Origin of the sequence: Escherichia sp. E4385, from assembly GCF_963883145.1 — a bacterium.
In the GTDB taxonomy this organism is placed as follows: Bacteria; Pseudomonadota; Gammaproteobacteria; order Enterobacterales; family Enterobacteriaceae; genus Escherichia.
Map to the genome: position 1 here is coordinate 1 of NZ_CAWOOJ010000030.1, position 55319 is coordinate 55319.

Sequence of the window (55319 nt, forward strand, 5' to 3'; positions counted from 1 at the left end):
AGGTGGTTTAGGGATAACAATAAAAAGGGCGGAGATAATCTCCGCCCTTTTCTTATAGCTTCTTGCCGGATGCGGCGTTAACGCCTTCTCCGGCCTACAAAATCATGAAAATTCAATACATTGCATGAGTCTTGTAGGCCTGATAAGCGTAGCGCATCAGGCACGCTCGCATTGTTAACGCCATTAAATATCGATATTCGCCGCTTTCAGGGCGTTCTCTTCGATAAATGCACGACGCGGTTCAACGGCGTCACCCATCAGCGTGGTGAACAGCTGGTCGGCGGCAATCGCATCTTTAACGGTAACGCGCAGCATACGACGGCTTTCCGGGTCCATGGTGGTTTCCCACAGCTGTTCCGGGTTCATCTCGCCAAGACCTTTATAACGCTGGATGGAAAGACCACGACGGGACTCTTTCACCAGCCAGTCCAGCGCCTGCTCGAAGCTGGCTACCGGCTGACGACGCTCGCCACGTTCGATAAACGCATCTTCTTCCAGCAAGCCACGCAGTTTCTCACCCAGCGTGCAGATACGACGATATTCGCCACCGGTGATGAACTCGTGATCCAGCGGGTAGTCAGTATCCACGCCGTGGGTACGCACGCGAACAATCGGCTCGAACAGGTTTTTCTCGGCATTGGTGTGGACATCAAACTTCCACTGGCTGCCGTGCTGCTCTTTGTCGTTCAGTTCGCTGACCAGCGCGTTCACCCAGCGGGTAACGGTCTGCTCATCAGAGAGGTCGGCTTCCGTCAGCGTCGGCTGATAGATAAGCTCTTTCAGCATTGCTTTCGGATAACGACGCTCCATACGCACGATCATTTTCTGCGCCGCATTGTACTCAGACACCAGTTTTTCTAACGCTTCGCCCGCTAAAGCGGGTGCGCTGGCGTTGGTATGTAAGGAAGCACCATCGAGTGCGATGGAGATTTGGTACTGATCCATCGCTTCATCGTCTTTAATGTACTGTTCTTGCTTACCTTTCTTCACTTTGTACAGCGGCGGTTGGGCAATGTAAACGTGACCGCGTTCGATGATTTCCGGCATCTGACGATAGAAGAAGGTCAACAGCAGCGTACGAATGTGCGAACCGTCGACGTCCGCATCGGTCATGATGATGATGCTGTGATAACGCAGTTTGTCCGGGTTGTACTCGTCACGACCAATCCCGCAGCCAAGCGCGGTGATCAGCGTCGCCACTTCCTGGGAAGCCAGCATCTTATCGAAGCGGGCTTTCTCGACGTTGAGGATTTTACCTTTCAACGGCAGAATCGCCTGGTTCTTGCGGTTACGCCCCTGTTTTGCAGAGCCGCCCGCAGAGTCCCCTTCCACAAGGTACAGTTCAGAAAGCGCCGGATCGCGTTCCTGACAGTCCGCCAGTTTGCCCGGCAGGCCAGCTAAATCCAGCGCACCTTTACGACGGGTCATTTCACGAGCGCGACGCGCAGCTTCACGGGCGCGGGCAGCATCGATAATTTTGCCAACCACGATTTTCGCGTCGGTCGGATTTTCCAGCAGGTATTCTGCCAGCAGTTCGTTCATCTGCTGTTCTACCGCCGATTTCACCTCAGAAGAAACCAGTTTGTCTTTGGTCTGAGAGGAGAATTTCGGGTCCGGCACTTTCACGGAGACAACGGCAATCAGGCCTTCACGCGCATCATCGCCAGTGGCGCTGACTTTCGCTTTTTTGCTGTAGCCTTCTTTGTCCATGTAGGCGTTCAGGGTACGGGTCATCGCCGCACGGAAGCCTGCCAAGTGAGTACCGCCGTCACGCTGCGGAATGTTGTTGGTAAAGCAGTAGATGTTTTCCTGGAAGCCATCGTTCCACTGCAGCGCCACTTCAACGCCGATACCGTCTTTTTCGGTGGAGAAGTAGAAGATATTCGGGTGGATCGGCGTTTTGTTCTTGTTCAGATACTCAACGAACGCCTTGATACCGCCTTCATAGTGGAAGTGGTCTTCTTTACCATCACGCTTGTCTTTCAGACGAATGGAGACGCCGGAGTTGAGGAACGACAACTCACGCAGACGTTTCGCCAGAATTTCATATTCGAACTCGGTCACATTGGTGAAGGTTTCGAGGCTGGGCCAGAAACGCACCATCGTGCCGGTTTTATCGGTGTCGCCGGTAACCGCCAGCGGAGCCTGCGGTACACCGTGTTCGTAGATCTGACGGTGAATTTTACCCTCGCGCTGGATAACCAGCTCCAGTTTTTGCGACAGGGCGTTTACTACCGAAACACCAACGCCGTGCAGACCGCCGGACACTTTATAGGAGTTATCGTCAAATTTACCGCCTGCGTGCAGCACGGTCATGATCACTTCCGCCGCCGATACGCCCTCTTCCGGGTGAATACCGGTCGGAATACCGCGCCCGTCGTCCTGTACAGAGACAGAGTTATCGGCGTGAATGGTGACGATAATTTCTTTACAGTGACCCGCGAGCGCTTCGTCGATAGCGTTATCTACCACCTCGAATACCATGTGGTGCAGACCGGTGCCGTCATCCGTGTCGCCGATATACATACCCGGGCGCTTACGCACCGCATCCAGCCCTTTCAGGACTTTGATACTGGAGGAGTCATAAGAATTCGACATCAACGTTTCTCGCTCATTTATACTTGGGTTAATCCGTTATTTTACCCTTTTCCACGGTAAACATCTTCGAATTTTCGTCCGACATGTCTATAACGTGTTCAGCACTGATTGCGCTGACAAAGACCTGTGATTGCGTCGCTTTTAAGCGGCTGGCAAGCAGCCCGCGACGCTCATCATCAAGCTCAGAGGCAAAATCATCTATCAGGTAGAGACACCGCCGCCCGCTTTCACGGGTGAGGAACTCTCCTTGCGCCAGACGTAAGGCGCACATCAACAGCTTAAGCTGCCCACGCGATAAGGTATCTTCCACCGGCGCACCGTCGGCGCGAATGCGTAAGTCCGCTTTGTGCGGGCCGTGCGCGGTGTAGGTTAGCTGGCGATCGCGTTCAAAATTACGTTCCAGCACCTCAGCATATTCTGTCTCTTTCTCCCAGCCGCGCTGGAAAGAGAAAGTCAGAGAAAACTCAGGGAGAAATTGCTTACAGGTATCAGCCATATCGGCCGCGATACCGGCGCTATACTCCGCGCGCCAGGTGCTGATTTGCTCCGCCAGCGGGATCAATTCTTTATCCCACGGGCGTAGCTGTTCGTAACGTGTCACCTGGCGCAGCGCCGCATTACGCTGCTTGAGCAACCGCTTGAGATTGCTCCAGGCGGTGAAAAATCCGGGTTCGTTGTGAAAGCATCCCCAGTCGAGGAATGCTCTTCTGTATTTGGGGCCGCCGTTGAGTAAAGTAAACCCTTCTGGCGTGATCAGTTGCATCGGCATCAGATGCGCCAGCTCCGCGACTTTATGCCCATCAGTACCGTCGATACGGACTTTGCTGTCGCCCTGTTTGTCTTTGGTTAAGCCAATCGCCGTCTCGCGCTCTTCGCCCTGCAAACGCCCGTGGAGCACAAATGCTTCCTGCTCATGGCGAATAACGCGACCAATCTGCAAACTGCGAAACGCCCGACCATGGCCGAGCGTATAGATGGCTTCCAGCACGCTGGTTTTGCCACTGCCGTTGGCACCTACCAGAAAGTTAAAGCCGGGAGATAAAGCGAGATCCGCGGTTTCAATGTTGCGGAAATCGCGGATCAACAAGCGGGTGAGGGACATTACAGTCTCATTGGCATGACAACATAAGCCGCGCTCTGGCTGGCTGCATCTTCAATCTGCACGCTGGAAACCGAATCGGTCAGCATCATGCGGACGTTTTCGCATTTCAGCGCGTTCAGAACATCCAGCACATAGCTGACGTTGAAGCCGATTTCCATCTCCGCACCGCTATAGGTAACGTCGAGGATCTCTTCCGCTTCTTCCTGTTCCGGGTTGTTGGCGGTGATTTTCAGCTGGTTTTCGCTGACATACAGGCGCACACCGCGGAATTTCTCGTTAGAGAGAATTGCCGCGCGAGCAAACGCCTGCTTGAGGAGATCGCAGCCTGCTTCCAGATGCTTGTCCGGATTCTTCGGCAGAACGCGGCGGTAATCCGGGAAGCGACCATCCACCAGTTTAGAGGTGAAGATAAAGTCGCCAACGTGGGCGCGAATGTTGTTGCTGCCAATCTGCACGCGCAGCGGATTGTCGCCGCCGTCGAGCATACGCATCAGTTCAATCACGCCTTTACGCGGCACGATCACCGAATGGCTTGGCAAAGATTGACCAATTGGCATTGAACAGACCGCCAGACGGTGGCCGTCGGTCGCCACGGTGCGCAGTTCTTCACCTTCGGTTTCAAACAGCATACCGTTTAAGTAATAACGAACGTCCTGATGCGCCATAGAAAACTGGGTCGCTTCAATCAGACGCTTCATCGTCGCCTGTGGCAGGGTAAATTCGACTTCGCTCTGCCAGTCATCGAGGTTCGGGAAATCCGCCGCTGGCAGGGTAGACAGCGAAAAACGGCTGCGCCCGGAGCGCACCAGCATCCGCTCACCTTCCAGCTGCACGGCAATTTCCGCGCCTTCAGGCAGACCACGGCAGATATCAAAGAATTTGCGCGCCGGAACGGTCGTCGCCCCTGGTTCGTGCGGCTGAACCAGCGCAACGCGTGCCACCATTTCCATCTCGAGATCAGTACCGGTCAGCGACAACGTACCGTCAGCAACCTGTAACAGCAGATTACCGAGAATCGGTAGCGTAGGACGACCACCTAACGGACCGCTCACCTGTTGTAGCGGTTTTAATAAATGCTCACGTTCTACGGTAAATTTCATAGGTTTACGATGACAATGTTCTGATTAAATTAGAGAAATCTTCTTTGATATCGTGGCTCTCTTCACGCAATTGCTCGATCTTACGGCAGGCATGAAGCACCGTCGTGTGGTCACGACCACCAAACGCATCGCCAATCTCCGGCAGACTGTGGTTAGTCAGCTCTTTCGCCAGCGCCATCGCCATCTGACGTGGACGCGCTACCGAACGGGATCGACGTTTGGAAAGGAGATCCGCGACTTTGATCTTGTAGTACTCTGCCACCGTCTTCTGAATATTGTCGATAGTGACCAGTTTTTCCTGCAAAGCCAGTAAGTCGCGCAGCGCCTCACGTACGAAGTCAATCGTGATCGCCCGTCCGGTAAAGTTGGCGTTAGCAATGACGCGGTTCAGCGCCCCTTCCAGCTCACGTACGTTAGATCGTAGACGCTTGGCAATAAAGAACGCGACTTCGCCCGGCAAACGAATGTCGTTTTCGTCGGCCTTTTTCATCAGGATCGCCACGCGGGTTTCCAGCTCTGGCGGTTCGATCGCCACAGTCAGCCCCCAGCCGAAGCGAGATTTCAAACGATCCTCAACACCGTTGATCTCTTTCGGATAGCGATCCGACGTGAGGATGATCTGCTGATTACCTTCCAGCAGGGCGTTAAAGGTATGGAAAAACTCTTCCTGGGATCGTTCTTTATTGGCGAAAAACTGAATATCGTCGATCAGCAGCGCATCAACGGAACGGTAGTAGCGTTTAAACTCTTCGATCGCATTGTTTTGCAGGGCTTTTACCATGTCCTGAACAAAGCGTTCGGAGTGCATATAAACCACTTTGGCATTCGGCTTGCGCGCCATAATGCCATTACCCACCGCATGAAGCAGGTGGGTTTTACCCAGCCCCGTGCCGCCATAAAGGAACAGCGGGTTATAGGCGCCGCCCGGGTTGTCTGCCACCTGGCGAGCCGCCGCGCGCGCCAGCTGGTTAGATTTACCTTCGACGAAGTTATCAAACGTATGTTTAACGTTGACGTTGGAACGATAGGTCGGTTCTGCCGGAGCCGGAACATTATCCCAGCCTGAGCGCGTAGAAGGCGCAGCACGTTGCGGCTGCACCTGCGCTGCCTGAGCGGGTGCAACTGTATTGCTGGCAGGGACTTTCAGCGTTTGTGTCACGGGCTTTGTGCCCACTTCAAAACGCAGCTGTGGGGCATCCGCTCCGCAGAAACTGGTTAGCAGTCCATTGATATTATTAAGGTACTTGTCCCTTACCCAATCGAGGACAAAACGGTTTGGCGCGTACAAGGCCAGCGTGTTATCGCTCAGTTCCGCCTGCAATGGGCGTATCCACATACTGAATTCTGTGGCTGGTAACTCATCCTGCAATCGGGCAAGACACTGCTGCCAAAGCGAAAGTGACACGGCGGACTCCACTCGAACAAAAGTCGATTATGACTAAGGCTGAAACATTCATGATTGTTGACGCACGTCGAAAAGACCCTGCATGAGGGTGACGCACGAACCGCTGTCTGCGGTTATATGCCCGATCAAGATCCTGCAAAACGATCGGGACCGCGGATCATAGCCTAAACTGCGCAAGAGATCTTCTGTTTCTCACAGATTTTCCCGATTTATCCACAGGGCTTTCCAGAACTCGCTAAGTGTAAACGATCCTGCCGCAAGGCGGGCACGATTTACGCCGCATATTGGAAAATTTAATGACCTTAGACAAAATTAGGCTTAATCGATCTAATAAAGATCCTGGACGATCCTTGCGCTTTACCCGGTAGCCCGTATAATCCTCGCCCCGACGCGCCATGCTGGTTTTCACTGGTGTGAAGCCGTACATTTTCCCAGCGAAAAGGTGCGGAAAAGCGCGGTAAATAAGGAAAGAGAATTGACTCCGGAGTGTACAATTATTACAATCCGGCCTCTTTAATCACCCATGGCTTCGGTGTCCATCGTTTCATTTTTCGGCGGATATCCAATAAAGCCATTGAATTTATTCAAGTTTAGGTAGAAATCGCCATGAAACGCACTTTTCAACCGTCTGTACTGAAGCGCAACCGTTCTCACGGCTTCCGTGCTCGTATGGCTACTAAAAATGGTCGTCAGGTTCTGGCACGTCGTCGTGCTAAAGGCCGCGCTCGTCTGACCGTTTCTAAGTAATATAGCTAACCCCTGCGTGGTTAAGCTCGCATTTCCCAGGGAGTTACGTTTGTTAACTCCCAGTCAATTCACATTCGTCTTCCAGCAGCCACAACGGGCTGGCACGCCGCAAATTACCATTCTCGGCCGCCTGAATTCGCTGGGGCATCCCCGTATCGGTCTTACTGTCGCCAAGAAAAACGTTCGACGCGCGCATGAACGCAATCGGATTAAACGTCTGACGCGTGAAAGCTTCCGTCTGCGCCAACATGAACTCCCGGCTATGGATTTCGTGGTGGTGGCGAAAAAAGGGGTTGCCGACCTCGATAACCGTGCTCTCTCGGAAGCGTTGGAAAAATTATGGCGCCGCCACTGTCGCCTGGCTCGCGGGTCCTGATAGCCCTCATTCGGGTCTATCAACGCCTGATTAGTCCGCTACTCGGGCCGCATTGTCGTTTCACTCCAACCTGTTCAAGCTACGGAATTGAGGCATTGCGCAGGTTTGGAGTGATAAAAGGCAGTTGGTTGACGGTGAAACGCGTATTAAAATGCCACCCTTTACACCCTGGTGGTGACGATCCCGTCCCGCCCGGACCATTTGATACCAGAGAACACTAACGATGGATTCGCAACGCAATCTTTTAGTCATCGCTTTGCTGTTCGTGTCTTTCATGATCTGGCAAGCTTGGGAGCAGGATAAAAACCCGCAACCTCAGGCCCAACAGACCACGCAGACAACGACCACCGCAGCGGGTAGCGCCGCCGACCAGGGCGTACCGGCCAGTGGCCAGGGGAAACTGATTTCTGTTAAGACCGACGTGCTTGATCTGACCATCAACACCCGTGGTGGTGATGTTGAACAGGCTCTGCTCCCGGCTTACCCGAAAGAGCTGAACTCTACCCAGCCGTTCCAGCTGCTGGAAACTTCACCGCAGTTTATTTATCAGGCACAGAGCGGTCTGACCGGTCGTGATGGCCCGGATAACCCGGCTAACGGCCCGCGTCCGCTGTATAACGTTGAAAAAGACGCTTATGTGCTGGCTGAAGGCCAAAACGAACTGCAGGTGCCGATGACGTATACCGACGCGGCAGGCAACACGTTTACCAAAACGTTTGTCCTGAAACGTGGTGATTACGCTGTCAACGTCAACTACAACGTGCAGAACGCTGGCGAAAAACCGCTGGAGATCTCCACCTTTGGTCAGTTGAAGCAATCCATCAATCTGCCACCGCATCTCGACACTGGAAGCAGCAACTTCGCACTGCATACCTTCCGTGGCGCAGCGTACTCCACGCCTGACGAGAAGTACGAGAAATACAAGTTCGATACCATTGCCGATAACGAAAACCTGAACATCTCTTCGAAAGGTGGTTGGGTGGCGATGCTGCAACAGTATTTCGCGACTGCGTGGATCCCGCATAACGACGGCACCAACAACTTCTACACCGCTAATCTGGGTAACGGCATCGCCGCTATCGGCTATAAATCTCAGCCGGTACTGGTTCAGCCTGGTCAGACTGGCGCGATGAACAGCACCCTGTGGGTTGGCCCGGAAATCCAGGACAAAATGGCAGCTGTTGCTCCGCACCTGGATCTGACCGTTGATTACGGTTGGTTGTGGTTCATTTCTCAGCCGCTGTTCAAACTGCTGAAATGGATCCATAGCTTTGTGGGTAACTGGGGCTTCTCCATTATCATCATCACCTTTATCGTTCGTGGCATCATGTACCCGCTGACCAAAGCGCAGTACACCTCCATGGCGAAGATGCGTATGCTGCAGCCGAAGATTCAGGCTATGCGTGAGCGTCTGGGCGATGACAAACAGCGTATCAGCCAGGAAATGATGGCGCTGTACAAAGCTGAGAAGGTTAACCCGCTGGGTGGCTGCTTCCCGCTGATTATCCAGATGCCAATCTTCCTCGCGTTGTACTACATGCTGATGGGTTCCGTTGAACTGCGTCAGGCACCGTTCGCACTGTGGATCCACGACCTGTCTGCACAGGACCCGTACTATATCCTGCCGATCCTGATGGGCGTAACGATGTTCTTCATTCAGAAGATGTCGCCGACCACTGTGACCGACCCGATGCAGCAGAAGATCATGACCTTTATGCCGGTCATCTTCACCGTGTTCTTCCTGTGGTTCCCGTCAGGTCTGGTGCTGTACTATATCGTCAGCAACCTGGTTACCATTATTCAGCAGCAGCTGATTTACCGTGGTCTGGAAAAACGTGGCCTGCATAGCCGCGAGAAGAAAAAATCCTGATTCGGTGAGTTTTCGCTAAAATAAGGGCGGTCAGTTGACCGCCTTTTTTCTTTTCGTAGGGCGGATAAGCACCGCGCATCCGCCACACAAAGCAACAGGAACATCATGAGCGATAATGACACTATCGTAGCCCAGGCCACGCCTCCGGGACGTGGCGGCGTTGGCATCCTGCGCATCTCCGGCCTCAAAGCCCGTGAAGTTGCCGAAACCGTGCTGGGTAAACTGCCTAAGCCGCGCTACGCCGATTATCTTCCGTTTAAAGACGCCGACGGCAGCGTGCTCGATCAGGGGATTGCGCTATGGTTCCCTGGCCCGAACTCGTTCACCGGCGAAGATGTGCTGGAACTGCAGGGTCATGGCGGTCCGGTGATCCTCGACCTGCTGTTAAAACGTATTCTGACCATTCCCGGCCTGCGAATTGCCCGCCCTGGCGAGTTTTCAGAACGCGCGTTTCTTAACGATAAACTTGATTTAGCCCAGGCAGAAGCGATTGCCGATCTGATCGATGCCAGCTCGGAACAGGCAGCCCGTTCGGCACTTAACTCGCTGCAAGGCGCATTCTCCGCACGGGTCAACCATCTGGTGGAAGCCCTCACCCACTTGCGCATTTACGTCGAAGCGGCAATTGATTTCCCCGATGAAGAGATCGATTTCCTCTCCGACGGCAAAATTGAAGCCCAGCTCAATGACGTAATTGCCGATCTTGACGCAGTACGCGCCGAAGCTCGTCAGGGCAGCCTGTTGCGCGAAGGGATGAAAGTGGTGATTGCCGGGCGTCCTAACGCCGGTAAATCGAGCCTGCTGAACGCGCTGGCTGGGCGTGAAGCGGCGATCGTAACCGATATCGCCGGAACCACGCGTGACGTGCTGCGTGAGCATATCCACATTGACGGAATGCCGCTGCATATCATCGACACCGCCGGGTTACGTGAAGCCAGTGACGAAGTGGAACGTATTGGTATCGAGCGTGCGTGGCAGGAAATTGAACAGGCCGACCGCGTGCTGTTTATGGTCGATGGCACCACGACAGATGCCGTTGATCCGGCAGAGATCTGGCCGGAATTTATCGCCCGTCTGCCAGCGAAACTACCGATCACCGTGGTGCGCAATAAAGCCGATATCACCGGCGAAACGCTGGGAATGAGTGAAGTGAACGGTCACGCGTTAATTCGTCTCTCGGCAAGAACTGGTGAAGGTGTGGACGTGCTGCGTAACCATCTCAAACAGAGCATGGGCTTTGACACCAACATGGAAGGCGGCTTCCTGGCGCGCCGTCGTCACCTACAGGCGCTGGAACAGGCGGCGGAGCATTTGCAGCAAGGTAAAGCACAGCTGTTGGGCGCATGGGCTGGCGAATTGCTGGCGGAAGAGCTGCGCCTGGCGCAGCAGAACTTGAGCGAGATTACTGGGGAGTTTACCTCTGACGACCTACTGGGGCGGATTTTCTCCAGCTTCTGTATCGGTAAGTAACCGTACTTACGAAGCCGCATCTGGTAATCAGGATGCGGCTTTGTTTTCCTGTTTGCATACTTTTTATTAATCAATTCATCTTATAAACATTAAAATTTTAATGCAGCGTATTTTTCTGAGAAAAAGCATTTAATAATGCGTCTCGAACGATTGTGATTCGATTCACATTTAATAAACTTAGGAATAGATATAAAAATCTTAATGTAATAGTGTAGCAACATGTCTTTCGAGGATAAGTGCATTATGAATATCTTACATATATGTGTGACCTCAAAGTGGTTCAATATTGACAACAAGATTGTCGATCACCGCCCTTAATTTGCCCTTCTGTAGCTATCACCAGAGTCAAACCAATTAGATTCAATGTGATCTATTAGTTTGCCATGCCTTAATTTTACCTTTTAGACAAGCCATTATTGCTTTATCTATTTGCTCGTCTAAATAAATGTACTCACATACATAATTATGGTGAATTAATGGTTATTGCAGACGCAATATTCACAGGGATCACTGTAATTAAAATAAATGAAGGATTATGCAATGGAAAACTTTAAACATCTCCCTGAACCGTTCCGCATTCGTGTTATTGAGCCAGTAAAACGTACGACTCGCGCTTACCGTGAAGAAGCGATTATTAAATCTGGTATGAACCCGTTCCTGCTGGATAGCGAAGATGTGTTTATCGATTTACTGACCGACAGCGGCACCGGGGCGGTAACCCAAAGTATGCAGGCAGCAATGATGCGCGGCGACGAAGCCTACAGTGGCAGCCGCAGCTACTATGCGTTAGCCGAGTCAGTGAAAAATATCTTTGGTTATCAATACACTATTCCGACTCACCAGGGCCGTGGCGCAGAGCAAATCTATATTCCAGTACTGATTAAAAAACGCGAGCAGGAAAAAGGTCTGGATCGCAGCAAAATGGTGGCGTTCTCTAACTATTTCTTCGATACCACTCAGGGCCATAGCCAGATTAACGGCTGTACCGTGCGTAACGTCTATATCAAAGAAGCCTTCGATACTGGCGTACGTTACGACTTTAAAGGCAACTTTGACCTCGAAGGATTAGAACGCGGTATTGAAGAAGTTGGCCCGAATAACGTGCCGTATATCGTTGCGACCATTACCAGCAACTCCGCAGGCGGCCAGCCAGTTTCACTGGCAAATATGAAAGCGATGTACAGCATTGCGAAGAAATACGATATTCCGGTAGTGATGGACTCCGCGCGCTTTGCTGAAAACGCCTATTTCATCAAACAGCGTGAAGCGGAATATAAAGACTGGACTATCGAGCAGATCACTCGCGAAACCTATAAATATGCCGATATGCTGGCGATGTCCGCCAAGAAAGATGCGATGGTACCGATGGGCGGCCTGCTGTGCGTGAAAGACGACAGCTTCTTCGATGTCTACACCGAATGCAGAACGCTGTGCGTAGTGCAGGAAGGCTTCCCGACTTATGGTGGTCTGGAAGGCGGTGCGATGGAGCGTCTGGCGGTCGGTCTGTATGACGGCATGAACCATGACTGGCTGGCTTATCGTATTGCGCAGGTGCAGTATCTGGTCGATGGTCTGGAAGAGATTGGCGTAATATGCCAGCAGGCGGGCGGTCATGCGGCGTTCGTTGATGCCGGTAAACTGTTGCCACATATCCCGGCAGATCAATTCCCGGCACAGGCACTGGCGTGCGAATTGTATAAAGTCGCCGGTATCCGTGCGGTAGAAATTGGTTCCTTCCTGTTAGGTCGCGATCCGAAAACCGGTAAACAACTGCCTTGCCCGGCAGAACTGCTGCGTTTAACCATTCCACGCGCAACATATACCCAAACACATATGGACTTCATTATTGAAGCCTTCAAACATGTGAAAGAGAACGCGACAAATATTAAAGGATTAACCTTTACCTACGAACCAAAAGTATTGCGTCACTTCACCGCAAAACTGAAAGAAGTTTAATTAACACTACAGAGTGGCTATAAGGATGTTAGCCACTCTATTTCCCCTACACCTCAATAACAAAAATAGCCTTCCTCTAAAGGTGGCATCATGACTGATCAATCAGAAAAAAAGCACTCTGCATTTTGGGGTGTTATGGTTATAGCCGGTACAGTAATTGGCGGTGGGATGTTTGCTTTACCTGTTGACCTTGCCGGTGCCTGGTTTTTTTGGGGCGCTTTTATTCTTATTATCGCCTGGTTTTCAATGTTACATTCAGGCCTATTATTATTAGAAGCGAACTTAAATTATCCCGTCGGCTCCAGTTTTAACACCATCACCAAAGATTTAATTGGCAACACCTGGAACATTATTAGCGGTATTACCGTTGCCTTCGTTCTCTATATTCTCACTTATGCTTATATCTCTGCTAACGGCGCAATCATTAGCGAAACGATATCGATGAATTTGGGCTATCACGCTAATCCACGCATTGTCGGGATCTGTACGGCCATTTTCGTTGCCAGCGTATTGTGGATAAGCTCTTTAGCCGCCAGTCGTATTACCTCGTTGTTCCTCGGGCTGAAGATTATCTCCTTTGTGATCGTGTTTGGTTCTTTCTTCTTCCAGGTCGATTATTCCATTCTGCGCGATTCCACCAGCACGACTGTGGGGACGTCTTACTTCCCGTATATCTTTATGGCTTTGCCGGTGTGTCTGGCGTCATTTGGTTTCCACGGCAATATTCCCAGTCTGATTATTTGCTATGGCAAAAAGAAAGATAAACTAATCAAAAGCGTAGTTTTCGGCTCGCTGCTGGCACTAGTGATTTATCTCTTCTGGCTTTATTGCACGATGGGGAATATCTCGCGAGAAAGTTTTAAAGCGATTATCTCCTCGGGCGGCAACGTTGATTCACTGGTAAAAACGTTCCTCGGCACCAAACAGCATGGCATTATCGAATTTTGCCTGCTGGTGTTCTCCAACTTAGCTGTCGCCAGTTCGTTCTTTGGCGTCACGCTTGGGCTGTTCGATTACCTGGCGGATCTGTTTAAGATTGATAACTCCCACGGCGGACGTTTCAAAACCGTGCTGTTAACCTTCCTGCCACCCGCTTTGTTGTATCTCGTCTTCCCGAATGGCTTTATTTACGGGATTGGCGGTGCAGGACTGTGCGCCACCATCTGGGCGGTCATTATCCCCGCGGTGCTGGCAATCAAAGCTCGCAAGAAGTTTCCCAATCAGATATTCACGGTCTGGGGCGGCAATCTTATTCCGGCGATTGTCATTCTCTTTGGTATCACCGTGATTTTGTGCTGGTTCGGCAACGTCTTTAACGTGTTACCTAAATTTGGCTAAGCCCTTAAAGAAGCCAGCGGTCATTCGCTGGCTTCTTGCCTGAAAGGAAATCTCTTTTGTCCAAATGGCAACTCGCCTGATTCTCCTTCACCACGTATGCTTTGCGTCACCTTCCCGTCAGGACGCTTTATCCCATGTCCCGCTTTTTAATTTGTAGTTTTGCCCTGGTTTTACTCTATCCCGCAGGTATTGATATGTACCTGGTCGGCTTACCGCGCATCGCCGCCGATCTCAATGCCAGCGAAGCGCAGTTGCATATTGCGTTCTCCGTTTACCTTGCGGGGATGGCAGCAGCAATGTTATTTGCCGGTAAAGTGGCCGACCGTTCAGGGAGAAAACCTGTCGCCATCCCCGGCGCGGCGCTATTTATTATCGCCTCTGTGCTCTGTTCACTGGCTGAAACCAGCGCGTTATTTCTTGCAGGACGCTTTCTGCAGGGACTCGGCGCGGGCTGTTGTTACGTGGTGGCATTCGCGATTTTACGCGACACGCTGGACGATCGACGTCGGGCAAAAGTGCTGTCATTACTCAACGGCATTACCTGCATCATTCCGGTGTTAGCGCCAGTGCTTGGCCACCTGATTATGCTTAGGTTCCCGTGGCAGAGCCTGTTCTGGGTAATGGCGCTGATGGGTGTCGCGGTACTCATGTTGTCATTGTTTATTTTAAAAGAAACCCGCCCTGCGGCACCTGCCGCTTCGGGCAAAACACGAGAAAATACCGAGTCGTTGCTTAACCGCTTTTTCCTCAGCCGAGTGCTTATCACCACCCTCAGCGTCTCAGTCATCCTTACCTTCGTGAATACGTCGCCAGTATTGCTGATGGAAATCATGGGCTTTGCGCGCGGAGAATACGCCACCATTATGGCGTTGACCGCTGGCGTCAGCATGACCGTTTCATTTTCTACGCCATTTGCGCTGGGAATTTTTAAGCCACGTACGTTGATGATCACCTCGCAGGTGTTATTTCTGGCGGCGGGAATCATCCTTGCGGTTTCGCCTTCCCATGCAGTTTCGCTGTTTGGCATCACGTTGATTTGCGCTGGTTTTTCGGTGGGATTCGGCGTGGCAATGAGTCAGGCATTAGGGCCGTTTTCATTACGCGCGGGCGTAGCCAGTTCGACATTAGGCATTGCACAGGTTTGCGGTTCATCACTGTGGATTTGGCTAGCGGCGGTAGTCGGCGTAGGCGCATGGAATATGCTGATCGGGATTCTGATTGCCTGTAGCATAGTGAGCCTGTTGCTGATTATGCTCGTCGCACCTGGACGCCCCGTTACCGCTCATGAAGAAATCCATCACCACACTTGATTTGAATTTGCTGCTCTGCCTGCAACTGCTGATGCAGGAGCGCAGCGTGACCAAAGCGGCGAAACGGATGAACGTGACGCCTTCGGCGGTGAGCAAATCTCTGGCAAAGCTTCGGATATGGTTTGATGACCTGCTCTTTGTGAACTCACCGCTGGGCCTGACGCCAACGCCGCTGATGGTCAGCATGGAGCAAAATCTGGCGGAGTGGATGCAAATGAGCAATCTGCTGCTGGATAAACCGCACCACCAAACGCCACGTGGTCTGAAGTTTGAGCTGGCAGCAGAATCGCCGCTGATGATGATTATGTTTAATGCGCTGTCGAAACATATTTACCAGCGTTACCCACAGGCGACGATCAAACTGCGTAACTGGGATTATGACTCGTTGGATGCAATTATTCGTGGAGAAGTGGATATCGGTTTTACCGGACGAGAAAGCCACCCTCGCTCGCGAGAACAGCTTAGTCTTCTGCCGTTGTCTATTGATTATGACGTATTATTTACAGACTTACCGTGCGTCTGGTTGCGCAAAGATCATCCGGCGCTGCGTGAAGAATGGGATCTGGATACTTTTTTACGTTATCCACATATCAGCATTTGCTGGGAACAGAGCGATACCTGGGCGCTGGACAATGTGTTGCAGGAATCAGGACGCGAACGCACGATTGCCATGAGTCTGCCAGAATTCGAGCAGTCACTATTTATGGCGGCGCAGCCCGACAATCTGCTACTGGCGACCGCACCGCGCTACTGTCAGTACTACAACCAACTCCACCAGCTTCCACTGGTTGCACTCCCTCTCCCGTTTGACGAAATCCAGCAAAAAAAGCTGGAAGTGCCGTTTACTCTGCTGTGGCACAAACGGAACAGCCATAACCCGAAGATCGTCTGGTTACGGGAAACCATTAAAAATCTTTACGCCTCGATGGCATAATTAAATCGTATAAAATGCGACCACATTTCGCGATGAAATGTAAAAAACATGTAATAAATTTGTCTGAATCGAACTTTTCGCCGCTTTAGTCTGTCCATAATTTTAGTAAATGATTACTCTGTATTCATAATGGACCATTAAGCATGGAGCGAAAAATGGCGACTCACTTTGCCCGAGGGATTTTAACGGAAGGACACCTGATATCTGTTCGTCTACCCTCCCAGTGTCATCAAGAAGCCCTAAATCTTCCCCCTCATCGTCAAAGTCGTTTCCTGGCGTCCAGAGGTTTACTCGCAGAACTGATGTTCTTGCTGTACGGCATTAGTGAATTGCCGGAAATCGTCACCCAGGCTAAAGGAAAACCGGTTTTCCACGATAAAAATTTACCATCATTTTCAATAGCCTATGCCGGAAACATGGTCGGAGTGGCGTTAACAACTGAAGGTGAATGTGGCCTCGATATGGAACTACAGCGCGCGACTCGCGGGTTTCATAGCCCTCACGCGCCCGATAACCATGCTTTTTCCAGCAATGAATCACTATGGATCAGCAAGCAAAACGATCCTAACGAAGCGCGAGCGCAGCTCATCACGCTGCGCCGAAGCGTGCTAAAACTTACCGGTGATGTTTTGAATGACGACCCGCGAAATCTGCAGTTGATGCCCATTGCGGGACGCCTGAAATGTGCCCATGTAAATCATGTAGAAGCGATATGCGACGCAGAGGAAGTGCTGGTATGGTCCGTGGCGGTCAGCCCAGCGATTGAAAAGCTCAATGTCTGGGAGTTTGATGGCAAGCAAGGCTGGAAAAGCCTGCCGGATATTCACAGCCGCGCCAATAATCCAACCAGCCGGATGATGCGTTTTGCCCAGCTCTCTACCGTGAAGTCATTTTTGCCAAATTGATAGACAACCACAGGAGTCATCATGTCTGAAAAATTGAAGGTGGTTACGTTATTGGGAAGCCTGCGCAAAGGTTCATTTAATGGCATGGTTGCACGTACGCTGCCGAAAATTGCCCCAGCGGGTATGGAAGTTAACGCGTTGCCATCTATTGCTGACATTCCCTTATATGACGCAGACGTACAGCAGGAAGACGGTTTTCCAGCAACGGTTGAAGCTCTGGCGGAACAGATTCGTCAGGCAGATGGTGTGGTGATCGTGACGCCGGAATATAACTACTCGGTGCCGGGTGGACTGAAAAATGCCATCGACTGGCTTTCCCGCCTGCCCGATCAGCCATTGGCCGGTAAACCGGTGTTGATTCAGACCAGCTCAATGGGCGTAATTGGCGGCGCACGCTGTCAGTATCATCTGCGCCAGATTCTGGTCTTCCTGGATGCAATGGTGATGAACAAACCAGAGTTTATGGGCGGTGTGATTCAGAACAAAGTCGATCCGCAGACAGGAGAAGTGATTGATCAGGGAACGCTGGACCACCTGACCGGGCAGTTGACCGCATTTGGCGAGTTTATTCAACGCGTTAAGATCTAAATAAAAAACCCGCCAGCAATCATGCATGGCGGGTTTTTAAGGCGCTATCGATTTTAGTGGGCGTCGATAAAGACAATTTTCAGCACAAACAGCAGCGCCACGATAATCACGCACGGGCTAAGGTCGCGCAGACGGCCTGTACCGATTTTCATCACGCAGTAGGAGATAAAGCCCAGCGCAATACCTTCGGTAATCGAGAAGCTAAACGGCATCATCACGGCAGTAATAAACGCCGGAACGGATTCGGTGAGATCCTGCCATTTCACACGCGCAAGACTTGAGGTCATCAGTACGCCAACGTAAATCAGCGCGCCAGCCGCGGCGTAGCCAGGCACCATCCCCGCCAGCGGCGACAGGAAGATAACCAGCAGGAACAGCAAACCAACAACCACTGCCGTCAGACCAGTACGCCCACCAACGGAAACGCCGGAGGAGGACTCAATATACGCCGTAACAGAAGACGTACCGATAAACGAACCGGTCACGGAAGAGATACTGTCGACATACAGCGCCTGCTTCATGCGCGGGAATTTACCTTTCTCATCCGCCAGACCTGCTTTATCAGTCACGCCAATCAGCGTACCGGAGGAGTCAAACAGGTTAACCAGCATGAAAGAGAAAATCACGCCAGCCAGTCCGAGGTTGAATGAACCAGCTAAATCCACATGCCCCACCACGGTCATCACGCTCGGCGGCGCGGAGACAATGCCGTTGTAGTGCACATCACCCAGCATCCAGCCTAGTAGCGTTGTCACCACGATAGAAACCAGCACCGCTGCGTGAATGTTACGTGAAGCCAGAATGGCGATGATGAAGAAGCCGAGGATACCCAGCAGCACACTGTGAGAAGTCAGATTACCGATACTCACCAGCGTTTCCGGATTAGCGACAATCACACCTGCGTTTTTCAGCCCCATCATGCCAATGAACAGGCCGATACCGCTGGTGATCCCCACACGCAGACTCACCGGAATGTTGGCAATCATCCAGTAGCGAACACGGAAGATTGTCAGTAACAGCAGACCAATTGCGCCCCAGAAGATTGCACCCATCCCGACCTGCCACGGTAAGCCCATCGCCTGCACAACGACAAAGGCGAAGAATGCGTTCAGGCCCATAGCTGGTGCTAGCGCGACTGGCAGGTTAGCAAACAGCCCCATCAGAATACTGCCGAACGCAGCAATCAGACAGGTGGTGACGAAGACGGCGCTGGTGTCCATGCCAGCAACGCCGAGAATTTGCGGGTTAACAAAAACGATGTAAACCATCGTCAGGAAGGTGGTAAAACCGGCGATCACTTCGGTCCGTGCCGTCGTGCCATGTTCGCGCAGTTTAAACACGCGTTCCAGCATCCCCTGGCCAGAAGCCTGGGTTGTGTGTTGTTGACTCATTATCTATTTCCGAACAAGGAGGGAAAATACGTCGCTATCGTATACCAAAATGAGACAATATGGACGGCTGAAGATAACTTTTTTTCATTGTATTTGCTTATACGGCAACGATTGCGTCATGCGAATATGCCTGACGAAAACGTTAAACTAACGATAAAGGAAAGACATGTCCCAGATAGAAGCGGTATTTTTCGACTGCGACGGTACGCTGGTCGACAGTGAGGTTATTTGCTCTCGAGCCTATGTCACGATGTTCAGGGAATTTGGCATTAACGTTGACCTTGAAGAAATTTTTACCCGCTTTAAAGGCGTAAAACTCTACGAAATCATCGACATCATTAGCAAAGAACAGGGCGTAGAAATAGTCCGTGCCGATGCCGAACACGTTTACCGTGCGGAAGTGGCGCGCCTGTTTGATAGCGAGCTTGAGGTGATTGCAGGAGCGAACGAATTGCTGGCTAGTGTGAAAGTGCCGATGTGCGTCGTCTCTAACGGTCCGGTCAGCAAGATGCAGCATTCGCTTGGTAAGCTCAATATGCTGCACTATTTCCCGGAAAAGCTGTTCAGTGGCTATGACATCCAACGCTGGAAGCCCGACCCGGCGTTAATGTTCCATGCGGCAAAAGCGATGAATGTGAACGTTGAAAACTGCATTCTGGTCGATGACTCCAGCGCCGGTGCGCAGTCAGGAATCGATGCCGGTATGGAGGTGTTTTACTTCTGCGCTGACCCGCACAATAAGCCGATCGTTCATCCGAAAGTCACCACCTTTACCGAGTTGGCGCAGTTACCTGCACTCTGGAAGGCACGAGGCTGGGATATTACGGCATAACGCTTCAAACTCCCTTCACTTACTCCACCCGGCAAGGCGCTCAAAGGTAAGCAAAGGGAGTTTGATATGTCAGTTCAACGTCGGGTAATGCATCACGCGTCTACCAGGATTCGGTATTTAATATCCTGAAACAGACTCTTTACGCTAAGCGGGATGCTTTATCTTTAAGCTACTCAAAAGCAGACAGGATGTTTCTATGACTCAAAATATCAGGCCGTTACCCCTATTCAAATATCATCCAAAACCACTGGAAACAGGCGCATTTAAGCAGGATAAAACCGTAGAGTGCGATTGCTGTGAACAACCGACGTCAGTTTATTACTCTGGTCCTTTTTATTGTGTTGATGAAGTTGAATATCTCTGTCCGTGGTGCATTGCGGACGGTTCTGCGGCAGAAAAGTTTGCAGGTAGTTTTCAGGATGATACAAACATTGAAGGCGTTGAATTTGAGTATGATGAAGAGGACGAATTTGCCGGTGTTAAGAACACATATCCTGACGAAATGCTGAAAGAGTTGGTTGAACGCACGCCAGGTTATCATGGATGGCAGCAGGAATTCTGGCTCGCACATTGTGGCGATTTCTGTGCTTTTATCGGCTATGTGGGCTGGAATGAGATAAAAGATCGCCTCGATGAATTTGCCAATCTTGAAGAAGATTGTGAAAATTTCGGTATTAAAAATTCTGATCTAGCTAAATGTTTGCAAAACGGCGGTGATTGTCAGGGTTATCTGTTCCGCTGTCTCCACTGCGGCAAACTGAGACTGTGGGGCGATTTTTCGTAATGCTACTCTGCCCGGTAAGTTTTACCGGGCAGAGAGCCAGGTGCAGCGCACGCTTAGCGTTACGCTTTCGAATCTTTCTCTGCCAGCAATTTATCCAGCTCATCGCCGCCGACGTGACGGAAATCCTGCCCCTTCACGTAGTAGAAGATGTATTCGCAGATATTCTGGCAGCGGTCACCAATACGTTCGATTGAACGTGCGCAAAACAGCGCAGTAAGTACGCTCGGAATGGTGCGCGAATCTTCCATCATGTAAGTCATCAGCTGGCGCACGATACCTTCGTACTCCTGATCGACTTTTTTATCTTCACGATAAATACGCACCGCTTCGTCAATATCCATGCGCGCAAACGCGTCCAGCACGTCATGCAACATCTGGATAGTGTGACGCCCCAGTGATTCCAGGCTTACCAGCAACGGCTGATGCTGCTGGGAGAATTTCTCCAGTGCAGTGCGACAGATTTTATCCGCCACGTCGCCAATACGCTCCAGCTCGGAAATGGTTTTACTGATAACCATCACCAGACGCAGGTCGCTCGCCGTCGGCTGACGTTTGGCAATAATGCGCACGCAGGCTTCATCGATTGCCACTTCCATCATGTTGACGTTTTTATCGCCTTCGATGACCCGCTTCGCCAGATCGCTGTCCTGGTTGTGCATCGCGGTGATTGCATCAGAAAGCTGCTGCTCCACCATGCCGCCCATGGTCATCACCTGCGTGCGGATGCTTTCCAGTTCGGCGTTGAACTGGCCGGAAATATGTTTATTAAGATTGAGACTGTCCATAACGCACTCCTGAATCAACCGTAACGACCGGTGATGTAGTCTTCTGTTTGTTTCTTCGCTGGCTTGGTGAACAGATCGTCCGTGTTGCTGAACTCAATCAATTCGCCCAGATACATAAACGCAGTGTGGTCGGAACAACGCGCAGCCTGCTGCATGTTGTGGGTGACGATCACCACGGTGTAATCCTGCTTCAGTTCGGTGATCAGCTCTTCAATACGCCCGGTAGAGATGGGGTCGAGCGCCGAACACGGTTCGTCGAGCAGCAGCACTTCCGGGCGAATGGCGATACCACGCGCAATACACAGACGCTGTTGCTGACCGCCAGAGAGAGAGTAACCGCTCTGGTGCAATTTATCTTTGGTTTCGTTCCACAATGCGGCTTTGGTCAATGCCCACTGCACGCGCTCGTCCATGTCAGCACGGGAGAGCTTCTCAAACAGACGCACGCCAAAGGCGATGTTGTCGTAAATGGACATCGGGAACGGCGTCGGTTTCTGGAACACCATGCCCACTTTCGCACGCAGCAGGGCGATATCCTGAGTGTTGGTCAGGATGTTGTCGCCATCGAGCAGAATTTCACCTTCCGCGCGCTGCTCTGGATACAGTTCAAACATTTTGTTGAAGGTACGCAGCAGCGTCGATTTACCGCAGCCGGACGGCCCGATAAACGCCGTAACCTGGTTTTTAGCGATATCCAGGTTGATGTTTTTCAGGGCATGGAATTTGCCGTAGTAGAAGTTCAAATTACGAACCTGAATTTTACTCGGGGCAGTTTCAACCATACTCATTGCAATCTTTTCCTCATCGTGCCTGATGCACTTCGCTAATCAGGCTTACCGTAGGCCGGATAAGGCGTTCACGCCGCATCCGGCAAAGTGTTAACCGTGTTTATTCTTCGCAAATACAACGCGCGCCAGAATGTTCAGCAGCAGTACGCACAGGGTAATGATCAACACCCCGGCCCAGGCCAGTTGCTGCCATTCCGCAAACGGACTCATCGCAAACTTAAAGATCGTTACCGGCAGGTTGGCGATCGGTTGCATCATGTCCGTGCTCCAGAACTGGTTGGAGAGCGCGGTAAACAGCAGCGGCGCGGTTTCACCAGCAATACGGGCAATCGCCAGCAGGATACCGGTCATAATCCCGGACACCGACGCTTTCAGCGTAATCGCGGAGATCATCTTCCACTTCGGCGTACCCAGCGCATAAGCCGCTTCACGCAGGCTGTCCGGCACCAGTTTCAGCATGTTCTCGGTGGTGCGGATAACAATCGGCACCTGTAACAGCGCCAGTGCAATCACACCCGCCCAGCCGGAGAAGTGCTCCATCTGCGCCACCACGATGGTGTAAACAAACAGACCAACCACAATCGACGGCGCGGAGAGCAGAATGTCGTTAATAAAGCGAATCACTTCTGCCAGCCAGGATTTACGACCATATTCCGCCAGATAAATCCCCGCCATAATGCCCAGCGGCGTACCGAATACCGTGGCCCACAAAATTAACAGCCCGCTACCCGCCAGGGCGTTCGCCAGACCACCGCCTTCCGTATTTGGCGGCGGCGTCATTTCAGTGAACAGCGCCAGCGACATACCATCGATACCGCGAGTGATGGTGGACATTAAAATCCAGATCAGCCAGAACAGACCGAAGGCCATCGTCGCCATCGAGAGCGTCAGTGCAATACGGTTTTTGAGGCGGCGACGCGCCTGCATTTTGCGGCGGGATTCTGCCAGCGCCGCAGTGGTTTGCATTTCAACCATAGCCATTAACGTGCCCCCTCATTCTTAGCCAGGCGCATAATCATAAACTTCGATGCGGCGAGGACGATGAAGGTAATCACAAACAGGATCAGGCCCAGTTCCATCAGTGCGGCAACGTGCAGACCGGATTCCGCTTCGGCAAATTCGTTGGCCAGCGCAGAGGTGATACTGTTGCCAGGCATGTACAGAGAGGCGCTGTCGAGCTGGTAGGTGTTACCGATGATAAAGGTTACCGCCATAGTTTCACCGAGCGCGCGCCCCAGACCCAGCATAATGCCGCCGATGACCCCATTTTTGGTGAACGGAAGAACGATACGCCAGATAACTTCCCAGGTGGTGCAGCCGATACCGTAGGCCGACTCTTTCATCATCACCGGGGTTTGTTCAAACACATCGCGCATAACTGCCGCAATGTACGGAATGATCATGATGGCGAGGATCACGCCTGCTGCGAGGATACCGATACCAAAGGCCGGGCCGGAGAACAGCGCGCCGACAATCGGGATATTCGACATGATATTGCCGACCGGCTCCTGGAAGTAAACAGCAAACAGCGGCGCGAAGATAAACAGGCCCCACATGCCGTAAACGATACTTGGAATGGCTGCCAGCAGCTCAATGGCGATACCCAGCGGGCGTTTCAGCCAGCCAGGCGCAAGCTCGGTCAGGAACAGGGCGATACCGAAACTCACCGGAACGGCGATCAGCAGCGCGATAAACGAAGTCACCAACGTACCGTAGATCGGCACCAGCGCCCCGTAGATATCGTTCGGCGCATCCCACTCTTTGGTCCACAGGAAAGCCAGACCAAATTTCTGAATGCTCGGCCAGGAGGAGATGATCAGAGAGACAATAATGCCACCCAACATCAATAGCACAATCAGCGCCGCCAGTTTTACCAGCACGCTGAAAATTATGTCGCCCTTTTTACCCGGTGGGTTAAAAGCAGGCTTGGTTGCAGCCATAAGTTACTCTTCAGTTAAACGCGTTTACAAAGTCATTTTGTAATGCCGGATGCGGCGTTAACGCCTCATCCGGCCTGGAGTTTTATTAGTACAGCGGCTTACCGCTACTGTCTTTAATATTGGTCTTCCACGCAGCGCGAACCTGTTCAACTACGCTATCCGGCAGACTGGCATAATCCAGGTCGTTAGCCTGTTTAGCCCCGGTTTTGTACGCCCAGTCGAAGAACTTCAGCACTTCTGTGCCTTGTTCTGGTTTCTTCTGATCTTTGTGGATCAGAATGAACGTGGTAGAGGTAATAGGCCACGCATCTTCGCCTTTCTGGTTGGTCAGATCCTGAGCGAATGTTTTGCTCCAGTCTGCGCCTTTTGCCGCATTTGCGAAGTTTTCTTCGGTCGGCGCAACAGGTTTACCATCAGCGGAGATCAGTTTGGTGTACGCCAGGTTGTTCTGCTTAGCGTAAGCATATTCAACGTAACCAATCGCACCCGGCAGACGCTGAACGAACGCAGCAATACCGTCATTACCTTTGCCGCCCAGACCGGTTGGCCAGTTTACGGTAGAGCCAGAACCAATTTTGTTCTTCCACTCTTCGTTCACTTTTGCCAGGTAGCTGGTGAAGACGAAGGAAGTCCCGGAGCCATCTGCGCGGCGCACCACGGCGATGTTCTGTGAAGGCAGTTTCAGACCAGGATTCAGTTTGACGATCGCTTCGTCATCCCACTTTTTAATTTTACCCAGGTAGATGTCACCGAGGGTTTTACCATCCAGAACCAGTTCACCAGATTTCAGACCAGGCAGGTTAACCGCCAGCACCACGCCGCCAATTACGGTCGGAAACTGGAACAGACCTTCCTGAGCCAGTTTTTCGTCAGACAGCGGCGCGTCAGAAGCACCGAAATCAACGGTATTGGCGATAATCTGTTTTACGCCACCAGAAGAACCGATACCCTGGTAGTTAACTTTATTACCGGTTTCTTTCTGGTAAGTGTCAGCCCATTTGGCATACACCGGCGCAGGGAAGGTTGCACCTGCGCCTGTCAGGCTTGCTTCTGCAAATACAGAGAAAGCGCTCATCGATAAGGTCGCGGCGACAACAGTTGCGACGGTGGTACGCATAACTTTCATAATGTCTCCTGGGAGGATTCATAAAGCATTGTTTGTTGGCTACGAGAAGCAAAATAGGACAAACAGGTGACAGTTATATGTAAGGTTTATGACAGTTTTATGACAGAGAGAGAAAGTCTTCCGTCTGATTTAAATAAGCGTTGATATTCAGTTAATTACAAATATTAATAACGAAGAGATGACAGAAAAATTTTCATTCTGTGACAGAGAAAAAGTAGCCGAAGATGACGGGTTGTCACATGGAGTTGGCAGGATGTTTGATTAAAAACATAACAGGAAGAAAAATGCCCCGCTTACGCAGGGCATCCATTTATTACTCAACCGTAACCGATTTCGCCAGGTTACGCGGCTGGTCAACGTCGGTGCCTTTGATCAGCGCGACATGGTAAGCCAGTAGCTGCAGCGGAACGGTGTAGAAGATCGGTGCAATCACCTCTTCCACATGCGGCATCTCGATGATGTGCATGTTATCGCTACTTACAAAACCCGCATCCTGATCGGCGAAGACATACAACTGACCGCCACGCGCGCGAACTTCTTCAATGTTGGATTTCAGCTTTTCCAGCAATTCGTTGTTCGGTGCAACGACGATAACCGGCATATCGGCATCAATCAGCGCCAGCGGACCGTGTTTCAGTTCACCAGCAGCGTAGGCTTCAGCGTGAATGTAGGAGATCTCTTTCAGCTTCAATGCGCCTTCCAGCGCGATTGGGTACTGATCGCCACGGCCCAGGAACAGCGCGTGATGTTTGTCAGAGAAATCTTCTGCCAGTGCTTCAATGCGTTTGTCCTGAGACAGCATCTGCTCAATACGGCTCGGCAGCGCCTGCAGACCATGCACGATGTCATGTTCAATGGAGGCATCCAGACCTTTCAGGCGAGACAGCTTCGCCACCAGCATCAACAGCACAGTTAACTGGGTGGTGAATGCTTTAGTGGATGCCACGCCGATTTCCGTACCCGCGTTGGTCATTAGCGCCAGATCGGATTCGCGCACCAGAGAAGAACCCGGAACGTTACAGATTGCCAGTGAACCAAGGTAACCCAGCTCTTTCGACAGACGCAGGCCAGCCAGGGTATCCGCGGTTTCGCCAGACTGTGACAAGGTGATCATCAGGCTGTTACGACGCACGGCAGATTTGCGATAGCGGAATTCAGAGGCGATTTCGACGTCGCACGGAATACCTGCCAGCGATTCAAACCAGTAGCGGGAAACCATACCGGAGTTATAAGAAGTACCACAGGCGAGGATCTGAATATGCTCAACCTTCGACAGCAGTTCGTCGGCGTTCGGTCCCAGCTCGCTTAAATCAACCTGACCGTGGCTGATGCGCCCGGTAAGGGTGTTTTTGATCGCGTTTGGCTGTTCGTAGATCTCTTTCTGCATGTAGTGACGGTAAATACCTTTATCGCCCGCGTCATATTGCAGATTGGATTCAATATCCTGACGTTTTACTTCCGCGCCAGTTTTATCGAAGATGTTTACCGAACGGCGAGTAATTTCCGCAATATCGCCCTCTTCAAGGAAGATAAAGCGACGGGTCACCGGCAGCAGCGCCAGCTGGTCAGAAGCGATAAAGTTTTCGCCCATACCCAGGCCAATCACCAGCGGACTACCAGAACGTGCCGCCAGCAGGGTATCCGGGTGACGGGTATCCATAATTACCGTGCCATAAGCGCCACGCAGCTGCGGAATAGCGCGCAGAACAGCTTCACGCAGAGTGCCGCCCTGTTTCAGTTCCCAGTTCACCAGATGAGCAATAACTTCAGTGTCGGTTTCAGACACGAAGGTATAACCACGCGCTTTTAACTCTTCACGCAGCGGTTCATGATTTTCGATGATGCCGTTATGCACCACCACAATGTGTTCAGAAACATGCGGATGCGCATTCACTTCTGAAGGTTCGCCATGCGTCGCCCAGCGAGTATGAGCAATACCCGTACCGCCATGCAGAGGATGTTCTTCCGCTGCCTGAGCCAGCATCTGGACTTTACCGAGACGACGCAGACGGGTCATATGACCTTCTGCGTCAACAACGGCCAGACCGGCAGAGTCATATCCGCGGTATTCCAGACGACGTAAACCTTCAAGAAGGATTTCTGCTACATCACGTTGCGCGATCGCGCCAACAATTCCACACATAGTTTTTGATTCCGGTTTATATCGTTGTCGGTCAACCTGTATGCCCGTTTTTTCGGGCGCCCCGAGCCTTGTAGAGAGTGGGGTTATTTTTATAGTTACTGCTTGTGGGAGGGAGATTATGTTATCTCCTCATCCCTGGAGGCCGGATTTACCCAGCCAGAATTACTTTTTCTTTACCGGACGACGCCAGCCTTCTTTTTGCGACTGCGGCACGCGGCTGATCGCTAGGGCGTTTTCGCCAACATTACGCGTCACAGTTGTACCGGCAGCAATCGTCGCACCTTTACCCACCGTTACAGGAGCCACCAGCTGGGTGTCGGAACCGACAAAGACATCATCGCCGATAATGGTTTTGAATTTATTCGCTCCATCATAGTTGCAGGTAATGGTTCCCGCACCGATGTTAACGTTATCGCCGATCTCCGCATCGCCCAGGTAAGTCAGATGACCGGCTTTCGAACCTTTACCCAGACGCGCTTTTTTCATCTCAACGAAGTTACCGACGTGTGCGCCTTCCAGCAACTCAGCACCGGGGCGCAGACGGGCAAACGGGCCGATGGTACAGGCTGCTGCCAGATTAGCATCTTCCACTACGGTATACGGGCTAATTTCGCAATCATCGCCAATCACGCTATTTTTAATCACGCATCCGGTGCCGATTTTCACGCGATTACCGAGAGTAACGTTGCCCTCGATGATAACGTTAGTATCAATTTCAACATCGCGCCCGTGAGTTAGCGTACCGCGCAGATCAAAACGGGCTGGATCGCGCAACATAACGCCTGCTAACAACAGTTTTTCAGCCTGTTCGGACTGGTAAACGCGCTCCAGACGAGAGAGTTGCAGGCGGTTATTCACGCCTTCAACTTCGCTTAAACGTTGCGGGTGAACGGCAACGATTTCACGTCCTTCCTGATACGCCAGCGAAATAATATCGGTGATGTAGTATTCGCCCTGAGCGTTATTGTTGGTCAGCTTCGCCAGCCAGCGTTTCATATCTGCGCCGTTGGCGATCAGAATGCCGGTGTTGATTTCCTGAATCTGACGCTGCTCGTCGGTGGCATCTTTGTGCTCAACAATGCCGGTAACTTTGCCGTTTTCACGGGTGATACGTCCATAACCGGTCGGATCATCCAGTTTCACTGTCAGCAGGCCAATGCCGCCCTGCGGTTTAGCATCACGCAGGCGCTGGAGTGTTTCAACAGAGATCAGCGGCACGTCGCCATAGAGCATTAAAATGTCTTCATCATCGGCAAAGAAAGGTGCGGCCTGCTGCATTGCATGACCCGTACCCAGCTGTTCTGCCTGAAGCACCCAGTTAAGGTTGTCATCTTTCAGCGCCTGTTTAAGCAGATCGCCGCCGTGGCCGTAAACCAGGTGAACGTGCGCTGCACCTAATTCATTCGCGGCATCAATGACATGCTGAACCATCGCTTTCCCGGCAAGGGTATGCAGCACTTTCGGAAGATCGGAATACATGCGAGTGCCTTTGCCTGCTGCAAGGATCACTACGCTCATAGCATTATTCAACATACGCGTCCTGACTGTAATTTGAGAACGAATTTAAACCGCTTCACATTGAAAAAACTACATTTTTTTCATCGTGAAATGGACAGGGGATAAATTGCTCAATAACGGATTATCCCCGCTGGCGAAAGAGCCATTTTCGACCATCGTCACGCCTTTTGTCTTCATAAATGTAAGACACCACCTTCATTTAAGCGTCAGGCTGATGTTTTTGCTCTTATTTCGATCAATGAATAAACAGGAAAATCAGCGAAGGATTTCGCGTAATTATAAAAATGAGTTTAATTGCGGGATATAAAAATGCGCAGGATATAGCAGAACCAATCTCGCTGCGGCGCGCGAAAAAAAAGCCAGCCTGTTTCCAGACTGGCTTTTGTGCTTTTCAAGCCGGTGTTACATCGCTTTTTTGGTCAACTCGATAACGCGCAGCTGCGCGATCGCTTTGGCCAGTTCCGCAGACGCCTGAGCGTAATCTACGTCGCCGTGAGAGCTGCTAATGTGCTCTTCAGCCTTACGTTTCGCTTCCATGGCTCGCGCTTCGTCGAGATCCTGGCCGCGAATTGCGGTGTCGGCCAGAACGGTCACGTTGCCAGGCTGCACTTCAAGAATGCCGCCAGACAGATAGATAAACTCTTCGTGACCGTGCTGTTTCACGATGCGAATCATACCAGGCTTAATGGCGGTGAGCAGCGGTGCGTGGCCCGGGTAAATTCCCAGTTCACCTTCGCTACCCGTTACCTGGATTTTCTCGACCAGACCAGAGAACATTTGTTGCTCTGCGCTGACGACGTCCAGGTGGTAAGTCATTGCCATATCACCCTCCGATTAAGGCGTTAAAGTTTTTTGGCTTTTTCCACAGCTTCTTCGATGGAACCGACCATGTAGAACGCCTGCTCCGGCAGGTGATCGTATTCGCCTTCCATGATGCCTTTAAAGCCACGGATGGTGTCTTTCAGGGATACGTATTTACCCGGAGAACCGGTGAATACTTCTGCCACGAAGAACGGCTGGGACAGGAAGCGCTGGATCTTACGAGCGCGCGCTACCACCAGTTTGTCTTCTTCAGACAGTTCATCCATACCCAGGATGGCGATAATGTCTTTCAGTTCCTGATAACGTTGCAGGATGGACTGAACGCCACGCGCAGTGTCGTAGTGTTCCTGGCCAACTACCAGCGGGTCCAGCTGACGGCTGGTGGAGTCCAGCGGGTCAACGGCCGGGTAGATACCCAGAGACGCGATCTGACGGCTCAGTACCACGGTTGCGTCAAGGTGCGCAAAGGTGGTTGCCGGAGACGGGTCAGTCAAGTCATCCGCAGGTACGTATACTGCCTGTACGGAGGTGATAGAACCGGTTTTGGTGGAGGTGATACGTTCTTGCAGAACGCCCATCTCTTCCGCCAGGGTCGGCTGATAACCTACCGCTGAAGGCATACGGCCCAGCAGTGCAGATACTTCCGTACCGGCCAGGGTGTAACGATAGATGTTGTCAACGAACAGCAGAACGTCACGACCTTCGTCACGGAATTTCTCAGCCATGGTCAGACCGGTCAGAGCAACGCGCAGACGGTTTCCCGGCGGCTCGTTCATCTGGCCATACACCAGGGATACTTTGTCGATAACGTTGGAGTCGGTCATTTCGTGGTAGAAGTCGTTACCCTCACGAGTACGTTCACCTACGCCCGCAAACACAGAGTAACCGGAGTGCTCGATCGCGATGTTACGAATAAGCTCCATCATGTTTACGGTTTTACCTACACCCGCACCACCGAACAGACCAACTTTACCGCCCTTAGCGAACGGACACATCAGGTCGATAACTTTGATACCGGTTTCCAGCAGTTCCTGAGAGTTTGACAGCTCTTCGTAGGAAGGTGCTGCGCGGTGAATCGCCCAACGCTCTTCTTCACCGATCTCGCCTTTCATGTCGACCGGTTCGCCCAGTACGTTCATGATACGGCCCAGAGTCGCTTTACCTACCGGGACTTCGATCGGGTGTTCGAGGTCTTTTACATCCAGACCGCGACGCAGACCGTCGGAGGAACCCATTGCGATGGTACGCACGATACCGCCGCCGAGCTGCTGCTGAACTTCCAGCACCAGACGCTCATTACCATTTTGCACCTCAAGAGCATCGTACACGCGCGGTACGGCATCCTGAGGGAATTCGACGTCAACTACGGCGCCGATTACCTGGACAATCTTTCCAGTAGCCATCTTAAATCCTCTACGAAATAACCTGTTTAAACCGCGGCGGCCCCCGAGACGATCTCGGTGAGTTCCTGAGTAATGCTGGCCTGACGAGCTTTGTTGTATACCAACTGCAGCTCTTTAATCAGGCTGCCGCCATTGTCGGTCGCGGCTTTCATCGCCACCATACGGGCGGCCTGCTCGCTGGCCAGGTTTTCAACCACGCCCTGATAAACCTGAGATTCGACATAACGACGCAGCAGGGTATCCAGCAACGCCTTCGGATCGGGTTCGTACAGGTAATCCCAGGATTTATGTTTCAGATCATCATCATCTGATGCCGGTAACGGCAGCAGCTGGCTGATGGTCGGAACCTGAGACATGGTGTTAATAAATTTGTTGCTGACAATGTAAAGCTTGTCCAGACGGCCTTCGTCGTAGGCCTGCAACATCACTTTTACCGGACCGATCAGTTCGGACAGGGAAGGGTTATCCCCCATGCCTGTAACCTGGGCAACAACATTGCCGCCCACGGAGTTGAAGAACGACACACCTTTCGAGCCGATCATTGCGAGGTCGCATTGAACGCCTTTGTCTGTCCAGGTCTTCATTTCCGCCAGCAGTTTTTTGAACAGGTTAATGTTCAAACCACCGCACAAACCACGGTCGGTCGACACCACCAAGTAGCCCACGCGTTTAACGTCGCGTTCTTCCAGGTATGGGTGCTTATATTCCAGATTACCGTGCGCAAGGTGACCAATCACTTTGCGCATGGTTTCTGCATAAGGACGGCTGGCCGCCATGCGATCCTGCGATTTACGCATTTTGGAAGCGGCGACCATCTCCATCGCTTTAGTGATCTTTTGCGTGTTCTGGACGCTTGCGATCTTACTACGTATCTCTTTTGCGCCGGCCATGAGCTTCTCCTCAATGCCTTGCGGCCTGCCCTAAGGCAAGCCGCCAGACGTTACCAGGATTGGGTTGCTTTGAAGGAATCGAGGATGCCTTTCAGCTTGCCTTCGATTTCGTCGTTGTAGCCACCGGTCTGGTTGATCTCTTGCATCAACGGAGCGTGATCACGGTCGACGTAAGCCAGCAGAGCGGCTTCGAAGCTGCCGATTTTCGACAGTTCAACATCCGCCAGGTAACCACGTTCTGCTGCGAACAGAACCAGAGACTGCTGCGCAACGGACATCGGCGCATACTGTTTCTGTTTCAACAGTTCGGTCACTTTCTGACCGTGGTCAAGCTGCTTACGAGTTGCATCGTCAAGGTCGGATGCAAACTGAGAGAACGCTGCCAGTTCACGATACTGCGCCAGAGCGGTACGGATACCACCGGACAGTTTTTTCATGATCTTGGTCTGTGCTGCACCACCAACACGGGATACGGAGATACCCGGGTTAACCGCAGGACGAATACCGGCGTTGAACAGGTTGGTTTCCAGGAAGATCTGACCATCGGTAATGGATATTACGTTGGTCGGAACGAACGCAGAAACGTCACCCGCCTGAGTTTCGATAATCGGCAGTGCGGTCAGAGAACCGGTTTTCCCTTTCACTTCACCTTTGGTGAAGGCTTCAACGTATTCGGCGTTAACACGCGCAGCACGCTCCAGCAGACGAGAGTGGAGGTAGAATACGTCGCCCGGGAATGCTTCACGTCCTGGCGGACGACGGAGCAGCAGGGAGATCTGACGGTAAGCAACAGCCTGTTTAGACAGGTCATCGTAAATGATCAGCGCATCTTCACCGCGGTCACGGAAGTATTCGCCCATTGCGCAACCGGCATATGGCGCCAGGTATTGCAGTGCAGCGGATTCAGACGCGGTTGCTACCACAACAATGGTGTTAGCCAGAGCGCCGTGCTCTTCCAGTTTACGTACCACGTTAGAAATGGTGGACGCTTTCTGGCCGATAGCGACATAGATACATTTGATACCGGAATCGCGCTGGTTGATGATGGCATCGATTGCCAGTGCGGTTTTACCAGTCTGACGGTCACCGATGATCAATTCACGCTGACCACGACCGATTGGGATCATGGAGTCAACGGCTTTATAACCGGTCTGTACCGGCTGATCTACGGACTGACGTTCGATAACGCCCGGAGCGATTGCTTCTACAGCAGAGAAGCCGTCGTGATCCAGCGGACCTTTACCGTCGATTGGTGCACCCAGAGTGTTAACCACACGGCCCAGCAGGCCACGGCCAACCGGAACTTCCAGGATACGGCCAGTACACTTAACTTTCATGCCTTCGGCAAGGTCAGCGTACGGACCCATAACAACCGCACCTACAGAGTCGCGCTCGAGGTTCAGTGCGATAGCGTAACGGTTACCCGGCAGGGAGATCATTTCACCCTGCATACAATCGGCCAGGCCGTGAATGCGGATAACACCGTCACTTACAGAAACAATAGTACCTTCGTTGTGAGCTTCACTCACAACATTGAACTGAGCAATGCGCTGCTTGATCAGTTCGCTGATTTCGGTGGAATTCAGTTGCATGCTCCAGTCCCCTTAAGACTGCAAGACGTCTGCAAGGCGCTCAAGACGACCGCGTACGCTGCCATCAATGACCATATCACCCGCTCGGATGATAACGCCTGCCATTACAGACTTATCGATTTTGCAATTCAGCTTAACTTTGCGTGACAGACGTTTTTCCATCGCAGCAGAAATTTTCGCGAGCTGTTGTTCACTCAATGCAGCAGCGGAAATGACGTCTACCTCAGCGGTAGCCTCACTCACGGCACGCAGGTGAATAAACTGCTCCAGAACATCCGGGAGCGCGTTAAGACGACCATTTTCAGCCATAACCCGAATCAGGTTCTGACCGTTTTCGTCCAGTTGCTCACCACAAACTGCGATAAACGACTCGGCGAGCGTTTCTGGCGCCAGTGCACCAGAGAGAAGCTCTGCCATCTGTTCGTTTTTGGTTACCTCGGCGGCAAACGCCAGCATGTCCTGCCAGCGTTCTACACTTTGGTGTTCGACGGCAAAGTCAAAAGCTGCTTTGGCGTAGGGGCGAGCTACCGTAATAAATTCAGACATCAGCCCCTCCCTCCTTACAGTTCAGCGACAAGTTTATCCACGATGTCGCTGTTAGCAGCTTCATCCACGGAACGTTCGATGATCTTCTCGGCGCCAGCAACAGCCAGGATAGCAACTTGCTTACGCAGCTCTTCACGGGCACGTTTACGCTCGGCTTCAATTTCCGCCTGCGCCTGGGCCACGATTTTAGTACGTTCCTGTTCTGCCTCAGCTTTCGCTTCGTCCAGAATCTGCGAGCGGCGTTTGTTCGCCTGCTCGATGATTACCTGGGCTTCCGCTTTCGCTTTTTTCAGCTGGTCGGTCGCGCTGGCCTTTGCAAGGTCAAGGTCCTTATGTGCTCGTTCTGCGGAAGCAAGACCGTCAGCAATTTCTTTTTGACGTTTTTCGATGGCTGCCATTAATGGCGGCCATACGTACTTCATGCAGAACAGAACGAACAGGACAAACGCGATGGCCTGGCCGAGGATTGTTGCGTTAAGATTCACAGCACAATGCCTCTATTTAGTTAACGTTCTGATATTGCTCTTTAAATAAAAGCAACGCTTACTACGCGACAGCGAACATCACGTACAGACCCAGACCTACAGCGATCATCGGGATAGCATCCACCAGACCCATAACGATAAAGAACTGAGTACGCAGCAGAGGAATCAGATCAGGTTGACGCGCTGCGCCTTCCAGGAATTTACCCCCGAGGATGCCGATACCGATCGCAGCACCGATTGCCGCCAGACCCATCATCACAGCGGCAGCCATGTACAGCAGATCCATATTCAGGTTTTCCATGACAGTCTCCAGTTTGTTTCAGTTAAAACGTAGTAGTGTTGGTAAATTAATGCTCTTCAGACGCCATCGACAGATAGACGATCGTCAGAACCATGAAGATGAAGGCTTGCAGCGTAATGATCAGGATGTGGAAAATGGCCCACGGCACATTCAGGATCCACTGTGACCACCACGGCAACAGACCAGCAATCAGAATGAAAATCAGCTCACCGGCATACATGTTACCGAACAGTCGCAAACCGAGTGAAACTGGTTTGGACAGCAGGCTTACCCCTTCAAGGATTAAGTTGACAGGAATGAACGCCCAGTGATTGAACGGCTGCAGCGTCAACTCTTTCGTGAAGCCGCCGATGCCTTTCATTTTGATGCTGTAGAACAGAATCAGGATAAATACGCCCAGTGCCATAGACAGTGTTACGTTCACGTCCGCAGACGGAACCACACGCAGTGCAGGCAGACCCAGTACATGTTCAGCAATGTACGGCAGCAGGTCGATAGGCAGTAAATCCATCAGGTTCATCAGGAACACCCAGACGAAGATCGTCAGGGCCAGCGGAGCAATCAGCTTGCTTTTGCCATGGTACATGTCTTTCACGCTACCATTAACAAAGCCGATCACCAGCTCAATCGCGGTCTGAAACTTACCTGGCACGCCGCTGGTTGCCTTTTTGGCTACGCTACGGAATAAAACCAGGAACAACAGACCCAGCACCACCGAGAAGAACATGGAGTCAATATTAATTGTCCAGAAGGTGGCTGGGGGGTTATGCGGATCCACCAGCGAGAATGTACGCAGGTCCAGCTGAAGGTTATTCAGGTGGTGTCCTATGTAATCCTGCGGCGTCATATTTTCTGAAGCCATGATGCCTTTTACCCTTTGTTGTTAATTACAGCCGGTGCCAGTATCTGAACCACCAGCACCAAAACCCACGTAACGATCAGCGGCAAGAATACCGCCTTTAAAACAGCCAACGCCACCACCAGTAACACCAACATAGCCAGAACTTTGAAAGCTTCGCCAAATGCGAACGTCCAGGCCACCCGGCCTTTCGCTGGTGTATGCGCCTGGTGACGCCAGGCAAATATCATAAAAAAAACGTTAGGCAGAAAGACTGCCAGGCCTCCACTTAACGCAGAGACGCCCCAGAAGGGGTCTTTGAGGCTGAACAGCAATCCACTTGCTATCACCACCAGTAACTGAACGAGCAGAAGCTTCCGAGCAACGTTTCGACTCAAGAGCGACACAGACATCACGTTTTTCACTCCTGCTCCCTTCGAGGTATGCCGCGTGTCGTATAAAACTTTCTTTAAGGCTTAGAGTCAAGCATCAAAAAGCGGTCAAATTATACGGTGCGCCCCCGTGATTTCAAACAATAAGTAGCCAAAAGGTGAATAAATGTTTAAATATTTTTCCAGTGCATACAATTGCGACTTTTCTGCTAACCGTGGTGGATCATGAAAAACTGTAAATAACGCGTAAACACTAGTGGTAAAGCGTGCTTCAGATCACATATCGAGCATGTTCACCCGTAGCATATTTATTTACTTGGCAAATGATGCCTTTGCAAGCTTCTGATATTTCAGTCTAAAAACAGATACTCTTTTCACAAATAGCATTTACACAACAAAAACCACCCATTGACATTCTTAATAAAGCTTTAACAGACAATTATGGTTCTTAGCGCCAATTTTTAGCAGCCTGATATTTTCACTAATGACTTATTTTCTGCTTACCAAAAAAAGCCACGTTACTTTGTTGATGCAAAATAGTGAACGTGGCGTTAAATGTAACCAGTTATATCAGTAGAAAACCTGGTTGTTGTTAACAGTCTAACCGGTCAATTTTTTATTATTTTTTTGATAAAAATTAAATTTTATTTGCTTTAATAACCACCAGATGACGTTCGCCATCCAGGGCTGGAACCTGAAGTTTAATCACTGATTCAACCCGATATTCTTCGGGCAACAAAGCGATTTCATCTTCCGGCATTTGCCCTTTCAGCGCGTAGAAACGGCCTTGCTCACCAGGAAGATGATGGCACCAGCTCACCATATCGTTCAGAGAGGCAAAAGCGCGGCTAATTACGCCATCAAATGGCGGCTCTGATGGAAACTCTTCTACCCTGCTCTGTACTGGCTCAATATTCTCCAGTTTAAGCTCATGTTGCACCTGACGGAGGAAACGCACGCGTTTACCAAGGCTATCCAGCAATGTGAAATGGGCTTCAGGACGCACGATGGAAAGCGGTATGCCAGGCAACCCCGGTCCGGTTCCCACATCGATAAAACGCTCACCTTGCAGATATGGAGCAACGACAATGCTGTCGAGAATATGGCGTACCAGCATCTCGTTAGGATCGCGGACCGAGGTCAGGTTGTACGCTTTATTCCATTTATGCAGCATATTTACGTAGGCAATAAGCTGATTTTTCTGGTGATCGGTAAGCGAAATTCCTGCGTCTTTCAGCAGTGAAGAGAGTTTGTTGAGCACGGTGATTACCTGTTCTTGATGCGTTGCCAGGTAAGCGGGTGCTTACCTGGCATTTTTAATGCGTTATGCGCTACGACGCAGCATACCCTGTTTTTTCAGCCACACCAGAAGAATGGAGATGGCCGCAGGCGTAACGCCAGAAATACGCGAAGCCTGACCGATAGAGGCCGGTTTGTGATCGTTAAGTTTGGCGATCACTTCGTTAGACAGACCGGATACCTGGCGGTAATCCAGCGTCGCAGGCAGCAGCGTGTTCTCGTTACGCTGTTGCTTTTCGATCTCATCTTGCTGGCGCGCAATATAACCTTCGTATTTAACCTGAATCTCAACCTGTTCCGCCGCCTGTTCGTCTGTCAACGCAGGGGAAAACGGCGTCAGCGTGGTTAATTTTTCATAAGTCATTTCCGGACGACGCAGCAGATCTTCACCGCTGGCTTCACGGGAAAGCGGCGCAGTCAGGTGAGCATTCACTTCGGCTGCAGCTTCCGCTGACGGCGTTACCCAGGTTGACTTCAGGCGCTGACGCTCACGCTCGATGTTCTCAAGCTTCTCGTTAAAGCGCGCCCAGCGTTCGTCATCTACCAGACCCAGTTCACGACCGATTTCAGTCAAACGCAGATCCGCGTTATCTTCGCGCAGCATCAGACGATATTCTGCGCGGGAGGTAAACATACGGTACGGTTCTTTGGTACCCAGCGTGCAGAGGTCGTCCACCAGCACACCAAGATAAGCCTGGGAACGCGCAGGCGCCCAACCTTCTTTGTCTGCGGACAGACGGGCAGCGTTAAGACCGGCCAGCAAACCTTGCGCAGCGGCTTCTTCATAACCGGTAGTGCCGTTAATCTGACCAGCAAAGAACAGGCCCTGGATAAACTTACTCTCCAGCGTTGGTTTCAGGTCACGCGGATCGAAGAAGTCATATTCGATGGCATAACCAGGACGCACGATCTTCGCATTTTCCATCCCCTGCATGGAGCGGACGATTTGCATCTGCACATCGAACGGCAGGCTGGTGGAGATACCGTTCGGATAAATTTCGTTAGACGTCAGCCCTTCCGGTTCAAGGAAGATCTGATGCTGATTTCTGTCGGCAAAGCGCATGACTTTGTCTTCGATCGACGGGCAGTAGCGTGGGCCAACACCTTCGATCACCCCCGCGTACATTGGGCTGCGATCGAGGTTACTGCGGATCACATCATGGGTTTTCTCGTTGGTATGGGTGATATAACACGGAACCTGCTGGGGATGCTGGGCCGCATTGCCCATGAACGAGAATACCGGCATTGGGTTATCGCCATGCTGTTGCGCCAGCACGCTGAAGTCGATAGTGCGCGCATCGATACGCGGCGGCGTCCCGGTTTTCAGACGACCAACGCGCAGCGGCAGTTCACGCAAACGGCGAGAAAGCGGAATGGATGGCGGATCACCAGCACGGCCACCGCTGTAATTATCCAGACCGATATGAATTTTACCGTCGAGGAACGTCCCAACGGTGAGCACGACGGCTTTGGCACGGAACTTCAGTCCCATTTGGGTAACTGCACCGACCACGCGATCGTTTTCGACAATAAGATCTTCAACCGCCTGCTGGAAGATCATCAGGTTCGGTTGGTTCTCCAGCGCCGTTCGTACCGCCTGACGGTAGAGCACACGATCCGCCTGAGCTCGGGTAGCGCGAACCGCCGGCCCTTTGCTGGCGTTTAGTATCCTAAACTGGATACCCGCCTGATCGATCGCTTTCGCCATCAGACCGCCGAGTGCATCCACTTCTTTTACCAGATGTCCCTTCCCAATACCGCCGATCGCCGGGTTGCAGCTCATCTGCCCCAGAGTGTCGATATTGTGTGTCAAAAGCAGAGTCTGTTGACCCATACGCGCCGCGGCCATCGCAGCCTCGGTGCCTGCATGACCCCCGCCAATGATGATGACGTCAAAAGGATCCGGATAAAACATGGTGATTGCCTCGCATAACGCGGTATGAAAATGGATTGAAGCCCGGGCCGTGGATTCTACTCAACTTTGTCGGCTTGAGAAAGACCCGGGATCCTGGGTATTAAAAAGAAGATCTATTTATTTAGAGATCTGTTCTATTGTGATCTCTTATTAGGATCGCACTGCCCTGTGGATAACAAGGATCCGGCTTTTAAGATCAACAACCTGGAAAGGATCATTAACTGTGAATGATCGGTGATCCTGGACAGTATAAGCTGGGATCAGAATGAGGGGTTATGCACAACTCAAAAACTGAACAACAGTTGTTCTTTGGATAACTACCGGTTGATCCAAGCTTCCTGACAGAGTTATCCACAGTAGATCGCACGATCTGTATACTTATTTGAGTAAATTAATCCACGATCCCAGCCATTCTTCTGCCGGATCTTCCGGAATGTCGTGATCAAGGATGTTGATCTTCAGTGTTTCACCAATCTGTTTTGCACCGGAATTTTTGAGTTCTGCCTCGAGTTTATCGATGGCCCCACAAAAAGTGTCGTATTCACGACTGCCAATACCGATTGCGCCAAAGCGCACCGCAGAAAGATCGGGCTTTTGTTCCTGCAATGCTTCATAGAAAGGAGAAAGGTTGTCCGGAATGTCTCCGGCACCGTGGGTTGAGCTGATAACCAGCCAGATCCCAGAGGCAGATAAATCTTCTAACAGCGGACCGTGCAGCGTTTCGGTGGTAAAACCCGCCTCTTCCAGCTTTTCAGCCAGGTGTTCTGCTACATATTCGGCACCGCCCAGGGTGCTGCCGCTGATAAGAGTGATATCTGCCATAAACCGCCACCTTTATTAAGAGTGGCGTATTGTACGCTGTGAACGCGCTGGGATCTACCTGTGGAAAAGTATGGGATTAAAAAAGCTGATCATGGCTTGATGGTGCGCATGATCGGGTTCTGCAGGACGATCAGTGTCTCAGTGGACTGAATTTCATCAATTGTTTGGATCTTGTTGATAAGTACATGCTGGAGGGCGTCGATCGAGCGGCACATTACTTTTATAAAGATGCTGTAGTGGCCGGTGGTGTAATAGGCTTCGGTGACTTCGTCGAGACTTTCCAGCTTTGCCAGCGCGGAAGGATAGTCTTTTGCGCTCTTCAGGATAATGCCGATAAAACAGCCTACGTCATAACCGAGCTGTTTTGGGCTGACGTCGATACGGGCGCCGGTAATGATCCCCGCCTGCTTCATTTTCTCTACACGAACGTGAATCGTCCCCGGGCTAACGCCAAATTGTTTCGCCAGTTCGGCGTAAGCGGTGCGTGCATTGCCCATTAATGCTTCCAGGATGCCGCGGTCCAGATTGTCGATCAGATAATTTTCCATAGGATTTTCTTATGTCTATTGATGATTTGTTCTATTTTAGCCTTCTTTTTTAACGAATCAAAAGTGTGTGAGGCTTTTTATTGAATGATTATTGCATGTGTGTCGGTTTTTGTTGCTTAATCATAAGCAACAGGACGCAGGAGTATAAAAAATGAAAACCGCTTACATTGCCAAACAACGTCAAATTAGCTTCGTGAAATCTCACTTTTCTCGTCAACTGGAAGAACGCTTAGGGCTGATTGAAGTCCAGGCGCCGATTCTTAGCCGTGTGGGGGATGGTACGCAGGATAACTTGTCGGGCTGTGAAAAAGCGGTACAGGTAAAAGTGAAAGCTCTGCCTGATGCCCAGTTCGAAGTGGTTCATTCACTGGCGAAGTGGAAACGTCAGACATTAGGGCAACACGACTTCAGCGTGGGCGAAGGGCTGTACACGCACATGAAAGCCCTTCGCCCCGATGAAGACCGTCTTTCCCCGCTGCACTCGGTCTATGTTGACCAGTGGGACTGGGAACGCGTAATGTGCGACGGTGAGCGTCAATTCTCCACTCTGAAAAGCACAGTAGAGGCGATCTGGGCGGGAATTAAAGCAACCGAAGCTGCTGTTAGCGAAGAGTTTGGTCTGGCACCGTTCCTGCCGGATCAGATCCACTTCGTACACAGCCAGGAATTACTGTCTCGTTATCCGGATCTCGATGCCAAAGGGCGTGAGCGGGCGATTGCGAAAGATCTTGGCGCGGTATTCCTCGTAGGGATTGGTGGCAAGTTGAGTGATGGTCATCGCCACGACGTGCGCGCACCGGATTATGATGACTGGAGCACCCCGTCAGAGCTGGGCCATGCGGGTCTGAACGGCGATATTCTGGTATGGAACCCAGTACTGGAAGATGCGTTTGAGCTTTCTTCCATGGGAATCCGCGTGGATGCCGACACGCTGAAGCATCAACTGGCGCTGACCGGTGATGAAGATCGTCTGCAGCTGGAATGGCATCAGGCGCTGCTGCGTGGTGAAATGCCGCAGACCATCGGTGGCGGTATTGGCCAGTCTCGTTTGACTATGCTGCTGCTGCAACTGCCGCATATCGGCCAGGTTCAGTGTGGTGTATGGCCGGCAGCCGTTCGCGAGAGCGTCCCTTCTCTGCTGTAATCGTTTATCGCCGCCAGCGTCTGAGCAGGCGGCTTCGCATCCCGGTATCAAAGCGCCAGATATGATCGAAAATGCGCATGATGCCGGGTTTGCCGTGTGCTGACATCGCCACGGCGTGAAAGCGATGCTGATGTACCCGCTGCAACTCTTTCACTTTACTCGTCACATCGTCAGGCAACCGCTGGGCGATAAAATCAGAAATCACCACCGCATCAGCGTCAAACCATTCCCGACTTTGTAAGCGTTCCATAATGGCGCGAAAACAACTGGCCAGATCGGTGCCGCCACGAAACTGCTGACTTAAAAAGCGGATCGCTTGTTCAAGACCTTGTGGGCCTGAAAGCTCGTAACGGACGATCTCGGTGGAAAATAACATAATATAGCAGCGTCGATTTTCAGCGAGGGCTATGCGCATCAAGGCCAGGCAGAACGCTTTCGCACACTGCTCATTAAAACCGCCCATTGAGCCGGAAGTATCTACGCAGACAATAAACGGTCCACGCGGTTGTTCGTCGTAATCTTTATGTACCACCGGGCGTTCGATCACTTTTTCACGCCATGATTCACCGTGCAGACGATAGGTGAGCAACTGTTTTTCCACCAGCCGACGATAAAATTCATATTCCAGTTCAGTGATGCCCAGTGTCGCCAGTTCCGGCGGCAGAAGGCGTAAAATATCATCGCTTTGTTGCAGGCCATCAACTTGCTCAGGAACGGTTGCCGGTTCGCGCACCATAGTGCGGAAGGTTTCCATCTGCGCATCGTTGCGGGGTATTGATTTGGCCTCGCGCGAACGTCCCAGCTGTTCCGCCAGACGTTTCAGTTCCGGCTGTTCGTTAAGAAATTCCCCGTATTTCACAATCAACTGATAGTCGCCGCGTTTAAGCTGACCGGCGCTCATATCCCACAGACGACCGGCTGCGGTGTTGTTATCTGCCAGAACTGGTTCGAGCTGTCCGCTTAATGTCATGCGTTCCTGAACTTCGCTCAACAGTTGTTCGCGTTCTTCTTCTAATAACTGCTGATTCAGGGTCGTCGCTTGCACAATCAGGCTTAAGCGCCAACGCTGGAGAAAAAGCGTATGCAATGACGGAGTGATAGTGCTGTTAGCATCAACCAGCTGTCGGGCTTGTTCGGCCCACGGGGAATTCAGACGATGCAGTAAGTCCAGAATCTGCGGTAGCTGCACAATAAACTGCGGCGTGGAGAGAAGCTGGCTTTGCTGATAGCACATGACCTCTTCAGTGAGTTCCGGCGGGACACGCGTATCTTTCAGACGGCTATGCAGCACCTCACGCCAGCGGGGAATATCATCGGTGATTGCCGCCTTGAGGCGCGGGAATTTTTCAAAGAATACCACCAGCTGCGGTGAGGCCAGCAGCGCGATGATCATCTCTTCGATCAATCCCTCTTCGCTGACGGCCAGCATCACATTGAGCGTATCCAGTGTTAGCATTGTTGCGCCTGGCGAATCTGGGCACCGACATCCTGTAGGCTGGCTTCAATGCGACCTAACCAGTCGCCAGGGATAAACAGACATTTTTGCTGTTCGCTGAATAAAATGTGTTGCTTACGCCAGTCGCTTTCAAGCTCTTCCAGTTGTTGTTTTATTTCATCTGGTAGACCTTCAGCCGATGAACCGGGGAGCGTCAGCATACTGCCTTGTAAACTTACATCGCGTACAACCAGATGTTGGGCGCTATCAACTTCCAGATTCAGTTTCTGGGCAAAGCCGATACCGTTCAGTTTGCCACGAATTTCACCACCTTTGCTCAGCCACTGTTCCAGCGCGCTACGCTCAAAGGAGATATGAACTACTTCCATATCATGCAGTTTTAACGGTTTTTGCAGCAGCAGAGTCAGATTGGAAGCAGTAACGTTGACAGGAAGCTGATACTGCTGACGACGGCTGAAAATGCCGCCCAGACGAATTACCGTTAAGGCTGTTTTATCGCTTTGTTGCTGCTGGAGTTGCAGACGACGTTGCACAATCGCGCCCAGGCGGGTCAACATCCCCTGCTGTTGCCAGGCATGACCGGTCATCAATAAATCAATTTGTTGTTGAATCAAATTCAGGCTTTGCGCGTCATACCACAGGCAATCTTTCAGCAAGATAAGATCAACCGGGGCAACAGCACTGCGACCACTAAAAAAAGCGCTGGCCTGCAATAAGCGGATCGCTTTTTTCCAGCGACGATCGGAGACGTAAGGCGCATCCGGTAATTTATCCAGTTGCTGGCGCAGCATAAAAATCAGCTCAAATACATGATCGGGCAGCGTAATTTCACTAATCTCTTTTTGCCAGCGTTCATATTCTTCATCAGTGACCTGCAAGGCGGCAGGAACCGGATTGTTATTTTCATCTTGTTGGCTGGTCAGCATGGAGCGGAAATTCGCTTTATCCTGCACTTTATCTAACCACAGACGAATCAGCATGCGGTCATATAACGCTTCCAGACTGCTGTCTGCTTCCGGCAGCTCGTTGGAGGCCGCCACGAGCAAGCGCATCGGGATTTTTTCGACATGAGCACCGTTACGGAATTGACGTTCGTTAATGGCGGTTAGCAGGGTATTAAGAATTGCCGGGCCAGCTTTCCAGATTTCATCCAGAAAGACGATTTCTGCTTCCGGCAGGTAACCGCTGGTTAAGCGTTCATAGCGTCCCTCATCTTTTAACGCCTGAATGGAAAGGGGGCCAAAAACTTCTTCCGGGGTGGAGAAGCGGGTCATCAGATATTCAAAATCGCGCGCATTCTGGAAGGCGAATTTTAAGCGACGGGCGATCAGACTTTTAGCAATACCTGGGGGGCCAAGCAGGAACACGCTTTCACCACTTAATGCCGCTAACAAACACAGGCGGATGGCGTGGCTACGTTCATAAAGCCCCTTTTCCAGCGCGCTGCTCAGGCGGGAAATTCTTTCCGCTAATAAATGAGGGTGAGCCATAATGAAGTGGCGTCCTTTCGTCAAAAGTTCTGCGTAAATTGCGAGTATAGACGTTTCTTGCTGGTGGCAAAAATAGTCTCAAAGAAGGGATATTTTTCTTTGAGCCAGGTTAATGTGGCCGCATTTAGGAGTACGATTTTGCCGTTAATCGTGCATACTGAGCGCTTTTTTGTGGGCCAAGGGACTACGCACACATTTCATATTTCAACGAAAGACTAGTCTATGAGCACTGATAATAAGCAATCGTTGCCCGCGATAACCCTCGCGGCGATTGGAGTTGTCTACGGCGATATTGGTACCAGCCCGTTATATACACTTCGTGAATGTTTGTCCGGCCAGTTTGGTTTTGGCGTTGAACGCGATGCCGTGTTTGGCTTTTTATCGCTGATCTTCTGGCTGCTAATCTTTGTGGTTTCCATCAAATACCTTACCTTCGTGATGCGCGCGGATAACGCCGGTGAAGGGGGGATCCTGACGTTGATGTCGCTTGCCGGGCGTAATACGTCGGCGCGAACCACATCAATGCTGGTGATTATGGGGCTAATCGGTGGCAGCTTTTTCTATGGCGAAGTCGTCATAACACCCGCCATTTCGGTGATGTCTGCCATTGAAGGTCTGGAAATCGTCGCCCCGCAACTGGATACCTGGATAGTTCCCCTCTCAATCATCGTTCTTACTTTACTGTTTATGATTCAAAAACATGGCACGGCTATGGTCGGTAAGCTGTTTGCGCCGATCATGCTGACCTGGTTTTTGATTCTGGCAGGGCTGGGGTTACGTAGCATTATTGCTAACCCGGAAGTGCTGCATGCGCTGAATCCGATGTGGGCAGTGCATTTCTTCCTTGAATACAAAACGGTTTCTTTTATTGCATTAGGGGCAGTTGTGCTGTCGATTACGGGGGTCGAGGCACTGTATGCCGATATGGGGCATTTTGGTAAGTTCCCGATTCGCCTGGCGTGGTTCACTGTCGTCTTGCCTTCCTTAACCCTTAACTACTTCGGCCAGGGAGCGCTGTTGTTAAAGAACCCGGAAGCGATTAAGAACCCGTTCTTCCTGTTAGCACCGGATTGGGCGCTAATCCCGCTGCTGATCATCGCTGCACTGGCAACGGTGATTGCCTCGCAGGCAGTTATCTCTGGCGTTTTCTCATTGACGCGTCAGGCGGTACGTCTGGGATATCTTTCGCCGATGCGTATCATTCACACCTCCGAAAGGGAGTCAGGGCAAATCTATATTCCGTTTGTGAACTGGATGCTCTATGTCGCGGTCGTGATTGTGATTGTCAGCTTTGAGCACTCCAGTAACCTGGCAGCGGCGTATGGGATTGCGGTGACCGGAACTATGGTACTGACGTCTATTCTTTCGACTACCGTGGCGCGTCAGAACTGGCACTGGAATAAGTATTTTGTTGCGCTGATCCTGATAGCCTTCCTTTGTGTCGATATTCCATTGTTCACCGCTAACCTCGATAAACTGCTCTCCGGCGGCTGGTTGCCATTGAGCCTCGGTACGGTGATGTTTATCGTGATGACCACCTGGAAGAGCGAGCGTTTCCGCCTGCTGCGACGGATGCATGAACATGGTAACTCTCTGGAAGCGATGATTGCTTCGCTGGAAAAATCACCGCCCGTTCGCGTTCCCGGAACCGCGGTGTACATGTCGCGTGCAATCAACGTCATTCCCTTTGCGCTGATGCATAACCTGAAACATAACAAGGTATTGCATGAGCGGGTGATTCTGTTAACTCTGCGTACCGAAGACGCGCCATATGTCCATAACGTCCGTCGGGTACAGATTGAACAACTGTCGCCCACTTTCTGGCGCGTGGTGGCAAGTTACGGCTGGCGGGAAACGCCAAACGTGGAAGAAGTCTTCCACCGCTGTGGCCTGGAAGGGTTAAGTTGCCGGATGATGGAAACCTCCTTCTTTATGTCCCATGAGTCGTTGATCCTCGGCAAACGCCCGTGGTACTTACGTTTGCGTGGCAAACTGTACTTGCTGTTGCAGCGTAATGCACTGCGTGCACCAGATCAGTTTGAAATCCCACCAAACAGGGTTATTGAACTAGGTACTCAGGTCGAAATCTAACGCCAGACGCCTCCTTTCTCCATAAAGGGGGCGTTTTTGTTTTTCATGCTTAATCACGATGTAAAACGTTTCGATGTTGATCACATTTCAGTAACGTTGCGATGGTTTTCTCTGTTCAGTCAGGATTAAACTGCTGGTCAGCGAAACGTTTCGCTGATGGAGAAAAAAATGAAAAAAGGCACCGTTCTTAATTCTGATATTTCGTCGGTGATCTCCCGTCTGGGGCATACCGATACGCTGGTGGTGTGTGATGCTGGTTTACCCATCCCAAAAAGTACAACGCGTATCGATGTGGCATTAACCCAGGGCGTACCTTCTTTTATGCAGGTACTGGGAGTTGTTACGAGTGAAATGCAGGTTGAGGCAGCCATTATCGCGGAAGAGATCAAACAACATAATCCGCAACTCCACGAAACGTTGCTCACTCACCTTGAGCAGCTGCAACAACACCAGGGAAACACCATTGAAATTCGTTACACCACGCATGAACAATTCAAACAACTAACCGCAGAAAGTCAGGCGGTAATTCGCAGCGGAGAATGTTCTCCGTATGCGAATATCATTCTCTGTGCTGGCGTGACGTTCTGAGGTCGTCATGGAAGCATTACTACAGCTTAAAGGCATTGATAAAGCCTTTCCGGGCGTAAAAGCCCTCTCGGGCGCCGCGTTAAATGTCTATCCGGGCCGCGTAATGGCGCTGGTAGGCGAAAACGGCGCGGGTAAATCCACCATGATGAAAGTGCTTACCGGTATCTATACTCGCGATGCCGGTACGCTTTTATGGCTGGGGAAAGAAACGACATTTACCGGGCCGAAATCTTCCCAGGAAGCCGGGATTGGGATTATCCACCAGGAGCTGAACCTGATCCCGCAGTTGACCATTGCCGAAAACATTTTCCTCGGTCGTGAGTTTGTTAATCGCTTTGGCAAAATTGACTGGAAAACCATGTATGCCGAAGCGGATAAATTGCTGGCTAAACTTAACCTGCGCTTTAAAAGCGACAAGCTGGTGGGAGATCTTTCCATCGGTGACCAGCAAATGGTTGAAATCGCCAAAGTGCTGAGCTTTGAGTCGAAAGTCATCATTATGGATGAACCGACAGATGCGCTGACTGATACCGAAACCGAATCCCTGTTCCGCGTCATTCGCGAGCTGAAATCGCAAGGGCGCGGCATTGTCTATATCTCCCACCGCATGAAAGAAATCTTCGAGATTTGCGATGACGTTACCATTTTTCGTGACGGGCAATTTATTGCCGAGCGTGAAGTGGCATCACTGACCGAAGATTCGCTGATTGAGATGATGGTGGGCCGCAAGCTGGAAGAGCAGTATCCACACCTGGACAAAGCGCCGGGAGATATCCGCCTGAAAGTCGATAATCTCTGCGGGCCTGGTGTTAACAACGTCTCTTTTACCCTACGCAATGGCGAAATCCTTGGCGTCTCTGGTTTGATGGGCGCGGGGCGTACCGAATTAATGAAAGTGCTCTATGGCGCACTGCCGCGCACCAGCGGTTATGTCACGCTGGATGGGCATGAAGTTATTACTCGTTCACCGCAGGATGGTCTGGCAAACGGCATTGTGTATATCTCTGAAGACCGTAAACGCGACGGTTTAGTACTGGGCATGTCAGTAAAAGAAAATATGTCGCTGACTGCGCTGCGCTACTTCAGCCGTACTGGCGGCAGTTTGAAGCATGCCGATGAACAACAGGCAGTGAGTGATTTTATTCGCCTGTTCAATGTGAAAACGCCATCAATGGAACAGGCAATTGGCCTGCTCTCCGGTGGCAATCAGCAAAAAGTGGCGATTGCCCGCGGTCTGATGACGCGCCCGAAAGTACTTATCCTTGATGAACCTACCCGTGGTGTAGATGTCGGCGCGAAAAAAGAGATCTATCAACTGATCAACCAGTTCAAAGCCGATGGCTTGAGCATCATTCTGGTGTCATCAGAGATGCCAGAAGTATTAGGCATGAGCGATCGCATCATCGTCATGCATGAAGGGCATCTCAGCGGGGAATTTACTCGTGAGCAAGCCACCCAGGAAGTGTTAATGGCTGCCGCTGTGGGCAAGCTTAATCGCGTGAATCAGGAGTAAAAAAATGACAACCCAGACTGTTTCTGGTCGCCGTTATTTCACGAAAGCGTGGCTGATGGAGCAGAAATCGCTTATCGCTCTGCTGGTGCTGATCGCGATTGTCTCGACGTTAAGCCCGAACTTTTTCACCATCAATAACTTATTCAATATTCTCCAGCAAACCTCGGTGAACGCCATTATGGCGGTCGGCATGACGCTGGTGATCCTGACGTCGGGCATCGACCTGTCCGTCGGTTCTCTGTTGGCGCTGACTGGCGCAGTTGCTGCGTCTATCGTCGGCATTGAAGTCAATGCGCTGGTGGCTGTCGCTGCCGCACTGGCATTAGGTGCCGCAATTGGTGCGGTAACAGGGGTGATTGTGGCGAAAGGCCGCGTCCAGGCGTTTATCGCTACCCTCGTGATGATGTTATTGCTGCGCGGCGTGACTATGGTTTATACCAACGGTAGCCCAGTGAATACCGGCTTTACTGAGAACGCCGATCTGTTTGGCTGGTTTGGTATTGGTCGTCCGCTGGGCGTACCGACGCCAGTCTGGATCATGGGGATTGTCTTCCTCGCGGCCTGGTACATGCTGCATCACACGCGTCTGGGGCGTTACATCTACGCGCTGGGCGGCAACGAAGCGGCAACGCGTCTTTCTGGTATCAACGTCAATAAAATCAAAATCATCGTCTATTCTCTTTGTGGTCTGCTGGCATCGCTGGCCGGGATCATTGAAGTGGCGCGCCTCTCCTCCGCACAACCCACGGCGGGGACTGGCTATGAGCTGGATGCTATTGCTGCGGTGGTTCTGGGCGGTACGAGTCTGGCGGGCGGAAAAGGTCGCATTGTTGGGACGTTGATCGGCGCATTAATTCTTGGCTTCCTTAATAATGGATTGAATTTGTTAGGTGTTTCCTCCTATTACCAGATGATCGTCAAAGCTGTGGTGATTTTGCTGGCGGTGCTGGTAGACAACAAAAAGCAGTAATAACGACTACAGGACATCTTGAATATGAACATGAAAAAACTGGCTACCCTGGTTTCTGCTGTTGCGCTAAGCGCCACCGTTAGTGCGAATGCGATGGCAAAAGACACCATTGCGCTGGTGGTTTCCACACTCAATAACCCGTTCTTTGTATCGCTGAAAGATGGCGCGCAGAAAGAGGCGGATAAACTCGGCTATAACCTGGTGGTGCTGGACTCCCAGAACAACCCGGCGAAAGAGCTGGCGAACGTGCAAGACTTAACCGTTCGCGGCACCAAAATTCTGCTGATTAACCCGACCGACTCCGATGCAGTGGGTAACGCCGTGAAGATGGCAAACCAGGCGAACATCCCGGTTATCACCCTTGACCGTCAGGCCACGAAAGGCGAAGTGGTGAGCCACATTGCTTCTGATAACGTACTGGGCGGCAAAATCGCCGGTGATTACATCGCGAAGAAAGCGGGCGAAGGTGCCAAAGTTATCGAGCTGCAAGGCATTGCCGGTACATCCGCAGCCCGTGAGCGTGGCGAAGGCTTCCAGCAGGCTGTTGCTGCTCACAAATTTAACGTCCTTGCCAGCCAGCCGGCAGACTTCGACCGTACCAAAGGTTTGAACGTAATGCAGAACCTGTTGACCGCTCATCCGGATGTGCAGGCAGTGTTCGCGCAGAATGATGAAATGGCGCTGGGCGCACTGCGTGCGCTGCAAACTGCTGGTAAATCGGATGTGATGGTCGTCGGATTTGACGGTACACCTGATGGCGAAAAAGCAGTAAATGATGGCAAACTGGCAGCGACTATCGCTCAGTTACCCGATCAGATTGGCGCGAAAGGTGTCGAAACCGCGGACAAAGTTCTGAAAGGCGAAAAAGTTCAGGCGAAATATCCGGTTGATCTGAAACTGGTTGTTAAGCAGTAGTCTTAGTCAGGTTTTATAACCTGATAGTGGCATCAATACGTCATCGACAGATGAACGTGTAATATAAAGAAAAGCAGGGCACGCGCCACCCTAACCCGGTGGCGCATTTTATGGACATCCCGAATATGCAAAACGCAGGCAGCCTCGTTGTTCTTGGCAGCATTAATGCTGACCATATCCTTAATCTTCAATCTTTTCCTACTCCAGGCGAAACCGTAACCGGTAACCACTATCAAGTCGCATTTGGCGGCAAAGGCGCGAATCAGGCGGTGGCAGCAGGGCGTAGCGGCGCGAATATCTCGTTTATAGCCTGCACGGGCGATGACAGTATTGGCGAGAGCGTACGTCAGCAGCTCGCTACTGATAACATTGATATTTCACCTGTAAGCGTGATCAAAGGTGAATCAACAGGTGTGGCGCTGATTTTTGTTAATAGTGAAGGCGAGAACGTCATCGGTATTCATTCCGGTGCTAACGCTGCCCTTTCCCCTGTGCTGGTAGAAGCACAACGCGAGCGTATTGCGAATGCCTCAGCATTATTAATGCAGCTGGAATCACCACTCGAAAGTGTGATGGCAGCAGCGAAAATTGCCCATCAAAATATGACTATCGTTGCGCTTAACCCGGCCCCGGCTCGCGAACTTCCTGACGAACTGTTGGCGCTGGTGGACATTATTACGCCAAACGAAACGGAAGCAGAAAAGCTCACCGGTATTCGTGTTGAAAATGATGAAGATGCGGCGAAGGCGGCGCAGGTACTGCATGAAAAAGGTATCCGTACTGTACTGATTACTTTAGGAAGTCGTGGTGTATGGGCTAGCGTGAATGGTGAAGGTCAGCGCGTTCCTGGATTCCGGGTGCAGGCTGTCGATACCATTGCTGCCGGAGATACCTTTAACGGCGCGTTAATCACGGCGTTGCTGGAAGAAAAACCATTGCCAGAGGCGATTCGTTTTGCCCATGCCGCCGCTGCGATTGCCGTAACACGTAAAGGCGCACAACCTTCCGTACCGTGGCGTGAAGAGATCGACGCATTTTTAGACAGGCAGAGGTGACGCTTGGCTACAATGAAAGATGTTGCCCGCCTGGCGGGCGTTTCTACCTCAACAGTTTCTCACGTCATCAATAAAGATCGCTTCGTCAGTGAAGCGATTACCGCCAAAGTTGAAGCGGCGATTAAAGAACTCAATTACGCGCCATCAGCTCTGGCGCGTAGCCTCAAACTCAATCAAACACATACCATTGGCATGTTGATCACTGCCAGTACCAATCCTTTCTATTCAGAACTGGTGCGTGGTGTTGAACGCAGCTGCTTCGAGCGCGGTTATAGTCTTGTCCTTTGTAATACCGAAGGCGATGAGCAGCGAATGAATCGTAATCTGGAAACGTTGATGCAAAAGCGTGTTGATGGCTTGCTGTTACTGTGCACCGAAACGCATCAGCCTTCGCGTGAAATCATGCAACGTTATCCGACAGTGCCAACCGTGATGATGGACTGGGCGCCGTTCGATGGCGATAGCGATCTCATTCAGGATAACTCGTTGCTGGGAGGCGATTTAGCGACGCAATATCTGATCGACAAAGGTTATACTCGTATCGCCTGTATTACCGGACCTCTGGATAAAACGCCTGCACGTTTGCGACTGGAAGGTTATCGGGCGGCGATGAAACGTGCTGGCCTCGACATTCCTGATGGCTATGAAGTGACTGGCGATTTTGAATTTAACGGCGGGTTTGACGCTATGCGACAGCTGTTATCACATTCGCTGCGTCCTCAGGCGGTCTTTACCGGAAATGACGCAATGGCAGTGGGTGTTTACCAGGCGTTGTACCAGGCTGGATTGCATGTCCCGCAGGATATCGCGGTGATTGGTTATGACGATATTGAACTGGCACGTTATATGACGCCACCGCTCACTACTATCCATCAACCGAAAGATGAATTGGGAGAGCTGGCGATTGATGTACTCATCCACCGAATGGCGCAGCCAACCTTACAGCAACAACGATTACAACTTACTCCGATTCTGATGGCGCGCGGCTCGGCTTAGATTTTTGCTGGCGTTTAATCAAATTATTACCATCAGTTGCCTTCAGGAGCATGAACATCGCTGCTGAAGCAACCGTAATCATCCCCATCGTAATAAACGTATAGTGGAATTGTTCAACAATCGTCGTACCTTCCATCCCTTCGTAAACGCGAAGAACGGCTGCGCTAACGGCTACACCTAAACTGATCGACAACTGTTGCGTGACAGCCAGAACGCTATTACCACTGCTGGCGTTGTCATCGGTCAGATCGGCAAGTGTTATGGTATTCATCGCGGTAAATTGCGTCGACATCGCCATCCCTAAAATAAACAACGGCAAAATTAGCATCCAGATCGCCATTGCCGGAGATTGCAATGAGAACTGGGCGATCATCAAACCAATAATCACCGTAATTCCCACTAACGTATGGCGATAGCCCAGACGCCGTAAAACCTGCGTAACCATCGATTTCGCAATAATGGAGCCTAACGCTATCGGTGCCATCATGCAGCCAGCAATAAACGCCTGATAACCAAATCCTACCTGTAACATCAATGGCATAAGGAACGGTACACAGCCGGTCCCCAGACGGGTTGCAATATTGCCTACGATACCGATCGAGAAAGTGCGGGTTTTAAATAAATTTAATGAAATTAATGGGTTTGGCGTTCGTCGCGCATGGAGGATATAGAGAAGCAGTAACACTATGCTGGCCACAATGACCGTCAAGGCTATCCAGGTTTCAACAATTTTCTCACCAAACAGCTCTATTCCACTTGAGAAGAGCACAAGGCTAAGACCAAACAGTAAGAAACCAGTGATATCAAATTTTCGACGTGCTGTGGTGAAGTTGGGCATATGTTTGCGAGCGTAAAGAAGGCCCGCAATACCAATGGGAATATTGATTAAAAAGATCCAGTGCCATGTTGCCCACGTGACTAACATACCCCCAAGAACGGGCCCTAAAATCGGCCCTACCAGACCCGGCATGGCGACAAAATTCAGTACTGGAAGGAGTTCATTGCGTGGGTATGCGCGCAGTAACGCCAGGCGAGCGACCGGCATCATCATTGCGCCGCCTATCCCCTGAATAACACGGAAGACAACCAGTTGTGGCAGCGAGTTTGAGAGTGCGCAGGCCAGAGAACCCAACGTAAACAAGCTAACGGCAATGGTGAAAACGCGGCGTGTGCCGAAGCGGTCGGCCAGCCATCCGCTGACCGGAATAAGCATCGCCACCGTCAGCGTGTAACTGATGATGGCCGATTGCATAGCGAGGGGGGAGCGATTAAGACTATGAGCGATATCGGGTAGGGCTGTATTCAGGATAGTGGCATCAAGTGCCTGCATGAAGAAAGCCATCGCCGCAATCCATGGCAAACCCGCCATACTGCGCTTCTTTTTCTCGCTCATTCAATGTCCCTTTGTCTGGTTATCACTTATCCGGAGTGTGTAGTAGCGCCTGACAAGCCTTAAATGCCGCGTTGCCATCGCTTTGGATAATCGCATCGACGATCGCCTGGTGCAGATCCAGCTTTATCACGGTGTCACTGGTTATTGACGTGAAGTAAGTGTGATAAACCGAATGGAATAGCGAGGCGAAAGAGGTCAAAAACGGATTGGCGCTCATTTCATAGATGTGCTCATGCCAGGCCATATCGACCTCAACCCAACGTTCTCGGCGAAAGTTATCTTTTAATGCGACCATTTCGGCCATTAGCGTGTTGAGATGCGCCTTCTGTTCTGCTGTTCCTACCGTTGCAGCCAGTAAACAGGCTTGCGGCTCCAGACAGATACGCATAACCAAAAAGTGATCAATGACCTGATGAAAGTTCTCTTCTGTCATCCACCAGGTGAGTAATTCCTGATCAAGAAAGTTCCAGTTGGATTGTGGCATGACCCGAGTACCAATTCGTGGACGCGGTAAAACCATCCCCTTTGCCGTTAACGTCTTGACCGCTTCGCGTACCGCAGTACGACTCACACCAAATTGCTCACCCAGTTCAATTTCACCCGGCAAAATGGTGCCAGGTGCGTATTCACCTTTTAAGATTCGTTGTGCCAGCTTCTCAGCCAGAACATATGAAAGGTTTTTCTGTGCAGCTAACTGTTGTGCGCTTAAAGGCATTACTTATCTTCCTTTTTCTTTTTATTCCTCTTTAGTATGCCACCTGGAAGTGTGATTGCGGTTGCAAAAACGGCAAATTGCTTGTTTTATGGCACGCTTACAGGTGTTTTGCTGAAAAAACGCGCATTCGGAAA

The 55319-nt window shown here is 51.3% G+C and carries 52 protein-coding genes; 23 read left to right on the forward strand and 29 right to left on the reverse strand.

The genetic code is table 11. From position 1 onward, the window contains the following. Positions 1-183: 183 nt before the first annotated feature. The 4 genes from gyrB to dnaA are packed head-to-tail and all read right to left on the reverse strand — an operon-like array spanning position 184 to position 6205. Positions 184-2598: a DNA topoisomerase (ATP-hydrolyzing) subunit B gene (gene gyrB / locus AACS80_RS23295; protein ID WP_130206798.1), complete on the reverse strand. Its 2415-nt coding sequence runs from the start codon at positions 2596-2598 to the stop codon at positions 184-186. A gap of 28 nt (positions 2599-2626) precedes the next feature. Beyond that, positions 2627-3700, reverse strand: a complete 1074-nt coding sequence (gene recF / locus AACS80_RS23300; RefSeq protein WP_000060112.1) for a DNA replication/repair protein RecF — start codon at positions 3698-3700, stop codon at positions 2627-2629. Then, positions 3700-4800 carry a DNA polymerase III subunit beta gene (gene dnaN / locus AACS80_RS23305; protein ID WP_000673464.1) on the reverse strand — a complete coding sequence of 367 codons (1101 nt, stop codon included), beginning with the start codon at positions 4798-4800 and terminating at the stop codon, positions 3700-3702. Before dnaN ends, recF begins: the two co-directional genes overlap by 1 nt. Positions 4801-4804: 4 nt before the next feature. Continuing rightward, positions 4805-6205, reverse strand: coding sequence for a chromosomal replication initiator protein DnaA (gene dnaA, locus AACS80_RS23310; RefSeq protein ID WP_000059100.1), 1401 nt, complete (start codon positions 6203-6205; stop codon positions 4805-4807). 296 nt (positions 6206-6501) lie between these two features. Between dnaA and AACS80_RS23315 the strand changes: the two genes are divergently transcribed. From AACS80_RS23315 to yieF, 13 genes are all read left to right on the forward strand, one after another. Then, entirely contained in the window at positions 6502-6573 is a 72-nt protein-coding gene (locus AACS80_RS23315; RefSeq protein WP_123057980.1) for a hypothetical protein, read from the forward strand. Between the two features lie 238 nt (positions 6574-6811). Next, entirely contained in the window at positions 6812-6952 is a 141-nt protein-coding gene (gene rpmH, locus AACS80_RS23320) for a 50S ribosomal protein L34 (protein WP_000831330.1), read from the forward strand. A 16-nt stretch (positions 6953-6968) separates the two neighbouring features. Further along, positions 6969-7328 (forward strand): ribonuclease P protein component, encoded by a 360-nt coding sequence (gene rnpA, locus AACS80_RS23325; RefSeq protein ID WP_000239730.1) that lies wholly within the window; start codon positions 6969-6971, stop codon positions 7326-7328. Further along, positions 7292-7549 carry a membrane protein insertion efficiency factor YidD gene (yidD, locus tag AACS80_RS23330; RefSeq protein WP_001307474.1) on the forward strand — a complete coding sequence of 86 codons (258 nt, stop codon included), beginning with the start codon at positions 7292-7294 and terminating at the stop codon, positions 7547-7549. The genes rnpA and yidD overlap by 37 nt, the downstream gene beginning before the upstream one ends. 2 nt (positions 7550-7551) lie before the next feature. Next, a complete protein-coding gene (gene yidC, locus AACS80_RS23335; protein WP_064525945.1) occupies positions 7552-9198 on the forward strand; it encodes a membrane protein insertase YidC in 1647 nt (548 codons plus the stop codon). A 105-nt stretch (positions 9199-9303) separates the two neighbouring features. Further along, the gene (mnmE, locus tag AACS80_RS23340) at positions 9304-10668 is read left to right on the forward strand and encodes a tRNA uridine-5-carboxymethylaminomethyl(34) synthesis GTPase MnmE (RefSeq protein WP_001282361.1); all 1365 of its coding nucleotides are present in this window, start codon (positions 9304-9306) and stop codon (positions 10666-10668) included. A gap of 243 nt (positions 10669-10911) precedes the next feature. Next, positions 10912-10986: a tryptophanase leader peptide gene (gene tnaC, locus AACS80_RS23345; protein ID WP_001364348.1), complete on the forward strand. Its 75-nt coding sequence runs from the start codon at positions 10912-10914 to the stop codon at positions 10984-10986. Positions 10987-11208: 222 nt separating this feature from the next. Continuing rightward, positions 11209-12624, forward strand: coding sequence for a tryptophanase (tnaA, locus tag AACS80_RS23350; RefSeq protein WP_138184021.1), 1416 nt, complete (start codon positions 11209-11211; stop codon positions 12622-12624). Positions 12625-12714: 90 nt separating this feature from the next. After that, complete coding sequence (gene tnaB, locus AACS80_RS23355) at positions 12715-13962, forward strand: low affinity tryptophan permease TnaB (RefSeq protein ID WP_135410598.1); 1248 nt, start codon at positions 12715-12717, stop codon at positions 13960-13962. A 134-nt stretch (positions 13963-14096) separates the two neighbouring features. Further along, positions 14097-15272 carry a multidrug efflux MFS transporter MdtL gene (gene mdtL, locus AACS80_RS23360; RefSeq protein WP_135410599.1) on the forward strand — a complete coding sequence of 392 codons (1176 nt, stop codon included), beginning with the start codon at positions 14097-14099 and terminating at the stop codon, positions 15270-15272. Next, positions 15247-16206: an HTH-type transcriptional regulator YidZ gene (yidZ, locus tag AACS80_RS23365; protein WP_130215098.1), complete on the forward strand. Its 960-nt coding sequence runs from the start codon at positions 15247-15249 to the stop codon at positions 16204-16206. The genes mdtL and yidZ overlap by 26 nt, the downstream gene beginning before the upstream one ends. Positions 16207-16361: 155 nt before the next feature. Then, positions 16362-17111 (forward strand): 4'-phosphopantetheinyl transferase family protein, encoded by a 750-nt coding sequence (locus AACS80_RS23370; protein ID WP_130206812.1) that lies wholly within the window; start codon positions 16362-16364, stop codon positions 17109-17111. Between the two features lie 21 nt (positions 17112-17132). Then, positions 17133-17699, forward strand: a complete 567-nt coding sequence (gene yieF, locus AACS80_RS23375; RefSeq protein WP_130235770.1) for a class I chromate reductase YieF — start codon at positions 17133-17135, stop codon at positions 17697-17699. A 53-nt stretch (positions 17700-17752) separates the two neighbouring features. Here the strand turns inward: yieF and adeP are convergent, their stop codons facing one another. Continuing rightward, positions 17753-19090, reverse strand: a complete 1338-nt coding sequence (gene adeP / locus AACS80_RS23380; RefSeq protein WP_064525932.1) for an adenine permease AdeP — start codon at positions 19088-19090, stop codon at positions 17753-17755. 166 nt (positions 19091-19256) lie between these two features. On the opposite strand from adeP, the gene yieH reads away from it, so the two are divergent. Both yieH and cbrC read left to right on the forward strand, forming a co-directional pair. Then, positions 19257-19922 carry a 6-phosphogluconate phosphatase gene (gene yieH, locus AACS80_RS23385; protein WP_135410600.1) on the forward strand — a complete coding sequence of 222 codons (666 nt, stop codon included), beginning with the start codon at positions 19257-19259 and terminating at the stop codon, positions 19920-19922. A gap of 196 nt (positions 19923-20118) precedes the next feature. Then, a complete protein-coding gene (gene cbrC / locus AACS80_RS23390; RefSeq protein WP_130222515.1) occupies positions 20119-20706 on the forward strand; it encodes a PF03691 family colicin E2 tolerance protein CbrC in 588 nt (195 codons plus the stop codon). A 59-nt stretch (positions 20707-20765) separates the two neighbouring features. Here cbrC and phoU read toward each other — a convergent pair whose 3' ends face one another. From phoU to asnC, 20 genes are all read right to left on the reverse strand, one after another. Further along, positions 20766-21491, reverse strand: coding sequence for a phosphate signaling complex protein PhoU (phoU, locus tag AACS80_RS23395; protein ID WP_130206818.1), 726 nt, complete (start codon positions 21489-21491; stop codon positions 20766-20768). 14 nt (positions 21492-21505) lie between these two features. Next, on the reverse strand, positions 21506-22279 hold the full coding sequence (gene pstB, locus AACS80_RS23400) for a phosphate ABC transporter ATP-binding protein PstB (RefSeq protein ID WP_000063126.1): 774 nt from the start codon (positions 22277-22279) through the stop codon (positions 21506-21508). 90 nt (positions 22280-22369) lie between these two features. Beyond that, entirely contained in the window at positions 22370-23260 is an 891-nt protein-coding gene (gene pstA, locus AACS80_RS23405; RefSeq protein WP_001251991.1) for a phosphate ABC transporter permease PstA, read from the reverse strand. Next, positions 23260-24219, reverse strand: a complete 960-nt coding sequence (gene pstC / locus AACS80_RS23410; RefSeq protein ID WP_000741620.1) for a phosphate ABC transporter permease PstC — start codon at positions 24217-24219, stop codon at positions 23260-23262. Before pstC ends, pstA begins: the two co-directional genes overlap by 1 nt. 85 nt (positions 24220-24304) lie before the next feature. Beyond that, a complete protein-coding gene (gene pstS, locus AACS80_RS23415) occupies positions 24305-25345 on the reverse strand; it encodes a phosphate ABC transporter substrate-binding protein PstS (protein ID WP_130206820.1) in 1041 nt (346 codons plus the stop codon). A 313-nt stretch (positions 25346-25658) separates the two neighbouring features. Continuing rightward, positions 25659-27488, reverse strand: a complete 1830-nt coding sequence (glmS, locus tag AACS80_RS23420) for a glutamine--fructose-6-phosphate transaminase (isomerizing) (protein ID WP_000334106.1) — start codon at positions 27486-27488, stop codon at positions 25659-25661. 162 nt (positions 27489-27650) lie between these two features. After that, on the reverse strand, positions 27651-29021 hold the full coding sequence (gene glmU / locus AACS80_RS23425; protein WP_130261122.1) for a bifunctional UDP-N-acetylglucosamine diphosphorylase/glucosamine-1-phosphate N-acetyltransferase GlmU: 1371 nt from the start codon (positions 29019-29021) through the stop codon (positions 27651-27653). Between the two features lie 387 nt (positions 29022-29408). Continuing rightward, positions 29409-29828 (reverse strand): F0F1 ATP synthase subunit epsilon, encoded by a 420-nt coding sequence (locus AACS80_RS23430; protein WP_001251965.1) that lies wholly within the window; start codon positions 29826-29828, stop codon positions 29409-29411. A 20-nt stretch (positions 29829-29848) separates the two neighbouring features. After that, entirely contained in the window at positions 29849-31231 is a 1383-nt protein-coding gene (atpD, locus tag AACS80_RS23435) for a F0F1 ATP synthase subunit beta (protein WP_000190506.1), read from the reverse strand. 26 nt (positions 31232-31257) lie between these two features. Next, positions 31258-32121: a F0F1 ATP synthase subunit gamma gene (atpG, locus tag AACS80_RS23440; RefSeq protein WP_000896501.1), complete on the reverse strand. Its 864-nt coding sequence runs from the start codon at positions 32119-32121 to the stop codon at positions 31258-31260. A 50-nt stretch (positions 32122-32171) separates the two neighbouring features. After that, positions 32172-33713: a F0F1 ATP synthase subunit alpha gene (gene atpA, locus AACS80_RS23445; RefSeq protein WP_001176745.1), complete on the reverse strand. Its 1542-nt coding sequence runs from the start codon at positions 33711-33713 to the stop codon at positions 32172-32174. A gap of 12 nt (positions 33714-33725) precedes the next feature. Continuing rightward, on the reverse strand, positions 33726-34259 hold the full coding sequence (atpH, locus tag AACS80_RS23450) for a F0F1 ATP synthase subunit delta (RefSeq protein ID WP_001288587.1): 534 nt from the start codon (positions 34257-34259) through the stop codon (positions 33726-33728). A gap of 14 nt (positions 34260-34273) precedes the next feature. Further along, entirely contained in the window at positions 34274-34744 is a 471-nt protein-coding gene (atpF, locus tag AACS80_RS23455; RefSeq protein ID WP_001052219.1) for a F0F1 ATP synthase subunit B, read from the reverse strand. 61 nt (positions 34745-34805) lie between these two features. Next, positions 34806-35045, reverse strand: a complete 240-nt coding sequence (gene atpE / locus AACS80_RS23460; protein WP_000429386.1) for a F0F1 ATP synthase subunit C — start codon at positions 35043-35045, stop codon at positions 34806-34808. 46 nt (positions 35046-35091) lie between these two features. Then, complete coding sequence (gene atpB / locus AACS80_RS23465) at positions 35092-35907, reverse strand: F0F1 ATP synthase subunit A (RefSeq protein ID WP_000135618.1); 816 nt, start codon at positions 35905-35907, stop codon at positions 35092-35094. A gap of 8 nt (positions 35908-35915) precedes the next feature. Then, a complete protein-coding gene (gene atpI / locus AACS80_RS23470; RefSeq protein ID WP_130206826.1) occupies positions 35916-36296 on the reverse strand; it encodes a F0F1 ATP synthase subunit I in 381 nt (126 codons plus the stop codon). 616 nt (positions 36297-36912) lie between these two features. After that, a complete protein-coding gene (rsmG, locus tag AACS80_RS23475) occupies positions 36913-37536 on the reverse strand; it encodes a 16S rRNA (guanine(527)-N(7))-methyltransferase RsmG (protein WP_135410601.1) in 624 nt (207 codons plus the stop codon). A gap of 63 nt (positions 37537-37599) precedes the next feature. Continuing rightward, on the reverse strand, positions 37600-39489 hold the full coding sequence (gene mnmG / locus AACS80_RS23480) for a tRNA uridine-5-carboxymethylaminomethyl(34) synthesis enzyme MnmG (RefSeq protein WP_130206830.1): 1890 nt from the start codon (positions 39487-39489) through the stop codon (positions 37600-37602). A 378-nt stretch (positions 39490-39867) separates the two neighbouring features. Next, the gene (mioC, locus tag AACS80_RS23485) at positions 39868-40311 is read right to left on the reverse strand and encodes an FMN-binding protein MioC (protein WP_130206832.1); all 444 of its coding nucleotides are present in this window, start codon (positions 40309-40311) and stop codon (positions 39868-39870) included. Positions 40312-40400: 89 nt separating this feature from the next. Beyond that, complete coding sequence (asnC, locus tag AACS80_RS23490; protein ID WP_000432970.1) at positions 40401-40859, reverse strand: transcriptional regulator AsnC; 459 nt, start codon at positions 40857-40859, stop codon at positions 40401-40403. Positions 40860-41010: 151 nt separating this feature from the next. Between asnC and asnA the strand changes: the two genes are divergently transcribed. After that, positions 41011-42003 carry an aspartate--ammonia ligase gene (gene asnA / locus AACS80_RS23495; protein WP_135410602.1) on the forward strand — a complete coding sequence of 331 codons (993 nt, stop codon included), beginning with the start codon at positions 41011-41013 and terminating at the stop codon, positions 42001-42003. 4 nt (positions 42004-42007) lie between these two features. On the opposite strand, the gene viaA is transcribed toward asnA, so the two are convergent. Both viaA and ravA read right to left on the reverse strand, forming a co-directional pair. Continuing rightward, positions 42008-43459, reverse strand: a complete 1452-nt coding sequence (viaA, locus tag AACS80_RS23500; RefSeq protein WP_130206834.1) for an ATPase RavA stimulator ViaA — start codon at positions 43457-43459, stop codon at positions 42008-42010. Beyond that, positions 43453-44949, reverse strand: coding sequence for an ATPase RavA (gene ravA, locus AACS80_RS23505; RefSeq protein WP_138184022.1), 1497 nt, complete (start codon positions 44947-44949; stop codon positions 43453-43455). The genes viaA and ravA overlap by 7 nt, the downstream gene beginning before the upstream one ends. Before the next feature lie 222 nt (positions 44950-45171). Here ravA and kup point away from each other — a divergent pair, with 222 nt between their 5' ends. From kup to rbsR, 7 genes are all read left to right on the forward strand, one after another. After that, positions 45172-47040 carry a low affinity potassium transporter Kup gene (gene kup, locus AACS80_RS23510; protein WP_130206838.1) on the forward strand — a complete coding sequence of 623 codons (1869 nt, stop codon included), beginning with the start codon at positions 45172-45174 and terminating at the stop codon, positions 47038-47040. Between the two features lie 168 nt (positions 47041-47208). Next, a complete protein-coding gene (gene rbsD, locus AACS80_RS23515) occupies positions 47209-47628 on the forward strand; it encodes a D-ribose pyranase (protein WP_130206840.1) in 420 nt (139 codons plus the stop codon). 7 nt (positions 47629-47635) lie between these two features. After that, entirely contained in the window at positions 47636-49141 is a 1506-nt protein-coding gene (rbsA, locus tag AACS80_RS23520) for a ribose ABC transporter ATP-binding protein RbsA (protein ID WP_130206842.1), read from the forward strand. Positions 49142-49145: 4 nt separating this feature from the next. Next, positions 49146-50111, forward strand: coding sequence for a ribose ABC transporter permease (gene rbsC / locus AACS80_RS23525; protein ID WP_000211858.1), 966 nt, complete (start codon positions 49146-49148; stop codon positions 50109-50111). A gap of 24 nt (positions 50112-50135) precedes the next feature. Continuing rightward, entirely contained in the window at positions 50136-51026 is an 891-nt protein-coding gene (gene rbsB / locus AACS80_RS23530; RefSeq protein WP_001056273.1) for a ribose ABC transporter substrate-binding protein RbsB, read from the forward strand. Between the two features lie 125 nt (positions 51027-51151). Then, positions 51152-52081, forward strand: coding sequence for a ribokinase (rbsK, locus tag AACS80_RS23535; RefSeq protein ID WP_138184023.1), 930 nt, complete (start codon positions 51152-51154; stop codon positions 52079-52081). A gap of 3 nt (positions 52082-52084) precedes the next feature. Continuing rightward, the gene (gene rbsR / locus AACS80_RS23540; RefSeq protein WP_131161512.1) at positions 52085-53077 is read left to right on the forward strand and encodes a ribose operon transcriptional repressor RbsR; all 993 of its coding nucleotides are present in this window, start codon (positions 52085-52087) and stop codon (positions 53075-53077) included. Here the strand turns inward: rbsR and mdtD are convergent. Beyond that, entirely contained in the window at positions 53043-54470 is a 1428-nt protein-coding gene (gene mdtD / locus AACS80_RS23545; protein ID WP_130261126.1) for a multidrug transporter subunit MdtD, read from the reverse strand. The two genes, rbsR and mdtD, sit on opposite strands and share 35 nt — an antisense overlap. 22 nt (positions 54471-54492) lie before the next feature. After that, positions 54493-55185 (reverse strand): FadR/GntR family transcriptional regulator, encoded by a 693-nt coding sequence (locus tag AACS80_RS23550; RefSeq protein WP_130222537.1) that lies wholly within the window; start codon positions 55183-55185, stop codon positions 54493-54495. Positions 55186-55319 lie beyond the last annotated feature (134 nt).

Coding starts and splice junctions, on each gene's coding strand:
- yidC (WP_064525945.1), top strand. CDS start 7,552: ATGGATTCGCAACGCAATCTTTTAGTCATCGCTTTGCTGTTCGTGTCT.
- glmU (WP_130261122.1), bottom strand. CDS start 29,021: ATGTTGAATAATGCTATGAGCGTAGTGATCCTTGCAGCAGGCAAAGGC.
- dnaN (WP_000673464.1), bottom strand. CDS start 4,800: ATGAAATTTACCGTAGAACGTGAGCATTTATTAAAACCGCTACAACAG.
- mnmG (WP_130206830.1), bottom strand. CDS start 39,489: ATGTTTTATCCGGATCCTTTTGACGTCATCATCATTGGCGGGGGTCAT.
- AACS80_RS23370 (WP_130206812.1), top strand. CDS start 16,362: ATGGCGACTCACTTTGCCCGAGGGATTTTAACGGAAGGACACCTGATA.
- mdtD (WP_130261126.1), bottom strand. CDS start 54,470: ATGAGCGAGAAAAAGAAGCGCAGTATGGCGGGTTTGCCATGGATTGCG.
- atpG (WP_000896501.1), bottom strand. CDS start 32,121: ATGGCCGGCGCAAAAGAGATACGTAGTAAGATCGCAAGCGTCCAGAAC.
- ravA (WP_138184022.1), bottom strand. CDS start 44,949: ATGGCTCACCCTCATTTATTAGCGGAAAGAATTTCCCGCCTGAGCAGC.
- pstA (WP_001251991.1), bottom strand. CDS start 23,260: ATGGCTATGGTTGAAATGCAAACCACTGCGGCGCTGGCAGAATCCCGC.
- phoU (WP_130206818.1), bottom strand. CDS start 21,491: ATGGACAGTCTCAATCTTAATAAACATATTTCCGGCCAGTTCAACGCC.
- mdtL (WP_135410599.1), top strand. CDS start 14,097: ATGTCCCGCTTTTTAATTTGTAGTTTTGCCCTGGTTTTACTCTATCCC.
- atpA (WP_001176745.1), bottom strand. CDS start 33,713: ATGCAACTGAATTCCACCGAAATCAGCGAACTGATCAAGCAGCGCATT.
- gyrB (WP_130206798.1), bottom strand. CDS start 2,598: ATGTCGAATTCTTATGACTCCTCCAGTATCAAAGTCCTGAAAGGGCTG.
- atpB (WP_000135618.1), bottom strand. CDS start 35,907: ATGGCTTCAGAAAATATGACGCCGCAGGATTACATAGGACACCACCTG.
- rbsD (WP_130206840.1), top strand. CDS start 47,209: ATGAAAAAAGGCACCGTTCTTAATTCTGATATTTCGTCGGTGATCTCC.
- tnaA (WP_138184021.1), top strand. CDS start 11,209: ATGGAAAACTTTAAACATCTCCCTGAACCGTTCCGCATTCGTGTTATT.
- rbsA (WP_130206842.1), top strand. CDS start 47,636: ATGGAAGCATTACTACAGCTTAAAGGCATTGATAAAGCCTTTCCGGGC.
- pstB (WP_000063126.1), bottom strand. CDS start 22,279: ATGAGTATGGTTGAAACTGCCCCGAGTAAAATTCAGGTTCGTAATTTG.
- yieH (WP_135410600.1), top strand. CDS start 19,257: ATGTCCCAGATAGAAGCGGTATTTTTCGACTGCGACGGTACGCTGGTC.
- yidZ (WP_130215098.1), top strand. CDS start 15,247: ATGAAGAAATCCATCACCACACTTGATTTGAATTTGCTGCTCTGCCTG.
- cbrC (WP_130222515.1), top strand. CDS start 20,119: ATGACTCAAAATATCAGGCCGTTACCCCTATTCAAATATCATCCAAAA.
- pstS (WP_130206820.1), bottom strand. CDS start 25,345: ATGAAAGTTATGCGTACCACCGTCGCAACTGTTGTCGCCGCGACCTTA.
- recF (WP_000060112.1), bottom strand. CDS start 3,700: ATGTCCCTCACCCGCTTGTTGATCCGCGATTTCCGCAACATTGAAACC.
- mioC (WP_130206832.1), bottom strand. CDS start 40,311: ATGGCAGATATCACTCTTATCAGCGGCAGCACCCTGGGCGGTGCCGAA.
- yidD (WP_001307474.1), top strand. CDS start 7,292: ATGGCGCCGCCACTGTCGCCTGGCTCGCGGGTCCTGATAGCCCTCATT.
- glmS (WP_000334106.1), bottom strand. CDS start 27,488: ATGTGTGGAATTGTTGGCGCGATCGCGCAACGTGATGTAGCAGAAATC.
- rbsK (WP_138184023.1), top strand. CDS start 51,152: ATGCAAAACGCAGGCAGCCTCGTTGTTCTTGGCAGCATTAATGCTGAC.
- atpD (WP_000190506.1), bottom strand. CDS start 31,231: ATGGCTACTGGAAAGATTGTCCAGGTAATCGGCGCCGTAGTTGACGTC.
- pstC (WP_000741620.1), bottom strand. CDS start 24,219: ATGGCTGCAACCAAGCCTGCTTTTAACCCACCGGGTAAAAAGGGCGAC.
- atpI (WP_130206826.1), bottom strand. CDS start 36,296: ATGTCTGTGTCGCTCTTGAGTCGAAACGTTGCTCGGAAGCTTCTGCTC.
- atpH (WP_001288587.1), bottom strand. CDS start 34,259: ATGTCTGAATTTATTACGGTAGCTCGCCCCTACGCCAAAGCAGCTTTT.
- rbsB (WP_001056273.1), top strand. CDS start 50,136: ATGAACATGAAAAAACTGGCTACCCTGGTTTCTGCTGTTGCGCTAAGC.
- rbsC (WP_000211858.1), top strand. CDS start 49,146: ATGACAACCCAGACTGTTTCTGGTCGCCGTTATTTCACGAAAGCGTGG.
- asnA (WP_135410602.1), top strand. CDS start 41,011: ATGAAAACCGCTTACATTGCCAAACAACGTCAAATTAGCTTCGTGAAA.
- yieF (WP_130235770.1), top strand. CDS start 17,133: ATGTCTGAAAAATTGAAGGTGGTTACGTTATTGGGAAGCCTGCGCAAA.
- tnaB (WP_135410598.1), top strand. CDS start 12,715: ATGACTGATCAATCAGAAAAAAAGCACTCTGCATTTTGGGGTGTTATG.
- atpE (WP_000429386.1), bottom strand. CDS start 35,045: ATGGAAAACCTGAATATGGATCTGCTGTACATGGCTGCCGCTGTGATG.
- AACS80_RS23550 (WP_130222537.1), bottom strand. CDS start 55,185: ATGCCTTTAAGCGCACAACAGTTAGCTGCACAGAAAAACCTTTCATAT.
- adeP (WP_064525932.1), bottom strand. CDS start 19,090: ATGAGTCAACAACACACAACCCAGGCTTCTGGCCAGGGGATGCTGGAA.
- rpmH (WP_000831330.1), top strand. CDS start 6,812: ATGAAACGCACTTTTCAACCGTCTGTACTGAAGCGCAACCGTTCTCAC.
- viaA (WP_130206834.1), bottom strand. CDS start 43,459: ATGCTAACACTGGATACGCTCAATGTGATGCTGGCCGTCAGCGAAGAG.
- kup (WP_130206838.1), top strand. CDS start 45,172: ATGAGCACTGATAATAAGCAATCGTTGCCCGCGATAACCCTCGCGGCG.
- AACS80_RS23430 (WP_001251965.1), bottom strand. CDS start 29,828: ATGGCAATGACTTACCACCTGGACGTCGTCAGCGCAGAGCAACAAATG.
- mnmE (WP_001282361.1), top strand. CDS start 9,304: ATGAGCGATAATGACACTATCGTAGCCCAGGCCACGCCTCCGGGACGT.
- asnC (WP_000432970.1), bottom strand. CDS start 40,859: ATGGAAAATTATCTGATCGACAATCTGGACCGCGGCATCCTGGAAGCA.